This window comes from Pseudoalteromonas sp. TAP-3C, assembly GCF_059888565.1.
In genome coordinates this window covers 1845490-1903160 of sequence record NZ_CM187618.1, presented here as the reverse complement: position 1 = coordinate 1903160, position 57671 = coordinate 1845490, and the positions used below count along the sequence as shown (strand labels likewise).

Sequence of the window (57671 nt, the reverse complement as noted above, 5' to 3'; positions counted from 1 at the left end):
TAGTTAAAATACCAATGGCCAAAATAGCCCAAGGCCGGTAACTACCTAAAGGAAGGGGAAGCAAAAATAGGATCAGGCAAATGCAAAAAAATATAAAACGATTCAAAATAAACTCAAACACAATAAAAACGCAGCCAATGGGCTGCGTTTGCTTTTATAAACTAGTTGCTATTAGTTGCCAACTTCAGAAATACCAGTATCACCACCTGTACCGCCAGCACCTGGAGGGGTAGGTAAGGTTGGTAAATTAACTACCGGAGGCGCAACCGGTGTAGCACCAGGGCCTGCAGCAGTTGCTTCAGAAGCAACCGTTGCATCAACACCTGCGGTAATTGCAGCAAGTGTAATAGCATCAGTATCTAAGCCAGCAGCCGAAAGAGCAGCTAAAAAGTCAGCAATTAATGGGTTATCTGCGCCAAAGCGCGCAACAACAGCAGCAACCATTGCATCTATGTCTGCAGCGCCACAGGCACCATTAAGTAGTTTTTCGTCTAGCTTAACTTTTTCTTTGTTTTTACAAATACGTTTAATAGCTTCAACTAACTGTTCGCGTAATTGCTCTGGTGTTGTATCGGCTGTTACGTTATTAAGAATATCAATAATGCTATTTATGCTCACTTCTTGAACCACTGCATCGTTGTCCGTTTGTGCATAGGTTGGCAAAGTAATAAGAGCAGTTGCGCTAGCGACTAGGCCAGCTAAAATTAATTTTTTCATTTCTCGTCCCTTGGTTGAGTACTAATTGCAGAATTTTAGCGCATCGGCGCAAAAAGTAAACTCTTTATTTACGCCATTTTCATTAGATTTAATAATTTTTGACGGGGGCAGTATGAAATTGCCCTGTACACCATCGCAACCTAAATATTCAAGTATTTCTAAGGTCTCAGGTTTTTCAATTAAACAGGTTAGCACTTTAATACCAAAACCATGGCAAATATTATTAACGGTTTGAATATAAAATTGGCTTTGTGGGTTAGCCACTAAGTCTTGAATATAACTGCCGTCAATTTTAACGTATTCAATGTCAAGGCCTTGTAAATACCTAAACGAGGTTAAGCTAGTGCCAAAATGTTCAATACATACATTAATACCGAGTTCTTTAATGGCATCTATGTGTGTTGACGCAATATGTACATTATACAGTAAGCTAATTTCGTGAAGCTCAAATACGAGGTTGGTTTTAATAACTGGTTTAGTGTGCGAGTACAGTGTAAGCCATTTAATAAAGTCGGTAGAATATAACGATGCTTTACTAATGTTCAGAGCAAACACTTCCTGGGGGTATTGCTCTTTTACGTCAATAAAGCTGCGTATAATTTTTTTATCGAGTTCTTCGGTTAAGTTTAACTTTTCAGCCATGGCAAATAAATGGCCGTTATTTACTTTTTCGCCATTATGAATAAAGTGAGCAAATACCTCAAAATAACATTGAGTATCCACTTTATTTGTTTGCTTAACCGGTTGCACCGAAAAGCTCACTTCGCCAGCATTTATAATCGACTTTATAAGTTTGCGCCACTGGTTAACACTAAATAACGATTCTTTATCGTTATCATCAATTTGAGTGTTGTCGCCTAGGGTACACCCTGTATCAAGTAACGACAAAACCTCGCCTAAGCTTGCGCCTTGCTCTACTGCCACTAGGGCTAGGTTTGCGTAACCATTTATATGTATGCTGTTTTCTTTTTGGCTTAATTTATCGCTAAGTTCTAAACGGGCCTTTTTTAAAAATAAAACATCGTAGGGGGCAATTAAAACAAACGTTCCGCCGTTGAGCTTAAATACCGTTGAGTTTGGTAATTCGCTAGCGGCGTGCTTAAGTATTTTAGCCGCATCCAGTACATGTTGGTCGCCATCTTGGTAGCTTACTACTTGGTTTATATTATTTAATGAGGGCAGGGTAAGCATCATGGCGGTAATTGGCGCATCGTCTGAAATATTATTGATAACAGAGTTAAAATGGTTTTCAAACGACTTACGGTTACCCAATCCGGTGAGTGGGTCTATATATACTTCTTCGGTGAGCGCTTGAGTTTGCTTGGTCAAAGAATCAAACGTGCTCTGTAAGTTTATAACCATATTATTAATAGCGTGCGTTACGGTGCGCAGCTCACGGGCTATGGGTATTTCTTTATTTAAGGTAAAGCGCTTACGAGTTACCAATTCAGCTTGGCTTTCTACCGCTTTTAACGGCCTAAATACCGCGCGTAAAATTAAAAACGCAATAGCCAGTGACGCCGCTAATAGCAAAAACGAGCTATATAAGCTGCGTAATGTGTGTTGCCACAAGGTTAAGTACGACTGCCCAGTATGGCTGGTTACATTAAGCGTACCTGCCATCATCCAACCATTATTTATTTCAGAATGCATAGTAGGGGCGTTTAGCTCAACAACACCAATAAACCAATTAGGAACAGATTCAACCCGCTTTGGGTTTTGTAGCTCAAATATTACTTTGTTTTGCACATCGGTAAATTTAATTGCACTGTAATAACCGGAGTCAAAAATAGCGGTTGCCATGGTTTGAGCAATCATTAGGTTTTCATCGTCTAGGTATGGCGATATAGAAAGCCCTAAACTGGTGGCGGTGTCTTGTGCGTGGCTAGCCATTTGGGTTTGTAGGTAACTACGGGTGGTATCTACATCGGTAATTACACGCACGCAAAAAAAAATGACCGAAATTAAAATAATTAGCCCATAGACTTGGGTTTTTAAGCTTAATCCGTGTTTAAAAAGTTGAGACATAACTCGTAGTTCCTTTATTGTTACCGTGAGCGGGCGCAAGCTCACCTTGTTCAATTCGCTCAAGCATAGTGTTCCAAGCAGAAACACCGCGACTATTTTTAACCTTATTACCTAACCCTTTTGCTTTAGCAAGCCACAAACCTTGGCCATTAAAGCTGTAAATGGGTTTTAAATCTCCCCTATTACTAGCAGGCACTAGCTTGGTATTAAAGTTATCAAGCACAAGGGGTATTTGGTTAGGTTGTTCAAAATATATAAGTACCATGTGCGGCTGGTTAACCGTGCGCTGGCGCACATACATAAAACGTATTTTATCTTCGGGTATTCCCAAGGCTATTAAGGTAAAGTATTTGGCAATAACATAGTCTTCGCAATCGCCCATGCCTACACCTAGGCTTTCTAGTGGGGTGGCCCAGTAATCTTTTTGTTGCCAAAGTTCGTCGTCGGTTTTGTACTGTATGTGCTTATTAAAAAAGTCATTAACTAAATGAATTTTTTGCCACTCGCTTTTATCAGCCGAGTCATCAATAAAGCTAAGCCAGGTTTTTATTCGCTGATGGCCTTCGTCGCCATAAAGTTGTTTGGCACGGGTTATTATATCGCTATTACGCAAATGCAGTAGCATGTCTTGTGCACAAGCAAAAAAAGACACCAATATAATAATGCAAAACCCTACGCGCACTAAACCCATCCCTAAATAACTAACGCAGCTAATTATATTCCCATTAAAACTAAAATGATAGGTTATAAAAAAGGCATTTATTTTACTCTTAACAAAAAATTAACATAAAACAGTTAAAAAGGCTGTTTTTTATATTGAGCGATTGCATGTGTTGTGTATAATGCACGCCCATATGGACTGTCGCAATGCTTTAAAGCAATAAATTGCGGCCAAAAAGCCACAAAATGATTATAAAAGGAATTACAGTGAAAGTATTGAAAGCCGTTTTGCCTGTTGCAGGTTTAGGTACGCGCATGTTACCTGCCACTAAAGCAACCCCCAAAGAAATGCTGCCACTAGTCGACAAACCCCTCATTCAATATGTAGTTAACGAAGCAGTAAAAGCCGGTATAAAAGAAATTATACTGGTTACTCACGCATCTAAAAACTCAATAGAAAACCACTTCGACACCAGCTACGAGCTAGAAGCCACCCTAGAAGCCCGCGTAAAACGCAGCCTGCTAGACGAAGTGCGCTCAATTGTACCAAAAGACGTTACTATTATTTCGGTACGCCAATCGTCACCGCTAGGTTTAGGACACGCTATTTTAGAAGCCAAGCCAATTATAGGTAACAACCCGTTCGCCATATTGCTACCCGATGTAATTATTGACCAATATAAGTCAAACCTTAAGGTAGATAACCTAGCACAAATGATCGCCCAATTTGAGCGCACTGGGCATAACCAAATTATGGTTGAACCCGTGCCACACGAGCAAGTGCACAATTATGGGGTGGTTGACTTAGCGGGTAAAAAAATAATGCCTGGCGAAAATGCAACTATTACTAACATGGTTGAAAAACCAAGCAATGACGAAGCACCCAGTAACCTAGCCATAACAGGGCGTTATGTTGTATCACCCGCTATTTGGGATTTACTCGAATTTACCCCACCAGGGGCAGGCGGCGAAATACAATTAACCGATGCCTTACTGCAGTTACGTCATCTTGAAACAATTGAAGCTTACCATTTAAAAGGTAAGTCGCACGACTGCGGCTCAAAACTAGGCTACATGCTTGCAAATGTAGAATATGCAATGCAATCAAGCCTAATGGGTGAAGAATTTACCAAGCGCGTTAAGCAATTAATGGCGTAATGCATAAATTATTATGCTAAATCGGTTAGTAAAAAATTAAGGGAAATCATGGCTATTAAAGTATTAAGTATTTTTGGTACACGACCTGAAGCAATTAAAATGGCACCGCTCGTTAAAGCACTAAACGCAGCAGACGGCATTGATGCAAAAGTATGTGTTACTGCACAGCACCGTGAAATGCTTGACCAAGTATTAGAGCTGTTTGAAATTGTACCCGATTACGATTTAAATATTATGAAGCCGGGGCAAAGCCTTTACGACGTAACAACAAATATTTTGTTAGGCCTAAAACCTATTTTAGAAGAGTTTAAACCCGATTTAGTGCTAGTACATGGTGATACAAGCACCACGTTATCTGCAAGTTTAGCGGCGTTTTATCAGCAAATTCCGGTAGGGCATGTAGAGGCGGGCTTACGCACCGGTAACTTAAGTTCACCGTGGCCAGAAGAGGGTAATCGCAAACTTACTGGCGCTATTACAAAGTTACATTTTGCACCTACGCAAACATCGCAGCAAAACTTACTAAACGAAGCAGTAAATGCTGACGATATTGTAATTACCGGCAACACCGTTATTGATGCACTATTACAAGTGGCTGATAAAGTAAAAACCGATACCGATTTAATCGCAACACTAAAAGCTAAATTCCCGGAGCTTGATGAAACTAAAAAACTTATTTTAGTAACAGGGCACCGCCGTGAAAGCTTTGGTGGTGGGTTTGAACGCATTTGTGAAGCGCTAGTCGAAATTGCAACAATGCACCCAGATACACAAATTTTATACCCAATGCATTTAAATCCTAATGTACGCGAACCGGTAAACCGCATATTAAAAAATGTTGATAACGTGCATTTAATTGAGCCGCAAGACTACCTACCCTTTGTGTACTTAATGAATCAGGCCCACATAATAGTCACCGACTCAGGTGGCGTACAAGAAGAAGCGCCAAGCCTTGGCAAACCGGTACTTGTTATGCGCGACACAACAGAACGCCCAGAGGCCGTACAAGCAGGTACAGTAAAATTAGTAGGCACAGATAAAGCACGCATTGTTAGCGAGGTTAATAACTTACTTACCAACGCTCAAGAATATCAAACAATGAGCCGTGCACATAACCCCTATGGCGATGGTAAAGCGTGTGAACGCATTGTGGCTAAAATTAAACAACACTTTAAAGATTAAAATAAAGTTTAAAAATTTTTCAAGGATTAAGTAATGACAATTAAAACAGTTTCTGTTGTTGGTTTAGGCTACATAGGGTTACCCACTGCAGCGGTTATTGCATCGCGCGGCATGAAAGTAATTGGTTTAGACGTAAGCGAAAAAGCAGTAAATACCATTAACGCCGGTGAAATACACATAGTAGAGCCCGATCTCGACATAATAGTGCGCGGCGTGGTGTCTACGGGTAATTTGCGCGCAACAACAATACCCGAAAAAGCCGACGTGTTTATGGTTGCTGTGCCTACCCCGTTTTTACACAGCGAAACAGGCGATCACAAAGCAGATTTGAGCTACATAAAATCGGCAGCGCAATCTATTGCCCCAGTGCTTGAAAAAGGTAACTTAGTTATTTTAGAAAGTACCTCACCTGTAGGTGCAACAGAGCAACTAGCCGCATGGTTAAGTGAAGCGCGCCCTGACCTAACCTTCCCACAAGACAAAGGCGACACCGCCGACATTAACATTGCCCATTGCCCAGAGCGTGTATTACCGGGTTATGTTTTGCAAGAGCTGGTATCAAACGACCGCGTAATAGGCGGTATGAGCAAAGCATGTAGCGAAAAAGCCGTTAAGTTATACGAAACCTTCGTACGCGGCGAGTGTATTATTACCAATGCCCGTACCGCTGAAATGGCTAAATTAACCGAAAACTCATTTCGCGATGTAAACATTGCCTTTGCTAATGAGCTGAGTGTAATTTGTGATAAATTAAAAATTAATGTGTGGGAGCTTATTAAGCTTGCTAATCGTCACCCGCGTGTAAATATTTTAAACCCAGGCCCTGGTGTTGGCGGCCACTGTATTGCGGTTGACCCGTGGTTTATTGTGGCAAGTTGCCCAGAGGAAGCAAAAATAATTAAACAAGCACGCTTAACTAACGACGCAAAACCATTCTACGTAATAGAAAAAGTAGCAAAAGCCGCTGATGAATTCAAACGTCCAGTAATTGCATGCCTTGGTCTTTCATTTAAAGCCGATATTGACGACCTTCGTGAGAGTCCGGCATTAAATATTGTTGAAGAATTAGCAGCAAAAAACATTGGTGAAATACTCGCGGTAGAACCAAACATTACCGAGCTACCAGCCAACCTTGTAGATAAAAATGTCAGCTTAGTGTCGTTAGAAAGCGCACTAGAGCAAGCAAATGTAGTGGTAGTATTAGTTGATCATAAACAATTTAAAGCGGCAGATAAAACAGAGTTTGCATCAAAAGTTGTTATTGATACTCGCGGTATTCTTTAATTATGAAGGTTACATTTTTCGGTATTGGTTATGTTGGCCTTGTCCAAGCGGCATGCGGCGAAATACAATTAACTGATACCTTATTATAGTTACGTCATCTTGAAACAATTGAAGCGTACCATTTAAAAGGTGAACCGCAAGATTGCGGCTCAAAACTAGGCTACATGCCCGCAAATGTAGAGTATGCAATGCAATCAAGCCTAATGGGTAAAGAATTTATCAAACGCGTTAAGCAATTAATGCTTTGAACAATAATCATAAGTCGAATTCTAATTTTTATTTGAGATGATTTTAATTTTTATGAGAATATAAAACTGGTAACTTCCTATATGCAACCACAAAGATTATTGAGTTTAGATGGATTGAGAGGCTTAGCTGCTTTGCTGGTGGTTATGTATCATTACTTCTATCGTATAGATGAAATTTATGGAATTGACTCAAATGAGATGGATTTATCCCATTTAGGAAAATATGGTGTCCATTTATTTTTTATGATTAGTGGTTTCGTTATTTTTATGTCTATAAATAAAAATACTAGACCAATAAATTTTTTTGTTAGTCGTTTTACAAGGTTGTATCCAACATTTTTTTTCGCAGTGATTATAACGTTTACATTGGTATACATTTTTGGTTTAGAAGGAAGGGAAGTAAATTTAATTAATGCTCTTTTAAATTTACTTATGTTTCATGAATATCTCAGGATTCCACATGTGGATGGGGTGTATTGGACTCTAACCATAGAGATTACATTTTATTTTTGGTGTTTTATATTAATTTTATTAAACAAAATACATTATTTGAAGTTTGTTTTGTTTGTTTTTTTATCTATTTCAATAGCAAATGAAATAATACCAAACCCATATTATAAAATATTGAATAAACTTTTCTTTAGTAATTATGTAGGGTTTTTCTTGCTAGGGGTTTTGACATTTTCATTGAGTGAAAAGAAGAGTTTTAAAAAGAATTCAATGTCAATAACCTTGGTTTTCATATTTTTATTTTTAGACCACAGTTTTGAAGAATTTATTATTTTTTTGGCTTTATACGGACTATTTTTGATTGGGGTTTACGATTCAAGTAAAATTCTAAGGAGCAGGTTTTTAGTTTTTCTTGGTGAAATTTCCTACTCGTTATACCTAATTCACCAAAACATAGGTTATATAATTATAACTGAGACACATGAACTCGGATTTTCAAAAATATCCGGAATTTCATCTGCATTTATTGTGAGTATCATATTGGCTAGGTTGTTATATATTTTTATTGAACTTCGATTAAGTAAATTTATAAAAATTAATTTAAACAATAAACTAAAAGAAGTAAAAGCATGAGAGTAACATTTTACGGAATTGGATACGTTGGTTTAGTTCAAGCAGCAGTACTTGCAGATGCAGGTCATGACGTATGCTGTGTTGATATTGACGAAAATCGTATAGAAAACTTAAAAAAAGGTATTATTCCAATTTACGAGCCCGGGCTAACGCCTTTGGTAGAAAAAAACTTTGCGGAAGGTCGTTTAATATTTACCACAGATGCCCAGTTTGGGGTTGAATTTGGTGAACTTCAGTTTATTGCAGTAGGTACGCCACCAGATGAAGACGGTTCGGCAGATTTAAAGTACGTATTAAAAGTAGCCGAAACTATTGCTACGCATATGCAAAAGCCAAAAGTTATTATCGATAAATCAACGGTACCTGTCGGCACTGCAGATAAAGTTAAAGCAACAGTGCAGTCAATTCTTAATGAGCGAAAAAGTGATTTAACCTTCTCAGTGGTTTCAAACCCTGAGTTTTTAAAAGAAGGCGCGGCAGTAAGCGACTGTAAACGCCCAGACCGCATCGTAATAGGTACAGATTCGGCCGATGCAGAGGAGCAAATGCGCGAGCTTTATGCTCCTTTTAACCGTAATCACGAAAAAATTATCGTAATGGATATTAAAAGTGCTGAACTTACTAAATACGCAGCTAACTGCATGCTAGCAACTAAAATTAGCTTTATGAACGAAATGGCAAACATTGCCGAACGCGTAGGGGCTGATATAGAGCATGTTCGCCATGGTATAGGCTCAGATCCACGAATCGGTTATCAGTTTATTTACCCCGGTTGTGGTTATGGCGGTTCATGTTTTCCCAAAGATGTGCAGGCTCTTGTGCGCACAGCCGATGGCATAGGCTATGACTCGCAAATACTAAAAGCGGTAGAAGCGGTAAACTATGCACAAAAACATAAGTTGTTTGAATATATAAGCAAACATTTTGATTTAGCAAACAATCCAAATGCAATTAAAGGTAAGACTTTTGCATTGTGGGGTTTAAGCTTTAAACCTAACACAGATGACATGCGAGAAGCACCAAGTCGTATTTTAATGGAACAGTTATGGGAATCAGGGGCTAAAGTACAAGCATATGACCCTGAAGCAATGGAAGAGACCCAACGAATTTACGGTAGCCGAGACGATTTAAGCTTGATGGGTACCAAAGAGTCCGCTCTAAACAAAGCTGATGCATTAGTTATTTGTACCGAATGGCAGAATTTTAGAGCGCCAGATTTTGATTTGATAAAATCGAAACTAAGTAGCGCAGTCATATTTGATGGACGAAACTTATTTGAGCCAAATAGAATTAACAAAAAAGACATTAAGTATTATAGTATTGGCCGTGGACTATCGGTAACTGGGTTTAACCTATGAAATATCTTGTAACAGGAGCCGCAGGTTTTATTGGTAACTTTGTGGCTGAGCGTTTATGTCAATTAGGTCATGAAGTTATAGGGCTTGATAATTTAAATGATTATTACGATCCTGCATTAAAACTTGCGCGTTTAAAGCGTATAGAACACTTTAATAACTTTAGTTTTATAAAAATGGAACTTGCTGATAGAGAAGCTATTGCAGATTTATTTGCAAAAGAGAAGTTTGAAAGAGTGATCCATTTAGCAGCGCAAGCGGGTGTAAGATATTCAATAGAAAACCCGATGGCTTATATTGATTCAAACGTAGTAGGCATGGCAACAATATTAGAGGGCTGTCGCCATAACAACGTGAAGCATCTGGTTTATGCTTCTTCAAGCTCTGTATATGGTGCAAATACTAAGATACCTTTTGCAGAAGAAGATAGAGTTGATCACCCTGTATCTCTGTATGCAGCAACTAAAAAATCTAATGAGCTTATGGCGCATACTTATAGTCACTTATATTCATTGCCTACTACAGGACTTCGCTTTTTTACAGTCTACGGACCTTGGGGACGACCTGATATGGCCCCATTTTTATTCACCGATGCTATAGCCAACGATAGAGAAATTAAAGTATTTAATAATGGTGAGATGCAAAGAGACTTTACTTATATAGACGATATTGTTGAAGGTATTATTCGTATTCAAGATCATGTTCCATCTGTTGAGTCTGGTAATACAAAAGAAGGCTCACAATATTATCGTTTATTTAATATTGGCAACAATCAACCAGTACAGCTTGAGTCTTTTATTAACACGATTGAAAATGCACTTGATAAAAAAGCGAATAAAAAGTATTTACCAATGCAAGATGGTGATGTTGTTCGCACATACGCTGACATAGAGGAGCTTAATAAACAAACAGGTTTCAAACCAGAAACTAATCTTCAAGATGGTATTGATAAGTTTGTAAAATGGTACTCGGAATTTTATAGCAAATGATAAACTCTTTTTTTGAACTTAAAGACTATATAAAACATGATCATTATAGAATTTATAAAACTACATCTAAACTTAGCGTTTTTAAAAGTTTATTTTTGGGTGAGTCTTTTAAATATGTCTTTTGGTTAAGAGTTTGTGCTTATTTAAATGGAAAAAATAAGATTTTATACTTTATTTCTAAAATTATATTAAGGCATTACAAGTATAAGTTTACAATTTGTATTCCCGATAAAACAACTATTGGTAAAGGCTTTTACATTGGTCATTTTGGTAGTATATTTGTTTCACCCAAAGCTGAAATTGGTGAGAATTGTAATATATCTCAAGGTGTTACACTGGGTCAGGTTTCGCGTGGTGTAAACAAAGGTTCTCCCTCAATAGGAAATAATGTTTACATTGGCCCTGGGGCTAAAGTTTTTGGTGGGGTGAATGTAGGGGATAATGTTGCTATCGGAGCTAATGCAGTTGTAACCAAAGATATTCCTAGTGATTGTTCTGTTGGTGGCGTTCCTGCAAAAATAATTTCACGTAAAGGGTCGTTTAATTACATAAATAACACTCTTTCGAGTGAACAATAAAATGAGTGTCATCAAAGGTGTTGCATGGGTTTTTACTGCGACAATCTTAACTCAGTTAATAAATCTAATAACCTTACCGTATATTTCAAGGCAGTATGATGAATCTGCAATATCTTCTCTAGGTATTATAACGTCAGTATTGACCCTCTTTCTAATATTTAGTTCTTTTAGACTTGAATTTTTTATAGTAAAAAAAGATGAAGCATTAGTAACGCGTTTTACTCAAAGCCTTTTTCTTTTAACTGCTTTTGCTGCGATTATTTATTCATTTTTTTTGCTTGGTTACTTAGTTTATAAAGGGATCGAACTCTCTTGGTATAGTTATTTTTTATTATTACCTTATCTGATAGGTGCTTTTTGGCAAAATATAGTTACATTTTCACTAACTAAAACGGGACGTTTTCATCAATTGGCACTCTTAAAAGTTGCAAGGGCCTCTGTGTTACTTGTAATGATGTACCTGCTTAATACACTACAAGTATTTGGGATTATTTGGTCTTTAGTGATTTCGGTATTACTGCCTTTATTTTTCTATTTTTATATTTATTCGCAAGAGGTTAGAGGTGTTTTCACTGATGTTAAGGACAAATTAAAGCTATTAAGAGATGAGTTATTTAAAAATTATCACGCTGCAATACAAGCAATGTTTAATGTTGTTAACTTACAATTTTTCGTCTTCTATGTGATTGCTTTTGAATCTAAAAAAATTATAGCGTCATATTTTTTTATGGAAAAGATTTTGAATGCGCCTCTAAATTTATTGGCAAGCAGCTTACGCCAAGTCATTTATAAACATTTTGTAGATAATAAAAATAATAAAAGTAAGCTACTAAAGAGCTATATAACTGCGCAAAGCTTTTTGTGTTTTGTTGCAATTTCAACTGGTTTTTTTTTATACGTTTTTGGTAATGATTTGATCAACTTTATTCTAGGTGATGGTTGGAACGAAGTTACTTTATTACTGAACGCCTATATTTTTATTATGGTTATGCAAATAATTAATATCCCAAGCACCTCGCTTTACCTTGCAATAGATAAAATAAATATTATGGCTCATTTCGAAAAGGCTGATTTGACAATTAAGATTTTACTAGCATTTTATTCAATTACTGCAGAGTTAAGCATATATGAATTTATTAGCATAGCTTCTATATACGTTGTTATTTATTACTGCATAGTAAGTGCTTTTTTATATCGCTCACTATTAAAAGGAGAACAGTAAATGTTAATAAGATTCTCTTACTTATCATTATTTTTTTCTTTAGGCATATTGTTTTTTAGTCGAGCCCTCACTTTTTTGTTTGAGATGATGCCTGCAGGAACTGCAAGTAAACTATTTACACCAATAAGTTTAATCTTTTATGTAATCTCTTTGTTTATAATCATAGATAAAGTTAAGTATAAGAGTAACTTAAAGAGCCTTTTAAAATCTTCTCTATTTCCTTTGCTTATTTGCTTGGTTGCGTTTATTTCCAGTTTTTTCTCTATGTATGCTGGGCAGTCACTTATAGCATCAAGCGCTTTAGCCGGTACGTTTTTATTTGCAGCGGCTTTAGTTGTTTGTAACGATGAAGAGGCTTTAATCAAAGTAGTCGTTACTCCTTTACTATGGGCTTTATCACTAAGTATATTATTCTCAATTTTTATACCATCTATTGGTGTTGATGATGGTAGCAACGATCCTGCACATCTTGGTTTATGGCAAGGAATTTTTGGTTTTAAAAACAACCTCGGCAGGACAGCGGTATTTACTATGTTATTTATGTTATTTAGCCACTTTAAGGGTTATAAATATAAATGGTTTGTTTGGTTAATCCCTATTATTTGTTTACTTATGAGTAAATCAACAACACCATTAATATGCTTCTTTGTTGTTTTGTCATCGATTTATATCTTGAATTTTTATAAGAGAATTACAGTTGCCGCTAGATTAATTAGCATTCCAGTAATTATTTCTCTTGGGTTTATTGGATTCTCTATTATTACTTTTATTATTACTGATGTTTTTGATAAAGATTTAACTGGCTCTGGTCGCTCCGAAATGTGGAGTATCATCTTAAATAATATTGATTATAAGCTTTTTGGTTATGGTTTTGGTGGTGTGTTTTGGGGAGAAAACCAGCCAGCAGAATTCACAATTGGACGGCTTTATTACCATTTAGGCCATGCACATAATGGTATGATCGATGCACTTATTGATATGGGTTATGTAGGACTTTTTACATATCCAATCGTTATTTTAATTCCTTATTTTACATCTATTAAAAGATTATTTTCAGGAGATTTAACATATACATTGCCCTTAATCGTCCTAACGTTTTTAACGTTTTATTCAATAAGCGGTAGTTCGTTTTTAAAACAAAATAATTTATTGTTTTTATTTTATTGTGTGGCCATTATTTATCCAGCATGGAGAAGAATAAATGAACGTCGTATTAGTTATCGCTAGCTTGGGAGTTGGCGGTACAGAGCAAAAAGTTATTCGCTTAGCTAATTATTTTGCATCACAGGGAAAAGATGTAGAAGTATTATCGCTTTCTTTAAATAATTCACAAAAAGAGAAGCTTAATAGTGAGGTTAAACTTACTATTATCGATACTAACAGTAATATAAAAGCGCGTTTGGGTGCTAAGAAATGTGTTTTTAATTATTTAAAAAAACAGCAAGCATGTGCTGCAATTATCCCGGCTATTTTTTATTTTAATTATTACCCAGCCTTATTTGTATCTTCAAAGCTTATAAAACAAGTTGTATTTATTAATACAACCCATTTACTTGGCTTTATGAGTAAAGTTAAGCAAAAAATGGCTATAAAAAAAATGAAGTTTGCTAACGCTATTGTAATGGGGAATAGCGAATTAGCTGAGGAGTTTAAACGTTTTAATCAGCTTAAAAATACACGGATAGAGGTGTTACAAAATGGGATAGATACTAATTACCCTGTCAAGGAATGCTATCAAGTAAACGATATATTTAGGTTGGTGGTTGTTGCAAGGCTCCGCCCAGAAAAAAGACATGCAGATATTTTTAAAGCAGTAAAAATATTATTAGATAAAAGCTTTAACATCGAACTTGATTGTATTGGTAGCCAAGTTTTAGATGGCCAAGAAGAGGAGTTAAAACACGTAGTGGAAGATTTAAGTTTACAAATGCATGTTAATTTTTTAGGTGAAAAAAATAATGTAAGGCAGTTATTGCCAAATTACGATGCCTTTGTTTTACCTTCTAACGATACGTTTTCAAATGCGTTGCTCGAAGCTATGGCTGCAGGCCTGCCTGTGCTGGGCGCTAATGTAGGAGGGTCGCCAGAAATTATTAGTGATTCACATGATGGTTTGTTATATGACTTTATGAACCAGACCGATTTAGCAGATAAAATAGAAGGTTTAATATTGGATGAACAACGTCGCAAAAATTTTGGTTTAAGTGCAATTAATAAAATAAATAAAAATTTTTCTAGCGATTGTATGTATAAAAAATATGAGGCGTACATCAATGAATAACATATTAATAAAATTATATTTTTTTATTTATAAAAAACTCTTTGGAAGTGTAAGCCTTGCTAGAAAACTAGGCGTAAAAATTGGTGAAGACTGTCGTCTAATAGGTAAAGTTGATTTTGGCTCGGAGCCTTACCTTATAGAAATAGGTGAGCATGTAAGTATTACGACATCTAGTTTTGTTACACATGATGGTGGAGTTTGGGTTATGCGCAAAGAAAACCCAAAGCTTGATGTAATTGCGCCTATTAAAATTGGTAATAATGTGTTTATAGGTACAAGCTGTATTATTTTACCAGGAACTATAATTGGAAATAATGTGGTAATCGGTGCAGGTAGTGTAGTTAAAGGTATAATTGATTCAGAAAGTATCTATGCTGGTATACCCGCTAGAAAGGTAAAGGGGTTAAGTGATTACAAAGATCAATGCTTATCTCAAGGTCTTCACCTAAAAGGTGAAGCTAATAAGAAAAATCTTTTATGTGAAATGTTTAATCAATAATATTTTAGAATCAAGGAGATTAATCATGATGCTATACCGAATTGGAAATTGGTTTTATAGAAGTAAGATTCCCTTATTTCCCAAGTTAATTAATTTACTTATTAGGCTAGTTCATAACAGTGCCGTATTTTCTGAAACAAAGATAGGGAAAGGTACTATATTTGGATATGGAGGAATTGCGATTGTAATTCATAAAAATGCAACGATTGGTAATGATTGTGTTATTGGTTCTTGTGTAACAATAGGTGGTAGAGAAGGAAGTGGCGTTCCAGTAATAGGTAATAATGTATACATAGCATCTGGTGCTAAAATATTAGGGGGTATAAACATTGGTGATAATGTTAAAATAGGTGCTAATGCTGTTGTTCTTATAAATATACCTGATAACACAACTGCGGTAGGAATACCTGCACGTATTGTTCATTAAAAAGCAACTTAATATTATGTTTCAAAAAATAATCTATAAAAACTCGCCAATACTAATTCAAAACTTATTGATTTCTACTCGCGCGATCATCAGGTTGAAATTACGAGATAATACTGAAAGCAAATGCTTGTTGAAAAGAATTGAAAATAACGAATACAACAAGAATACATTAGATAGTTATATTAAAAGTGAATTAAACAGCGCATTAATTAATGCTGTTGAAAATACCATGTTCTATGAAAAATATGATGCAAGTGATTTAGAGTCTTTTCCTAAATTAACTAAAGAAAGTATAAAAGCAGATCTGTCTGGGCTATGTTCTAAAAATAAACCCAAAGTGATAGTGAAAGGCTCAACAAGTGGGACTACAGGTTCGCCCTTGATGATCCCACAATCTATGGAGTCGGTGGTTAAAGAATTTGCTTTTGTTAAACGTTTGCTCGAATGGGCGGGTTATAAAAAAGGAGATAAAAGGGCCTGGTTACGTGGTGACTTAATTGTGCCATTAGAGCAAAAAACGGGTGTTTTATGGCGGTATTCTTTTTTTGAAAAAATGTTGATGTTATCTACTTTTCATTTATCAACAGAAACAATGCAGCAGTACATTGATAAAATGGTGAGTTATAAAGTTGATATAATTCAAGCCTATCCCTCATCAATAGTGTTATTAGCAAAATTTTTAAAAGAAAATAATGATTATTACCCTTCAAGGCTAAAATCAATTATCACCTCTTCTGAGCAGTTAACGAAAGATGATAGGGCGTTAATAGAAGAGCGTTTTCAATGTAAAGTATTTGACTGGTATGGTTTATTTGAACGTGTAGCTGCAATTTCTAATTGTGAACATGGACGTTACCATTTACTTACAGATTATTCGTACGTAGAGCTTGAGCATGTATCGGATGAGGTATACGAAATAGTTGGGACTAATTTTAACAATAAATATTACCCGCTTATTCGCTATAAAACAGGCGATCAAGTAGTTTTAAGTGATGAAAAAGAGTGCCCTTGCGGGCGGGTTTATCCTATTGTAAAAGAGATTAAAGGTCGGCAGGTGCAGCATGTTTATAATACAAATAAAGATAAAGTATTTGCTTTAGATCAATGTGTAAAAGAAGCAAAAGGAATAATTGGCAGTCAATTTGAGCAATTTAAGTATGGTGAAATAACCATTCACCTTATTATTAATGACGAATTTAATGAGAAACAAAAAACAATAATAGAAAAAGCAGTTAAATCGCGTCTTGGTCTAGAAATGCTCGTTGTTTTTAACTTTGTTAAAGAATTAAAAAAGACAAAAAGTGGAAAGTCAATTCAAGCAATTTGCCATATAAAGGGAACTTAATGAACTTAATGATAGGGACTAGCATAGAGGGGCAAGGTGGTATTGCTTCTGTACTCCAACAGTATCGACAATACGGTTTATTGGACAAATGGAATATTAAACTGATTGTAAGCCATAAAGAAAAAGTTAATATTGCTACATCTATGTTTCTATTTTTAAAGTGTTTAATTGTAGTATGCTTTTATTTATTAAGCCGTGATATTGGCTTTGTGCATATTCATATGGCATCAAATGGTAGTTATAAGCGTAAATCTTTACTTGTTAGGCTTATTAAACTTTTAGGTGGCAAGGTTATTATTCACTTACATGGTGGGGGGTTTAAGCTATTTTATGATGCATCGACCGCAGGGAACAAACGTCATATTTTAAATACCTTTATTAAAGCAGATAAAATTATTGTTTTGTCTAAGAGTTGGTATGCATGGTTAAACGATACCCTAGGTAATTCAACGAAAGTTTCGATTGTCTATAATGCAACAGAGCAGGTTTGTGAAAATCCTGAACCTACCGCTGGTCATATTTTATTTCTAGGTCGTTTAGAAGAAGCTAAAGGCGTAAGTGATCTAATTTATGCATTTGCAAAAGTGAACCATACTTATCCTGCTATAACTCTAACTTTAGGCGGTACAGGCAATCTCGATTTTTATAAGTCACTAACCACTGAGTTAGGTGTTGAAAATAAGATTACTTTTGCTGGTTGGGTAAGTGGCGAGGCTAAAAAAGCATTATTTCGATCTTCTGATATTTATTGTCTACCTAGCTACAAAGAAGGCTTTCCTATGGGTGTAATAGAGGCTATGTCAAGCCATTTAGCTGTTATAGCCTCTGACGTTGGAGGAATATCAGATGCCATCGAACATAATGTTACAGGCCTATTGTTTAAAGCAGGTGAACGAGAGCAGTTAGTACAAAACCTAGACAACTACCTCTCTAGTCAAAAGCTTAAAGACGCAATTAAAATAAATGCATTTGAAAAATTTAATACTGAATTTTCATTTGATGTTGTCATTCCTTCATTAGAAAAAGTTTATAATGAAATTACAAAAATTAAATAAGTTATTACTTCAGCAAGCCATAACCAACAATTACAGTGGAGCTGATCCATTTGACGGCCTAAATAGTAAGTTATTTGAGATTTTCCCTCGTTTGAAAAAAGGTGTTATTGGCCTTGCGTGGATTCAATTACATAAACGTTTAGCCGTGAGTTTAAGGCCTTTATTTGGAGTACCTAAAAAGCGCAACCCAAAAGGCATTGGCTTATTTATTTTAGGTTTATTAGAAGACTATAAAGCAACCAATGAGCAAACTTATTTAAATGAAGCAATAGAGCTAGCAGATTGGTTGCTAACTCAGCAAAGTGATAAAACTATTTGGCAGCATAGTTGCTGGGGCTACCATTTTGATTGGAATGCCCGTGCGTTTTTTGTACCTAAAGGTAAGCCAAACATAATTACTACTATTTATGTTGCTCAGGCTTTATATGCGTTAAGTGAAATCACCAAAGACAAAAAATATCTAGAGCCTGCAATTGATAGTGCGCATTTTATTGTAAAAACATTATACAAAGAATGTGATGGTAGGCAGTTTTTTGGTTACATACCGGGTGAAACTGCATTTGTACATAATGCTAGCCTTTGGGGCGCAGCGTGGGTTGCAAAAGTTGCGGTACTCACTAATAACCAAGAGTATAAACAGCTTGCTTTAAATGCTGCAAGGCAGTCGGTAAGCGAGCAGGGGGCTGATGGCTCATGGGTATATGGTGCACGCCATCATCACCAGTTTATAGACGGCTTTCATACTGGTTATAACCTAGAGGCATTGCGTTTACTGAGTGATGAATTGCAAACTGATGAGTTTGAACCAGCAATTGCAAAAGGTCTTGGTTATTATAAAACGCATTTATTTGAGCAAGATGGTACCGCAAAATATTATAACAACAATCGTTACCCACTCGATATGCACAGTGTATCGCAAGCTGTTTTTACATTATTAAAAGTAGGTAAAACGCCAGATGACTTTACGATGGCCGAAAAAGTAATAAACTGCGCTATTAAAGCCCTATATATGCCTAAAAAGCAGCGTTTTATTTATCAAAAAAATAAGTACTTTACCAATAAGGTTGACTATGTGCGTTGGACACAAGCATGGGTATATTATTCGTTTGCTTATTTTAACCGACAAAAAATGAACAGCGCTAAAAGTGCAGTTATTGAACAACTTTAAAAAACGGACTCAACAATGAAACGTATTGAATTTTTAAAAGCACCCATGGATATTGCCACCATGCAAGAGACGGTATCTTTTATTGAAAGTAGAATTGAGCAAAAGCAGTTTTTACAGCATGTTGTGGTTAATGTAGCCAAAATAGTAAATATGCAAAAAGATCCTGTTTTAGCGCAGTCGGTTAAAGCATGTGATGTAATTAATATTGATGGTATGGGTGTCGTGTTTGGTGCGCGTTTTTTAGGGCACAATGTGCCAGAACGTGTGGCGGGAGTTGACCTTTTTCATGAATTGTTAGCAATGAGCGCCAAGCGAGACTTCCCTGTATTTTTACTTGGCGCCACCGAAGAAGTAGTGAGCAAAACAGTGGAAGTAGTTAAAGCACAAAACCCAAATTTAAATATTGCTGGCTATCATGATGGTTATTTCTTTGGCAATAAAGAGGGGGATGATGAAGAGGCTATTGTTAATAAAATACGCGAATCAGGCGCTAAGTTGTTATTTGTAGCGATTACCTCGCCTAAAAAAGAAAACTTTATTAATAAATGGCAAGACAAGCTTGGTGTTGACTTTGTAATGGGGGTGGGCGGTACGTTCGATGTTGTAGCAGGTAAAGTAAAGCGAGCACCACAGTGGATGCAAAAGGCCGGTTTAGAGTGGCTTTACAGAGTATTACAAGAGCCAGGCAGAATGTGGAAACGCTACTTAATTACAAATTCTAAATTTGCATATCTTTTAATAAAAAATAAGTTTAACAGTTGATGTTGAAAAACTTAGTTAAAGGCACTCAACCCTCATATAATCCTACTATAACCCCTCAGAGGTTAACGAAAAAAGATAAGATTAACGGTAAACTGGTGGTTTTACCTTTTAAGAATTAAATTAACTAAAAGTTAACATTTAATAGTTCTTTAAGGTGTTTTTTTGTTTTTTTAAAATTATTCTTTTATTAAAACGAACTGTAAGTCATTGATATGAAGTTTTTACTCTTTTTTAGGTACTAAAAATTAGTACTTTCGTAGTGTTTTTTATTCCTTTTGATTTTTTTTGTGTATATAATGTTCACCAAGCGCTTGATGAATTAACTTTCATTAAACAAATGACACAAACTTGGTGCCTATAATGCACTTTTCATTTTCGAGGGAAAAAATGACTAACTCATTACTTAAATTTAAAAAGATAAGTGCAGTGATCGCACTTTCTTTAGCCAGCTCTACAACACTAGCTGCAGACTTAGGCGTAGCCAATAATTTTTCAGCATTTGTTTTTAACGATTTTAAATCGAATGTTGGTCGTGCTGATGGTGCAATAGCCGCTGGTGAAATTGACATAAAAGGTTACAGTGTTGGTTACGGGCGCCCGTCAAACCCAGATGAATATTACCTAATTAGTGAGTCGAGCATTGATTACAAAATTGGCCGTCAGTTTGTAGGTAGCATTATTGCGGGTGGTGGCACCGATGTAAGCTGGAGTGTGCGCTGGGGTATGGAGCGAGGCTCTCAAATTTTATCTAATCAAGAACAATCGGCACTCCCTTTCAATTTTGATGAGCAAGAACAATATTACAAAGATTTAAGCGCGGATTTAAGTGAGCTTAACACCACTGGAACAGTATCAAGTAAATGGGGTGGCCTTTACTTACAAGGTGATGGTACATCAACAACACAAGTATTTAATTTAGATGCTCGCGAATTTGCTAAAGCGCATACCTTTAAAGTATGGGGTATACCAAGCGATGCAACTGTAATTTTTAATATTACAGGTAGTGCTGATTTGCATGTACGCGGTAAAGGTTTTTGGCATTTACGTAACCACGCGAGTAAAGCTATATTTAACTTCCCTGATACCCAAAAGCTTAATATTAAAGGTAACCTTTGGGAGGGTGTAATACTTGCTCCTAATGCCGATATACACGGTGCTCACGGTGTTGCAAAAATGCCTATTATTGGCAATAGCTTTAAGGGCTCAATGGCCTTGTTAGGTGGCGAGTTTACAGGTAACTTACCTAGTACAATATCACCTGTTTGTAACGAAATTAATATCGTTGACAAGTGGAATTGGACTGCCAGTGAATATGAACCAACTTATGTTGATATAATTTCTACGCCATTAGCAGCTCAATTAAATGATGACAATGGTGATGGTATAATTGATGAACAAGATGTTGTAGACGTTTTGGTTGTTACTTTTGATTCAAGCCAGTTTAGAAAGCCAGGCATAATAAGGGCATTGAGTGGAACTGATGGATCTGAATTATGGTTAACTAACAACCAAGATGGTTCAATTAGTTATAATCATATTAATTCACATGCTTTCTATTCTGTAGCTATGGCTGATTTAGATAATGATGGTTTAATTGATATTTTTGCCTATGACTCTGTAAATAAAACATTAAACATTTATAATAATGAAGGTCTACTCAAAAAATCAATACCTCAACAAGTTGGGGGTGTGTTAAAGGGTAATCCAACTATTACAGACTTAAATGCTGATGGATATCCTGAAATTGTTTTTGGTAACATAATTCTAGACATTCAAAATGAATCTGTTAGAGAATTACAGAAGCCAAGCAATTACTCTTCTCTTCGTATTATTGAGTCTACTGTAGTTGATGTTGACTTAGATGGTGTACAAGAAATTCTAGCTAATGGTAATTTGTATAACCAATATGGAGAAGTTATTTGGTCAAAAGGCACAGATAATGGTGAGATATTTGCATTACCAGTTAATTTTGACAATGATGCTTATCCTGAAATAGTCCAGACAGACCTAGACGGTACCATAAGCTTGTACGATCATGAAGGTAATCAATTATGGAGCGTAAAAGCAGCATCAGCTGGAGCTGGTGTAAGTTCACTGGCTGACATTAATGGTGATGGCATTCCTGAAATAATTAACGCTGGTTCAACTGAACTTAGAGTTATTAACTCTAATGGTGCTATTTTATCAACAACACCTATTAATGATATTTCTAGTATGCGAGTAGGTACAGTGGCTTATGATTTTAATAATGACGGAAAATCTGAAGTTATTTACCAAGACGAAGAAAAGTTAGAGGTTTTTGATTTTAATTTAAACCAAGTTATTTACTCTACTATTCAGTCTTCAGGTACTTTATGGGAATACCCAATTGTAGTTGATTTAGATGGCGATGGTTCTGGTGAAATTATTTCTGTATCTAATAGACTTCTATTAGGAGATAAACAGCCGACTAATGGCGTGCGTGTTAAAACTTCTGGTAGTTGTAAATGGGCTTCTGCAACACGTATATGGAATCAGCATTCTTTCTCTGGTACAAATATAAACCAAAACGGGTCACTTCCATTACAGCAAGAGAATAGCTGGGAAAAGTCTAATACATTCCGTTCAGCCAACCTTAAATAAACAATAACATTTAATTAAAAAGCCAATTAACTGTTAATTGGCTTTTTTAATTTTTACCGTAACAATACCCGCTTTAATGGCCATAAAAGGTTAATGTTTGACTAATTTAAAAACCGACCCCGCAATTGTAAGCTTACTTGAGCGAATGCCTAAAAATATACAAGCTACCTTTACCGATGAGCAGCTAGCGCATTTAAAAATAGCCATTGGTGCTAGGCAGTGGGGTAACCATGCAGTTGACCGCCGAGGCGTAGTTAAGCTTTTTAAGTATCGGTATTATTATGTGGTTTTAGCAGGGCGCAATAGGCGAGAGCTAAGCGCTAAAGAGCAAAAAGTAGCACGGTTTGCCCAAGCGGTAATTTTAAGTACCGCAGTTACCTTTGTTATTTTACTGTCTTTGCTGGTTTTATATTTGATTAAGTCGGCATTGGGAATTGATATTTTTGATGGATATTCGTTTGGGGTTTGGAGTTGGTTTAAGGAGTTATTTAATTAAACTTAAATAAAATGTGAGTATTCTTTTTGATACTTAATAAACAAAGCAAGAGTAAGCTAAAAGATTTAAACATGAATTTTAGTACTTTTGTCGGAATCAGTAATTGAACAAAATTGGCTAATACTATATTATCACCATGGGTTTTGTGGGGCGTTACTCACACTGAATTAGCTATAAGGAATTAAGCAAAATGACATCTCCAAGGACTTTTAAACCTTCAGGTTCCTCTGATGCCAATTTTTACCGATTATTTGATATATTTGCCCTGTTTTTAGCCTTTCAGTGCGCAGCCCTACTTTATAACTTTAAACTCACTCCTATTTATGCTGCTTCTGCACTGACTGTTGCTTTAAGTTACTTGTATTGTGCTGAGCTGTTTTCTACTTATCGCTCTTGGCGAGCTGGTAAATTTAGAACGATGGTAATGTGTGCATGGGGTAGTGTGCTCATTGCTTTTGCATTTTTGTTGGTAGGGTCGTTTATTTTTAAGTTTACTGAGTCGCTCTCTCGCGTGGAAATAGCTATTTGGTTTTTGCTAAGTGTAGCGTACTTGTATATTTGGCGCTTAGGTATGTATTGGTACAAGCGTAGTCGCCGTAAGTTAGGACTATCGCAACGCAATGTATCCATTATTGGTGCTACAGAGTCTGCTGCTTATTTACATGCTGAAATAGTTAAACACGCTGAGTTAGGATTTAATTTTAAAGGCTTTTATGATGACAGAAGCCCTGAACGCTTATTTGAACAACTCGAGCAGCAAGGCGTTGAAGGCAGTATACAAAACGCAGTAAATGCCGCCCGCAATGGCGAAATAGACATATTGTATATAGCGCTGCCCATGAAAGCACAAAAACGCATAGCTGATATTTTATTACAGTTAGGTGATACAACAGTAGATGTGCACATAGTGCCCGACTTTTTACTGTCAAACTTAATTCATGCCCGCATTGAACACGTGGGCGCTGTAGATACACTAAGCGTGTTTGAAGCGCCCTATATTGGCACGCATGAGTTTATAAAACGCACCGAAGATATAGTGGTTTCAACTATTATATTGTTGTTAATTACCCCGCTTTTACTGGTAATTGCCGCTGCCATAAAGCTGACATCTAAAGGGCCTGTTATTTTTAAACAAGACCGCTACGGCTTAGACGGCAAAAAAATTAAAGTATGGAAGTTTCGCTCTATGAGCGTTACCGAAAACAGCAGCGTAGTAACCCAAGCAACTAAAAACGATGCCCGTATTACTCCATTAGGTGGTTTTTTACGCCGCACTAGCCTAGACGAGCTCCCTCAATTCATAAACGTTTTAAAAGGTGACATGTCTATTGTTGGCCCAAGGCCCCATGCGGTTGCCCACAACGAAGAATACCGAAAAAAAGTAGAATTTTACATGTTTAGGCACAAAACCAAACCGGGTATTACCGGTTGGGCACAAATTAACGGCTGGCGCGGCGAAACTGATACTTTGGATAAAATGGCCAAGCGAGTTGAATACGACTTACATTACATTAAACATTGGTCTTTATGGTTTGATGTTAAAATAATTTTTATGACAATTTTTAAGGGATTTAAAAGTGAAAATGCGTACTAATACAACTACCTCTTTACTTATTGCTTTAGGGTTATCGGCACCTGCTATTGCCGCAGAGTTACAACCTGGTAGTATTATGACCAAAGATGGCGCCGAGCTAACACCTACGCTACAGCTAGGTGTTAGCAGTAACGATAACTTTTTTATGACTGAGCAAAATACTCAGTCGCGTTTAATATGGAACATAGCACCTAGTTTAAACGCACTAATTGAGGATGGCCCCGACAGCTATAAATTTGATGTTGCCTCAAGCACGTCGTTTCATAATAAAGACACTACCGACAATTTTACTCAAGTAAATGTTGGCGCAGGTGTACATAAAGAATTTACTAGCCAACACCGTTTAGATATTAACGGTGACGCCGATTGGCTATACGAACCACGTGGTGGTGGCCTAACTGAAGGGCAAGGCAATGTTATTGATGAGCTTGTTCATTATCAGCAACAAAACTTAACCGCGCGTTATGAATATGGTGCGCAAAGCTCTAAGGCACAGGTTGCGTTAACAGCGGGCTATTACAACAAAAATTATCAAAACTTTACTGAAGTATCGCAATACCGTGATTACGACAAACCTATGCTAGGAATTGTTGGTTATTACAATACTCAAGCCGGTACGCGTGCCTTTTTAGAAGTTAAGCAAGAAGACTACCAATACGATGTTATTGACTCTAACGGTATTACCCGTGATTCAGACGATGTAAAAGTATTATTAGGTATGGAGTGGGAAGCCACAGCTGTAACTACTGGCTCGTTTAAAGTGGGTTACCAAAATAAAGATTTTGAGTCTAACCTGCGTGAAAACTTTAGTGGTTTAAGCTGGGAAGCTGCTGCTGTTTGGAAGCCGTTAACCTATTCAACCTTGCAACTAGTTACTAGCCGTGCCGCAAAAGATCCGTTATTGCAAGGCGATTATATTCGCGAGAGCGTGTATGGTGCAACATGGCAGCATGATTGGAGCGAATACTTAAGCTCGGTGGTAAGTGCAAATTATGTTGACCAAGAATACTCAGGTGGTTTTAACCGTAAAGATAAAGTTAAAAATGCGCGTTTTGGCGTAAATTACTTAGCTAGCAATTTTGGCATGGTAACCGGTTATGTTGACTTTATTGACCGTAATTCTACCCAAGCTAGTATTGAATTTGACCGCGTAATAGTGGGGCTTAACTTTACATTTGCTTTAAAGGGTAATAAATGAAGGTTAAAATTTTAATTGGCTTAATATTATTACTAAGCTTTGGTAGTTTTGCGAATGACTCGCAAAACTACATTTTAGGGGCCGGCGACAAAATAGAAATTAAAGTATTTGGCCAGCCCGATTTAGATGTAACCTCACTGCTTGGTAATAGCGGTGAAATTAACTACCCATTTTTAGGTAAGGTTAAACTAGTTGGTTTAAGTGTTTCACAAGTTGAGCAAACAATAAGCGAAGGCTTACAGCCAGATTATTTAGTTAACCCTAATGTGTATGCGCAAGTTATAGAATACCGACCTTTTTATATACATGGTGAAGTTAAAAAACCAGGTGGTTACCCCTACCAACCGGCTATGACGGTAAACCAAGCAATAGCACTGGCTGGTGGTTTAACCGAGCGCGCCTCGGTTGACAAAATATTTATTTTTAAAGAGCAAACCAAGCAGCAGCAACAAAAGGGTAGCTTAAACAGCCAAATTGCAGCGGGCGACACCATAAAAATAGAACAGCGCTTGTTTTAAGCAGTTTAAGGCAGTTATAAAAAATGAACACACTCTCTGAAAAACCTAGCAACAACGAGGAAGTTATTGATTTAGGTGCTTATCTTAATGTTATTAAGCAAAGCAAATGGAAAATATTAGGCTTTGCTATTGTAGTCACCTTACTCACTATAATGGTTGCGTTAACGTTAGTGCCTAAGTATGTAGCCACAGCTACTTTATTAATTGAGTCACAGCAAACCAAAGCAGTCAGCTTTGATGAAATATATGGCTTAGATTCTACTAAAAAAGAGTATTACTTAACCCAGTTTGAAGTGATTAAATCCAACAGTATTGCCCGTGAGGTTATTACTAAACTTAACTTAAAAGATCATACCGATTTTATTGGCAAACCATCGCTTACTGGCGAGTTAAAAGGCATGGTTAAGCAATTACTGCCTTTTTTAAATAAAAAAGAGGGCTTAGCGAGCAAGAGCAAGCAGAGCGTGAAATGTTGGGTTTACTTGCTGCGTTTAAATCGCGTTTAAGTGTATCGCCTATTCGTAAAACGCAATTGGTTAATGTGAGCTTTGAGTCGAGCGACCCTAAATTAGCGGCTTTAGTTGCTAATACAGTGGGTGAGGTTTACATAGAAAGCCAAATGCGCGCAAAAATGGGCATTACCCAGCAGGCGTCTAGCTGGTTAAATAGCCGTTTGTCGGAGCTACGTATACAACTTGATAGCTCTGAAGTGCGTTTACAGTCTTACCGAGAAGCGCAAAAACTGGTTGATATAGAAGGCATAGCAGGGCTAGTTACTCAAGAGCTTGAGCAAATGTCTAAACAGTTAGTTGATGCAAGGGCAACGCAAAATAACTTAGAAAGCATTAACCGTGTTATTAATGAATATGGTAACGATAACATAGCGTTACTTGGCAGCATGCCAGAAATTACTTCGCACCGTGTAATACAAGATGTTAAACGTGAAGTGGTACTCGTTGAGCGTAAAGTGAGTGAGCTTGGCGAAGTTTACGGTGTTAAGCACCCTAAAATGATTTCGGCTAAGTCGGAGCTTGCCACAGTTAAAACTAATTTAAATAAGCAAATTAAAGGCTTAATTACGGGTATTGAAAAAGAGCTAAACAGAACTACCCGCACTGTAAATGCGCTTGAACGCGATTTAGCTCAAATTCGCGCTAAATATCAAGATATTACCCGCAAAGAAACCCAATATAACCAGTTAAAGCGTGAAGTAGAAACCAACCGAAATATTTTTAATACCTTTTTATCGCGCTCTAAAGAAACCGAAGTAACCAGTGATTTTAGCTCGGCAGCAGCCCGTTTTACCGACCGTGCTTACGCACCAAAAGACCCAAGTAAGCCAAATAAAAAACTCATTGTAGTGTTAGCCTTTGTGGCGAGTTTTGGCTTTGCAGTGGTAATGACCTTTGTGTTTGACGCGTTAAACGACACCGTTAAAAACAAAAACGATGTAGAAAATAAACTCGCGCAGCGTATGCTTGGTTTGTTACCGCATGTGGCAATACCTAAAAAGGGCCTTTTTCCGATTCATGCCTATTTAGAAGATACCTATCGCCGCTTTGCTGAGTCGGTACGCACCTTACGTACTGGTTTGTTGTTAACTCACCTCGACCGTGCGCATCAGGTTATTGCGGTTACTTCAACATCTCCTGGTGAGGGTAAAACCACTACCTCGGCTAATTTAGCCATGTCGCTGGCGCAAATGGGCAAAGTACTACTTATTGATGCTGACTTACGTAAACCAACACTAGCTAAACGTTTTGATATACCGGTATTTCACCCTGGTTTAAGTAATTTAATGATGGGTACAGATCAGCTTGTTGACTGTGTGCATATTGATACGCAATCGGGTGTAACTATTATGCCTAGTGGGCAAATACCGGCTAACCCGCTTGAACTTTTATCAAACCCGCGCTTTGCAGAGTTACTTGGCGAGTTAAAAGCGCAGTACGACCACATTATTGTGGATACGCCGCCAACCCAGGCCGTGAGCGATGCATTGGTTATAGCGCAAAGTGTTGATTCGGTTGTGTATGTTGTTAAGTCTGACATAACGCGTATAAAACCAATTACAGCCGGCCTTGAGCGTTTATTTGAAGTAAAAGCGCATGTGGCTGGTGTGGTACTTAATCAGGTAGATATGAGTAAATCTAAAGATGAGCATAGCCATGGTTACTATGATTATTACGACTACTCGCAACAGCCTGAAAAGCCGCAAGCATAATTAAGTTAATTTATGATTGATATTCATACGCATATTTTGCCGGGTATTGATGATGGCGCTAAAGAGTTAACTGACTCTTTAGCGCTTTTAACATTAGCGCAAAACGATGGCATTACCCATATGGTGGCAACACCGCATATTCATTTAGGTCGGTTTAATAATAAAATTGAGCAAATTTACGCCGATTTAAATAATTTAAAGCAGCAAGCGCTAGCGCATGGCATTAAGATTAAATTAGCCGCAGCTGCCGAGGTACGGCTAGATGTAGAGCTTATGGCTTTGGTTATGGCAAATAAACTGCCTTTTATTGGTAAAATAGCCAATAAAAATGTGTTGCTATTAGAATTACCGCATTCGCACATGCCACAAGGCTACGATAAGTTTATACAGTGGCTTGATAAACAAAACATTCGGGTTATTATTGCGCACCCAGAGCGCAACCGAGATATTCAGTCAAACTTTTATTACGTTGAGCACTTAAAGCAGTTAGGCTGCGATTTTCAACTAACAGCGTCAAGTATTGAAGGCGAGTGGGGCGAAAGCGCGCATAGCATAGCGTTACACATGCTTAAAGATGGGTTAGTGAGCTATGTTGCTTCTGACGCTCATTCGGTTAAACGCCGCCCGCCTATTTTAAGCCAAGCAAAAAATACTGTAGCGCAATTAATAGGTGAAGAGCAGGCTAGGGCGCTTTTTGTAACTAACCCACTTAAATTAACCGAGTGCTTATTTAATGACTAAATTAAATAGGGGTAAAGTAGCTCTTGCTGTTTTTTTAGCCATAATAGCGCTAGTAATTGCTTATACCAGTATGCAAAGCATGCGTGCCAATGCGTGGTACTTTAATGCACTTAATATTGTCAATGAGTCGGATGGCGGTTTATCTGGTTCAAAACTTCAAGCGGCAGAAAATGCGATAACTTTAGCAACCAATATGGATCCTGATCATCCTCATTATTGGCATTTTTTAGCCCACATAAAAATGTTAGGGTTAGCGGGTACTGATACGACATCTGCTAAGCAAACAGAGTATGTACAGCAAACGTATCAACAAACGGAGCAGGCGCTGTTAAAGTCGCTTGCGCTTAGGCAAACGTGGGCTCAAACGTGGGTTGCATTAGCGCAGGTGGTGAGCTTTCAAGAAGGCCCAACGGAACGTGTATATGGCTATATTCAACGGGCTAAAAAAGTAGGGCCTTATAAGTTAGATGTACATTTAGGCATTATTCAAATTGCGTTAATGCATTGGAGTGATTTACCACCAAGCTATAAAGCGCTTTATGTGAATGAGCTTAAGCTAGCCTCTAAGTACGGTTATAATTTTTTTAAAGTATTTAGTATGGCTGAGCAGATGAATCGTTTGCCAATAGTGTGTTTATCGCTGCAATTTGGTGCTCATTATGAAGCGATTAGAGACACATATATGTTTAAAAAATATTGTGGGTAAAATACGAGCTTCGGGTGGCGGGCAACGGGCAACGAGCTTCGAGCGACGGGTTCCACTGAAAAAACCTCGGCGTTAACCTAATTCTTAGGCGGGAGTTTACCTCGCGCATGAAGCGCAGCTTCAAAATATTAAAATCAAATAAAAACGCGGGGTAAACCCGCTGCTACAAATTTATTTAACCCTGGCGTAGCAGCGACTTTACCTCGCGCATGAAGCGTAGCTTCAAAATATTAGAATCAAATAAAAACGCGGGGTAAACCCGCTTATATGGACTCCTCCAATTGCACAAGCCTTTTTTGCATTAAGATGATGTGATTGCGTGCTTATATACGGGCTCTAATGAGGCGCTACCTCGGCCACTTTGATGTTTTCGCGCCCTTGTGCCTTATCTGCTACACGGTATCTTTGTACACTAGCGGGTTTTCAGGCTCTCAAGGGTGGGTCTCACCACTAAATGCTCTATCTTGGCTTGTTCAATTCTTCTACTTACTTATTTTTTTATTGTTTTATTTTATGCTGTCAGTAATGTTGGTTCATAGCTCGTTCCATTTTTAAGTAAGGCATAGGCTGTTCGCATTGTTTTGTTTGCTAGTGCAATAGCGGTGCACTTGACACCTTTTCTTATCAAAAGGCTTTTTATCCATCGTTCTTTTTCAGTCGTGGCCTCTCTGCTTTTTAATTTACTCACTATCGAGCGAGCGCCTAAAAATAGATTTCGCCTTAATGCACCCCCTCGTCTTTTGGGTATGCGGCCTATCTTTGCTTTACCACCTGTCGAATGCTGTAATGGTGTCACTCCTGCACACGCTGCAGCACCTCTTGCGTCACAAAACTGTGATGTATTGCCTAAAAAAGACAGGAGCTCGATAGCTGTGATTGGGCCTACCCCTTCGAGTGCCATTAAGCGTTGACAGCCATCATTGTGTTTCGCAATACGCTCTATTTGTTTTTGCAACTCTACTTTATTGTCGCATTGCTGTTTATAAAGAGCGTAACTCAGCGCGAGCGCATGTTTTAGTTCTAGCGGCAGTGCATTTTCATCATCTTCCAAAATATCCGGTATGGCTGCTTTAAATGCGGCTTCGCTTTGGTTAATCACAATACCAAACTCAAGAAGTAAACCACGTATTTGGTTTGATAATTGAATTTTTTGTTTATCTGCTAGCGCTCGAACCTTGCTAAGTGACTGTAAAGCCTGCTCTTCAATGGTAAGAATTTTACATGAGCGAACATTGGGGGCTCGACTAGCAACGGCGATTGCGATTGCATCGTTTGCATCTGTTTTTTGGCCTTGTCTAAATGCTTTAACAAATAAAGGGTCAAGCAACATGACTTCATGACCAAAGGATTGCGCTGTGCGTGCAAAATACTGTGCGCTTGCGCATGCCTCCATTGCAACAACTGATGGTTTTGCTTTAACTAATAACTCAAGTAATGCTTGGCGGTTAACTGCTTTATTAGATTTGAGTTTATTGCCTTGAAACTGCGCTACTTGGAAAATGTTTTTTGCTAAATCAATAGCAATTAAATTAGACTGTGTCATGTATGGACTCCTTATTGGGTAAAAGATTTTTTGCAACTTCTTTATACCGTACTCTCCCGTTAATGGGGAGGAGTCCATACATCTGCTACAAGTTTATTTAACCCTGGCGTAGCAGCGACTTTATGTCGCGTCATTAGTAAATCCGTAGGCGGTAGTTTACCTCGCGCATGTTTTTGAATTAGGCTCGTAACCCGACTCCCGAAGCCCGTTAACTTTTGCCTAGATAAAAAAAGACCCAGAGCTATAAGAACTCTGGGTTATAGAGGGGCCCATGTGTGAGCCCTGCGCTAACTAAAGTACTTTCAAATCCTAGGGAGAAGAAGAAAGTTATATAAGTATAGCCAAAAGCTTAAAAAACACACAATTTTGTTTATTTTTTATACTGCAGTAATTACAGTGATTTACATTTGTTACTCACATTTTATACGCTTTTATTCTTTGCTTACTCCCAGTTTATTAACTGCGTATTTTGTACTAAATCGCGTGGTAGTGAGTTTTTAACTTTATTTTTTTGCCATTTACCTAAACCAATTGGGCAACCGCATAAAGTGAGTATTACTTCACCACTGGCTTTGGTTGGCTCTGCAAGGCGTATATCTTTACCGGTAAAATAATCGTTAGCTTGTTGATTGCTCAGTGCTAACACATTGCTTTTACATTGCTTACCAAATACGGTGGCAAATTCGTGAGCAAGGCGCACGCCATTTTTATGAATAACCCCAATTTGAATACCCAAGCGCGCATATTTTATTTTGCTTTGTATTGCCTCAAATTCATCAGGAAATAACCACAGTTCTTTGTCGCGGTGCATTAATTTGCCAGGCAAGTGCGTTAAACTAAATTGCTTTTTAAGCATGCTTATAAATTCATCACTTTGCTTTTTATCAAAGTGGTTAAACGGAAATGCGCCTTTTTTAATTTTTTGCGTTTGGTTTTCACAGCTACTGTGTTTTTTAAATTTAGCGATAAAAAAGCCTTCGCTGTCGAAAGTTTGTGGCCACACGTGTAAGTAGCCTTCTGCTGTGGTGGCTTTATCGGCACCAGGAAAAAGATCACTTAAAGACTCTGGTGAAATGTACTGACCAAACTCTTCAAGTAAAGCGTTACACACTTGCTGATTTTCGAGCGGGGTTAAGGTACAGGTTGAATACACCAACGTTCCACCAGGTTTAAGTGCATAAAATGCACTTTTAATAAGATTTATTTGTACTTTAGCAATATTAATGTTTGATTCTATAGACCAATTTTTAAGGGCATCAGGGTCTTTACGTACCGTGCCTTCACCTGAGCAAGGGGCATCAAGCAAAATACTATCGAAGCACTCAAACATGTAATTACCAAAAACCACGCCATCAAAATGCGAGAGCGCACAATTGCCCACGCCCATACGTTTTAAGGTGGCGCTGAGTACTTTTAGGCGTGACGACGACAGCTCATTGGCCACTAGTACACCTTGGTTGTTCATAAGTGCGGCAAGTTGTGAGGTTTTTGAACCCGGTGCCGAGGCCATATCAAGCACCGTTTGGCTGGTTTGCAAGCTTTGTTTAAGTGCCATTGGTGGCAGCATTGAGCTTGCCTCTTGCACGTACATAGCACCGCTTAGGTGTAAGTCGGTATTGCCAAGCGCTAGGTTTTGCTCCTCATCACTTGGGCGCACTAACCAAAAACCTTCATCACACCAAGGAATAGCGGTTAGTTGCCAGTTTTTTTGAGCCGCTTGGTGTTTAAATTCTTTAACACTCATTTTTAATGCTGACGAATCCCCACAAAATAAAAATTAATGGTAGACTCTCATGATTATTTGTGATCAAATTTTTTCACTATAAAAAAACTCACTCATAATCATGAAAGCCACCGAAATATTACACAAAGATATTGCCATTGCCTACCCTGAAATTCATAAAACACGTTTAAATACAGTCTTTACGTTTGTTAACTCAGGCTTGCGTGACCAGCGCGTTACTGTCACTTACCTAGGCCGCGGATTAAAATCATTTTCTAATACCGATAAAAAACATGATATTAAACGCGCAGACCGTTTGATTGGTAATGCTAACCTGCATCAAGAACGTCTTTGTTTCTATGAACATATGACCGAATGCTTAGTAGGCCAGCAACAACACCCACTTATTATCGTTGACTGGTCACCTATTAATGGCGGCGAAATATTTCAAGTGCTCAGGGCAAGCATACCAATGGGGGGAAGAGCGTTAACGCTCTATGAAAAAGTGTATCCTGAAAGCGAATTAAATACCGAAGCGGCTCATCAACACTTACTCGATAGCTTGGCACAGTGTTTACCTGCAGATTGTCAGCCTATTATTTTATCTGATGCTATTTTTAGAACGCCATGGTTTAAAGCCATAGAAGATAAAGGCTGGTATTGGCTTGGGCGCGTCAGAGGCAATGTGACCTTATCTAGCGACCTTGAGACATGGCGAAATTGTAAATCATGGTTTGAGCAAGCAACAGATAAACCACACCTTCTGACACAGATTTACTACGGAAAAACAGTTCGTTTCGCGTGCCAAGGTGTTTTGTTTAGAGGGAAAAACAAGGGACGTAAAAAAATCAAAAAACGGGGTGGGCAATCTCAATGTACAACGGTTAAATACCAACAACAAAAGGCCAAAGAGCCTTGGCTACTTGTGTTTAATTTACCTACACAATTTACAGATAAGCCTCAACGGATTGTGACTTTATATAAACAACGTATGCAAATAGAAGAAAGTTTCAGAGACACTAAGAATGCAAAACTTGGCATTAGTTTAGCCTTTGCAAATTCAAGAAGCGCAGAAAGGTTTGATAATTTATTGCTCATAGCGGCGTTAATGTTGTTTGTCTTATGGTGCATAGGGTACACCGTGTCGGCACAACAAGGGGATGCGGCATTACAAGCGAATACAGAGAAAAAACGACGAGTATTGTCCTATATTTATCTTGGCAAAGAAGTGGTTGATGATCCTAGGTATGAGCCTGATGGGCAGTTCATTATTTATGTGTATAGCCAGTTGTCACTTCTGACTATACAAATTGATAATTTAGGCTAAATTCGTGGGGATCTCTCAGTTTTTAATGTATTAACGCGAACTGATTTACGCAGTGGGCGACGACATGCATGTATAAAGTCACTTAAGCTTAGGTGCTCAGGCAGGTAGGTTTTTACGTCGTCAATAAATTGCTTGGGAATATAAGTGTTAGCGTCCACGGTTTGACTCATACAATAAAATTAAAGCAGCATAATAGCATTTTTAACGCGATTTTTCAGTTTAAAGAGTAAATTAGAATAATCACCAAGTGTCGACAGTTTGCTATTGATAAAGCCATTTTTAGCAAATTTATGCTACTAAAGTTTAATAATGTCGACATATTGTTGCTTTTTTATGCGTTTAAAGGCGTTTTAGGGTTGACAGTGCTGGTTAATAAGCACATAGTTGAACCATAAATTGTCGACAATATAAAATTATTTTATGACCCAACACTTTTCAAACAACACCGCAGTGACCACCGCTTCAGATAAAGTGTTTGTAGATATGCGCCGCGAAATTGTAGAGGGCAGCATTGCACAAGGCAGTAAAATATCTGAGCCTGAACTTGCAAAGCGTTATGGTGTAAGCCGTGCAACCCTCAGAGAAGCACTTAACCGTTTAGAAAGTTGCTACTTGGTAGAGCGTAAAGCCAACATTGGTTGTCGCGTTGTAGCGTTAACCGCAGAGCGTTTAATTGAAGTATACCAAGTTCGCAGTGCGCTTGAAGGACTTGCATGTCGGCTTGCTGCCGACAATATGGAACCAAATGAAGTACAAGGCTTGAAACAGTTACTGAATCAGCATTTACACACCCAACGTGTAAAAGAAGGTGAGTCGTACTATCAAGAGGCGGGCGATTTAGACTTTCACTATCGGATTATTAAAGGCAGTAAAAACGCCCATTTAATTCATTTGCTATGCGATGATCTATACCAGTTAATAAGAATGTACCGTGTGCAAATGGGCATGGTTGGGCCGCGCGTATCTAAAGCGTTTGACGAGCATTTAGCGATTATTAACGCCATAGAAAATCATGATGGTGAGCTGGCCGAAATGCTTATGAAGCGCCATATAAGCGCATCGCAAGCCAACATACAAACAAAATTTAATTTGCATGCCGGGCAAAATTAATGCGCCGATCAGTAAAAACGTCATATTAAACAATTAAAAATACTAAGTTGCCAAAGAGCAGCCCCGTTCAAGTTAGGAGAAGGTAATGTCAGCAGGACTAAAATTTAAACAGGCAATTGCTAATAACCGCCCACTGCAAGTGGTGGGAACCATTAATGCGTATACCGCGATGATGGCTGAAAAAATGGGTCATCAGGCTATTTATTTATCGGGTGCGGGTGTGGCTAATGCCTCATTTGGTATGCCTGATTTAGGCATGACCAGCCTCGATAACGTACTTGAAGACATTCGCCGTATTACTGGCGCCAGTGATTTACCGCTATTAGTAGATGCCGATACAGGCTGGGGTGGGGCGTTTAATATTGCCCGTACTGTTAAAGAAATGACTAAAGCCGGTGCGGCGGGTTTTCATATTGAAGACCAAGTGGCACAAAAGCGCTGCGGCCATCGTCCTAATAAAGAAATTGTTACTCAAGCGGAAATGGTTGACCGTATTAAAGCGGCGGTAGATGCAAAAACCGATAGCGATTTTTATATTATGGCGCGTACTGATGCGTTTCAAAAAGAAGGCTTAAATGCAGCAATAGACCGTGCTGCTGCCTGTGTTGAAGCGGGTGCAGATGCCATTTTTGCAGAAGCCGTTCACGACCTTGCTGATTACCAAGCATTTACCAAAGCGATAAATGTCCCGGTTTTAGCCAACATTACCGAATTTGGCCAAACGCCTATTTACACTAAAGAGCAGTTAAGCGATGTAGGTGTTGAAATGGTGCTTTACCCATTAAGTGCATTTAGAGCGATGAATAAAGCGGCGTTAAATGTGTATTCAGCTATTTTAAATGAAGGCTCACAACAAAGCCAAATCGAAAACATGCAAACACGTGCTGAGCTTTACGACTTTTTAGATTATCACTCATACGAAAATACACTCGATAACCTTTTCTCAGCAAAATCTGACAAATAATAAAAAATTCAACAGGAGATAAATCATGGTAGATAAAGCATTAGGCGGCGCAGGACTTCGCGGACAAGTAGCAGGGCAAACTGCATTATGTACGGTAGGACAAACCGGTTCTGGTTTAACGTATTGTGGTTACGACATTAGCGAGCTGGCAGAAAAAGCCCAGTTTGAAGAAGTGTCGTTTTTACTTTCGCGCGGTGAGTTACCTACAGCAAGCGAGTTGGCAGAGTATAAAGCTAAACTTAAAAGCCTGCGCGGTTTACCCGCTGCACTAAAAACAGTGCTTGAGAACATTCCAAAAGACGCGCACCCAATGGATGTTATGCGTACCGGTTGCTCTATGCTGGGTAACCTTGAAATGGAAAATGACTTTAGCGAAGCAAACGATGCGATTGACCGCATGGTGGCCATTTTCCCAAGTATTATTTGTTATTGGTATCGGTTTACTCATGATGGTGTGCGTATTGAAACGCAAACTGATGACGACTCAGTAGGTGCACACTTTTTAACGCTACTACACGATAAAGCGCCAAGCGAATTATTTGCCCAAGTAATGAATGTATCGCTTATTTTGTACGCCGAGCATGAATTTAATGCCTCAACCTTTACCGGTCGTGTGTGTGCATCCACCTTATCTGATATTCACTCATGTGTTACCGGTGCAATTGGCACGTTACGTGGCCCACTGCATGGGGGTGCTAACGAAGCCGCCATGGATTTAATTGAAGGCTTTACCAGTGTTGACCAAGCAGAAGATGCACTAATGGGTATGCTTGAGCGTAAAGATAAAATTATGGGCTTTGGCCATGCAATTTACCGCGAGTCAGATCCACGTAACGTGATCATTAAAAAGTGGTCTGAAAAGCTAGCAGCCGAAGTGGGCGACAATGTGCTTTACCCTGTATCTGTTCGTTGTGAAGAAGTGATGTGGCGTGAGAAAAAGTTATTTTGTAATGCCGATTTCTTCCATGCATCGGCGTACCACTTTATGGGTATTCCTACTAAGCTATTTACGCCTATCTTTGTAATGAGCCGTGTAACCGGCTGGACCGCACACGTAAAAGAGCAACGTGCCAATAACCGTATTATTCGCCCAAGCGCTGATTACACAGGGCCAGATGCGCGTAGCTACACGCCAATTGAATCAAGATAAATATATAGTCTATACAAAGGTGAGTCACCAACTCACCTTTTACGGCTTTAGCAAATTATGCAAACAATACACCTTCAAATCTAAAGCCTTTCTTGATTAACCCCGTCACCAAATTAGCGAATTTATTATGACCATTATTAATAACACCCAATACCGTAAGCCTCTACCAGGCTCAAATGTTGATTACTACGACACTCAAGCCGCTGTTGATACGATTAAACCAGGCGCTTACGCTACACTGCCTTATAGCTCGCGGGTATTTGCTGAAAACTTAGTTCGGCGCTGTGACCCGGCAATGCTTACTGATGCGCTGAGCCAAATAATTGAGCGAAAACAAGATTTAGATTTTCCGTGGTATCCGGCACGGGTTGTGTGCCATGACATTTTAGGGCAAACCGCACTGGTTGATTTAGCTGGCCTGCGTGACGCTATTGCTGCAAAAGGCGGCGATCCTGCTAAGGTAAATCCCGTTGTGCCAACGCAGTTAATTGTTGATCACTCGTTAGCGGTAGAGCACGCAGGGTTTGATCCCGATGCCTTTGAAAAAAACCGCGCAATAGAAGACAGACGCAACGATGACCGTTTTCATTTTATAAACTGGACTAAAACGGCGTTTAAAAATATTGATGTGATCCCGCCGGGCAATGGCATTATGCATCAAATTAACCTTGAAAAAATGTCACCAGTGATTCAAAACCGTGACGGCATTGCTTTTCCCGATACGCTAGTAGGAACCGACAGCCACACGCCACACGTTGATGCCTTGGGCGTTATTGCCGTAGGTGTGGGCGGCCTTGAAGCCGAAAGCGTGATGCTTGGGCGCGCCTCTTACATTCGCCTCCCTGATATTGTGGGTGTTGAACTTACCGGCATTCGTCAGCCCGGTATTACCGCAACCGATATAGTACTAGCTATTACTGAGTTTTTGCGTGAACAACGGGTGGTATCGACTTACCTTGAATTTTACGGTGAAGGGGCTGATGCATTAACGCTTGGCGACAGAGCCACTATTTCAAACATGACCCCAGAATTTGGTGCAACGGCGGCTATGTTTTACATAGACGATAAAACCATTGATTACTTGCGTTTAACCGGGCGTGATGAAGATCAAATTACTCTAGTAGAAAACTATGCTAAAACAGCGGGTTTATGGAGCGATAGCTTAAAAACCGCGCAATATGATCGCGTACTTAAATTTGATCTATCAAGCGTAGGACGCAACATTGCAGGCCCTTCAAATCCGCATCGCCGTGTATCTACTAGCGATTTAGCGGCGCAAGGTATTTCTGGTGTGGTTGAAAATGAAGAAGGCTTAATGCCAGATGGCGCCTGTATCATCGCCGCTATTACCAGCTGTACTAATACCAGTAATCCGCGAAATGTGATTGCAGCTGCTTTGTTAGCACGCAATGCAAATGCCAAAGGATTAACCCGTAAGCCGTGGGTTAAAACCTCACTGGCACCAGGTTCTAAAGCGGTGCAATCGTACCTTGAAGATGCAAATTTACTGTCTGAACTGGAACAGATCGGTTTTGGTATTGTGGGTTTTGCCTGTACTACCTGTAACGGCATGAGTGGCGCGCTGGATCCCAAAATTCAACAAGAAGTGATTGACCGTGATCTATATGCAACGGCTGTGCTCTCGGGTAACCGTAACTTTGATGGCCGTATTCATCCGTATGCTAAGCAAGCGTTTTTAGCGTCGCCACCGCTCGTGGTTGCGTATGCAATTGCCGGTACCATTCGGTTTGATATAGAAAAAGATATTTTAGGGCAAGATCAGCAAGGTAACGATGTAACGCTTAAAGATTTATGGCCATCTGATGAAGAAATAGATGCAGTTATTAAGCAAAGTGTTAAGCCAGAACAGTTTAGAAAAGTTTACGAGCCAATGTTTAACTTAACCGTTGATTACGGCGAAGATAACGACCCATTATATGATTGGCGCCCAGAGAGTACCTATATTCGCCGCCCACCATATTGGGAAGGCGCATTGGCAGGTGAGCGCAGTATGACAGGTATGCGCGCATTGGCCGTACTTGGCGATAACATTACAACCGATCACTTATCACCTTCTAATGCAATTATGGCCAGCAGTGCCGCTGGTGAATATTTAATTAAAATGAAGGTACCAGAAGAAGATTTTAATTCTTACGCAACGCACCGAGGCGATCATTTAACAGCGCAGCGTGCCACGTTTGCTAACCCTAAATTGCTAAACGAAATGGTGATTGACGAAAATGGGGAAGTGAAGCAGGGCTCGTACGCACGCATTGAGCCAGAGGGTGAAAACACCCGTATGTGGGAAGCCATTGAAACCTATATGCAGCGTAAACAACCGTTAATTATTGTAGCAGGCGCTGATTACGGCCAAGGCTCGTCGCGCGATTGGGCAGCAAAAGGGGTAAGGCTTGCTGGTGTGCAGGTTATTGCCGCAGAAGGGTTTGAACGTATTCACCGTACTAACTTAATTGGTATGGGTGTATTACCGCTTGAATTTAAACCAGGCACTACGCGTAAAACACTTAACCTTGATGGTAGCGAAAGCTACGATGTTAAGGGCGAACCAACACCCGGCGCAACCCTAGAGCTTGTTATTACCCGTAAAAATGGCGAGGTATTAACTGTACCAATGAAATGTCGGCTTGATACCCAAGAAGAGCTTTCTATTTATGCCGCGGGCGGTGTGTTACAACGTTTTGCACAAGACTTTTTAGAAGCTACGCAAGCATCATAAGGATATACATTCATGTTTAAACCACAAACTAAAGTGCCAGCCACCTATATGCGCGGCGGCACCAGTAAAGGAGTGTTTTTTAATTTAACTGATTTACCTGAGCCTGCCCAAGTGGCAGGTGAAGCGCGCGATAATTTATTATTGCGCGTTATTGGTAGCCCAGATGCATACGGTAAACAAACCGATGGCATGGGCGGGGCAACCTCAAGCACCAGTAAAACGGTGATTTTGAGTAAAAGTGAACAGCCCGATCATGATGTTGATTATTTATTTGGCCAAGTTGCTATTGATAAAGCGTTTGTAGATTACAGTGGCAACTGCGGAAACTTAACCTCTGCTGTGGGCGCATTTGCGATAAGCAATGGGCTAGTTGATAAAAGCAGAGTGCCTGATAATGGCATTGCTATTGTGCGTGTTTGGCAGGCAAATATTAAAAAAAGCATTTTAGTACATGTACCTATGAGCGATGGTGAAGTACAAGAAACCGGTGACTTTGAACTCGATGGTGTAACGTTTCCTGCCGCTGAGGTAAAGCTTGAGTTTGTAGATCCCGCAGACGGCGACGGTGCGTTATTTCCAACAGGCAATGTGGTTGATGATTTAGAAGTACCCGGAGTCGGTATTTTAAAAGCCACTATGATCAACGCAGGCATTCCCACTATTTTTGTAAACGCCGCTGATATTGGTTACAGCGGTACTGAGCTACAAGATGATATAAACGCTGATGAAGCGGCATTAACAAAGCTTGAAACTATTCGTGCTTATGGCGCAGTTAAAATGGGCTTAATTAATACTATTAATGAAGCGCAAGCACGCCAACACACACCTAAAGTGGCGTTTGTGGCCCCTGCAAAAAGCTATAAAGCTTCCAGCGGCAAACAAATCAATGCAAGCGATATTGACTTATTAGTGCGTGCTATGTCGATGGGTAAGTTACATCATGCGATGATGGGCACTGCGGCCGTTGCTATTGGCATAGCTGGCGCGATTGAAGGTACCTTAGTTAATGCAGCCGCTGGTGGCGGGGCTATTAATGAGGTAAATTTTGGTCACCCATCGGGTACATTAAAAGTAGGCGCACAGGCCGTTTTAAACAATGGCCAGTGGCTAATTAGCAAAGCGAGTATGAGCCGCAGCGCCCGTGTATTAATGGAGGGGTGGGTAAGAGTTCCCTTTGATTTCTAGACATTGTATGTAAAAGCTGATGCTTAGCGAGCATTAGCTTTAAATTTACCACTTATTTTAAAACGAGTCGTTAATTACCAAGGTTATAACACTGTTGTTTTTTGCTGTTTATAAAGCTTTCAAAGAGGTTTTTATTATGCATATTTGCAATTTCTGCGTTGATATCACTTAATATAGATTGCCATTGGGGGGTACTTTTACTGATTTCATAGTACAAGGCTTTATATTCTATACTGGGGGTTAATGCGACAAGGGCATTTAATATCATTTTTTTATTTCGATTTGATATAAGTGATTTATAAATACTGGCTTTGAGCACTTCTAAATCGGCAACAATAAGCTCAACGCGGCCGTTTAAAAGTAAGTGAATAAGCTGATATTCACTATTTGCAACAATGGTTTTTATTTCGCCTTGCTCAATTAATTCATCTAAATCTTTACTGTTTTTATATGAACGTACTACACCTATTACTCTGTTTTTTACAGAGGCAATACTGCCATCATAGTCAATTTTATTCCCTTTTAGTGCTACAAATGATAAATCGCCACCGGGGAGAGGTTCTGACAACGCCAATAATTGATTGCGTGTTTTTGTTAAAATATTTTGAGATATGACTTTATCGCTAATAAAGTATTCAGGGAATAGTATGTCGGCTTTACCTAATTCAGCTTCTCGTACTGCACGAGCCCAAGGGTAAAATTCAATATGCACGCCGTAGCCTTTTTTTACTAACATGCCAACGGTAAGCTGATATAGCCAGCCTTTATTGCATAACGTATCGTCTATGTAAGGCGGCCAATTGAGGGTAACTAAACGCAGTACAGTATCGGCTTTTAAGTTGTAACCATAACCACTTTTATATTTCACCCCAGGTATCGTTATGTTTTTATTCTCAACTGTGTAGGTGACTGGCACAGGCTCTGCGTAAGTAAAAAATGAAACGAGTATGGCAACGGCTAAAAATATTCTCATAGGGGTAATGCATTTTTATCTTTAATGTTAAGTCTAGTGATTTATTTGAAATAAACAACTTAATAAATGTTTGCGTTCAAAATTTTTGACTTCCAATAATTAAACATAGCCTTAAAAAGCAATAACTATTACCATGTAAATGCAGGTAATTTAATCGTTTATTTACCTACTTAACAATTACTAGAGGGAACTTTTATGGCTAATAAGCCAATAAGTGAAGAGAATCCGTTTGCTAATTTATCTGATGTGCAGTGCCTGCAAATTCAGAATTGGTATCAAAAGCATATTTCTTTAACTTTAAACACATTGCTTAAAGGCAGTAAGTCTGCTCATGTAATAGAAGGCACACTAGAAAGCGCTTTGAGCAAGGCATTAACGCAAAGTAAACAGCTCACTACGTATACGTGCGATGGTGGTTCGAATATAAAATTAAAACATGCCAGTGTACTGACTGAACTTAAAGACACACGTGATTTATTTTGTGGTGCGCAAGTCAAAATAAACAAGCTGGAACAAAAAATAACAACCAGTGCAGAAGAATTACAACTCCTAGAGATTGAAAAAAGTGCATTAAAATTAGAAGTACGTAGCCTAAAGCAGCGCTTAAACCATGTGTTATCGCGGTTAGAATCACAAGGTGTCTCATTTCAAAAAAGTCATTATGTAGGGCGTATATTGGTACAGGCTTTGCGGGCAAGTTTTGAAAATTGGCAACAAACTCCTTCAGGTAAATCTTATAAACACCATGATTTTTATAAACTTTTTCCACGAGTTTTGTATGCAAGCTTATTAAAAGAAATAGAAAAACTGCTAGGGGAGCGCGATTATAATCAAATTGAGCGTTCGTTAAGTGATTTTGTGTTTCTGCAAAAAGGCTCGCCAGTAGAGACTTGGCCAGATGAAGATCCAATATATGAAACACGATTAATTAACCAAAAGCAGTCTGAGCTTTTAATGAAATTAAGCGCTCATCATCAGCAGCGAAAAAACTTTACTACGTATCTAGAAAAGCGCCTTTCTAACACCGGGTTTACTCATAAACACAGTGATTTGCTGATGACGCTAGTTGAATTTGCTACAAATGATGAAAACAGTAAATTTTCTAGCCACTGCCATTAGCCATATACTTAAACCATCTTGAGGTGGCTTGGGTACAAATAATCAAGGCGCTTTATTTTATTATTTGAATTCAAATGTTTAATATGAAAACTGTGATTTAAAGGGTTTGCTGTTCAAGCCCTAGTTGTTTTAGTTTATTTGATAAATTGTTTTGTGCGAGTGCGTTTTTTGCCCATTTGTAAAGTGTATTTATATTTAAATGGTGTGTTGGACGAAGCAGTAATTGATGTTTATATGTTTGCGCAACCCGCTCAGATACAATCAATAAATGTTTACTGCTTGAGTTTTTACCGAAATATTGATTTAGGTAAGAGCGAGTAACAATAGCGCTATCGCTACGTTTATTTAATACTAATTCAATGCTTTTTTTATGATTGTTCAATAAGGTAATTTTATATTTGCTTTCAAGTATTTCAGGGTTACTTTCAAAATTAGCTAGCGGGTAATGGTAACCCCAAATTCCTACTATTGTTTTATCTTCCAAATTATTAAACCAGGCTTGTGACTTTGCAAACTGTTTTAAAGCAATAAAGACTTCGCTGTCTGTTGCTATGATAGGGGAGTTACTGATTGCATAGTTACCTTGAAGCCACCCCCAGTTTAAATTTTCAAAAAATACCGCATCGAATAAGCCTTGTTGATAATCTTTAAAGCGTCTAATGGGCGTAGTCAGTACCAATTCAAAATGATAGTCAGATTGTATACTATTAAGTTCAGTTATTAATTCGACGGTAAGACCTGAAGCACGACCGTCAATAATTTCTATATAGGGCGGAAACTCATAGCCACCTACTTTTACGATGGTTTTAGCTTGAACTTGGGCAATCAAGCTAAACAGCAATACGAACGAAATGGCTGCAAAAAATTTCATTGGGAAATCCTTTTTTGGAATATTTTTATATAACAAGTATAAGATAACCTATTAGCTGATAAAGTCTTAATGATAAAAAAATAAAAATTTCGAATTAATACTTTATCTGATGAGATTGGTACAACCGAGTGGATTTGAATCACCGACCTTTGGAGTGAGTGTTCAAGGGTAAAGTGTTGATGTTACTTAATGTGGGTGTTGATGTTACTTAATGTCGGGTGGCGCGGCTTCGCCACTTAACCGACCTACGCTCCCAACAATTAACGTAGGTTGGATAAGCCGGAGGCGTCATCCGACGATGTTGGATTATTCAATGCGTTATCTGATGAGATTGGTACAACCGAGTGGATTCGAACCACCGACTGCTGGACCGGGTGATCAAAAGTAGGGAGTGCTTTTTCTTGAGATATTTTTTTAGATTGGTACAACCGAGTGGATTCGAACCACCGACCCTTGGAGCGGGTGATCAAGAGTAGGGAGTGCTTTTTCTTGAGATATTTTTTAGATTGGTACAACCGAGTGGATTCGAACCACCGACCCTTGGAGCGGGTGATCAAGAGTAGGGAGTGCTTTTTCTTGAGATATTTTTTTAGATTGGTACAACCGAGTGGATTCGAACCACCGACCCTTGGAGCGGGTGATCAAGAGTAGGGAGTGCTTTTTCTTGAGATATTTTTTTAGATTGGTACAACCGAGTGGATTCGAACCACCGACCCCTACCATGTCAAGGTAGTGCTCTAACCAACTGAGCTACGGTTGTATAATTTGAAATTCTTAGTTTTTTTGGTACAACTGAGTGGATTCGAACCACCGACTGCTGGACCGGGTGATCAAGAGTGGGTAGTGCTTTTTATCTCAATGTACTTTCAATACATTATTTACTAAATTTTGGTACGACTGAGTGGATTCGAACCACCGACTGCTGGACCGGGTGATCAAGAGTAGGTAGTGCTTTTTCTCTCAATGTACTTTTATACTTTAAATACAGTAATTACTAAATTTTGGTACGACTGAGTGGATTCGAACCACCGACCCCTACCATGTCAAGGTAGTGCTCTAACCAACTGAGCTACAGTCGTACTATGCGTTATCATACAATCAAATCTCGCCCAACTAACCTACAGTTTAGTTTCGGCATTTAAAACTGTTAATTGCTTAACAACGGTCGCTAATATATAGCGTGATGAGGAGTGAATCAAGCATGTTTATGGTTTTTAAGTTTATTTGCCGTTTTTTTATTCATATTGGGCTGATTTCACACGTTTTATAAAATTTTTGCCACCAGATAACGTGCTCTTTTGCTGAGGTTTTTAGTTGAGCAAGTAAGTTGGTATTAGAACTCGGATCTAAAAGCGCATTTATTGCCTCACTGCTAATGGCTTGATTAAACCAAATCTCAGTATAGAGCGGTTGGAGCGTTTCTAAATAGCCGCTTAACTGCGCTTGGTAAGGTTGTATTTGTTTTAAATAAAATTTATTAAAAATGTTACTGACAATTTTAGCTTGTTGTTTATTTTTACCTTTTGGGCAAATTTGTTCAAAAGATAAGCTATTTACAAAGTGTGTTGCAGTTTGGTTCAAGCTAATTTGCTCACGCGTGGCTTGAATGAGTAGTTGATCAAACTTGTATCTATTTAGCGGTTCTAGTGCTGAAAAAATGTCATCACTATTAATTAGCGTACTGTTGCCAACATTTATCTGCTGTTTTATGGTATTTAATTTTTTAAGCGCTTCAATGGTGTCGCTAAACCCTGCTTGCTCGGTGCTGAGCTCTTGGCCTGTGAGTTGCCAAATACGATTAAGTTCAGGTTCGTTATATAAAGTGTGATTAAAGTACTGAGTAAGTTGAGTTTGTTTTTGAATTTTTGCCGCTGCAATTTTATTGTATACGTTACTTTGGTTGTCTAGGGTATTTAAACAATCTTGTGCGCTTTGAATAAAATCTATTTGGTACTTTAATTGACTCGCAGCTGTCGCTGTTTTGCCAAGTTGATTGTTGTGCTCACTTATTAATACGTTAAGCTTACATTGGCTTATGCCAGCAAGCTCAGTGATGCCAATCTTGATTGCAGTTTGTGAGGCTGTTTCAGGGGCAACTAGAGTGAGCTGTTGCAATGGTTTTGTACTTGGCTTAGGTGTTTGCAAAGTATTACTCAAACGAGACAAATACGTTTTATTGGCGTCACTGGGCTGCTCAGAGCAGCCAAAAAGTAATAGACAACACATCGCTAGTAACCAATTAGGTGGCATAGTAATGTAGGTTAATTTTTTAAGAGAGAATAAATGGTTCACGTTTAAATCGCCTATGAACGGTCAGCATCAGCAATACAGCTGCCACTGACAAGCCAACGATAATGCCTATCCAGAAACCATGCGGGCCCATAGCTGGCACTATTATGTCTGTTCTTGCCAATACGTACCCTAAACTAAAGCCGATTAACCAGTATGAAATAAAAGTAATATAAGAAATAGGGGCAGTGTATTTTAAGCCGCGTAATATGCCATTTGCAGCGACTTGTAATGCATCTGGCAGTTGATAAATACAGGCCAAAATCATTATTGATGAAGCAAGTGCGAGCACGGCAGGGCTATCGCTATAAAGTTGACTAATAATATCGCGGCCTATAAAAGTGATAAAAGCAATAAATAAGGCAATAATTGCAGCTAAAATATAACTCGTAGACACCGCTACTTTTAATTGTTTTAAATGGTTTTGGCCAAATAAGTTACCAATTCGTATACTAATAGCAATTGATAAGCTCAAAGGCATCATAAATAACAAGGCGGTAACGCTTGCTGCAATTTGATGACCTGACACAGCTACAGCGCCTAAGTGTGCAATAAACAATGGAATACAAGCAAACAGAGTCACTTCAAAAAAAGTAGCCAGTGAAATAGGAATGCCCAGTTTTGTAATGATACCAATGGTTTTAAAGTTAGGTTTTTCGAAGTTGGTTAATAAACCTTTGGCATCAACTTTTTTACTAAGTTGGCAGTAAGTAACTTGTGCAATGGCCATCACGGTGAATACCAGAGCAGTGGCTATTCCGCAACCTGCTCCGCCAAATGCTGGCAAGCCAAATAGGCCGTTGATGAAAATATAATTTAATGGAATGTTTACCACAAGCCCGAGTAGGCTGATATAAAATGCAGGCTTAGTCATACCCATGCCTTCGGTCATATTTCTATAAACGGTAAAAATTAAAAAGCCAAATACGGCCCATTTAACAAAATGAATATAGTCATAGGCAAGTCCAGCAATCGCAGGGCTGGTATCAAGTTGTAAAATAACGGTATTGGCAAGCTGTGCGGCACTAAAACCGGCAATACTTAAAAAAAGCGTTAAATAGAGCGCTTGTTGAAAATAATGACTGATCCCTTGACGATCTTTGCCGCCGGCAAATTGAGCAATAACACCGGTTAGTGCTAATAAAATACCTTGTATTGCCAATAAAATGGGGTTCCATATGCCTGTGGCAATTGATAGTGCAGCGAGATCAGTCGGACTCACTTGGCCAGCCATGATGGTGTCGACTACCGACATGAGAACTAAGGTTACTTGTGCTAAAAAAACAGGAAAGGCGAGGGACAGTAGGCGTTTAGCTTCCCAACTACAAAAAGTCATAAAAACAGCTATCTTAAAAAACATAATACATTGTAATCTATTGTGATCAGTCAATCTATGCTGAGAGTGAGTGTTTATATTGAATTAATTTTATGGTTGAAATAACAAATAATAAAAACTGGCATTAACTGAATTATTTTGGCTTTTGATACGTTAAACTAGCACTTTGTTAGAAATAGAAGCGATTTTTATGTTTACTGGTATTATTCAAACTCAAGCAACGGTAGTGTCTAAAACACATGCGCAGGGTGTATTGCGGTTAGTGATTTCTGTTAATGAACAATACGTAAAGCATTTAGACTTAGGTGCCAGTATTGCTATAAATGGCTGTTGTTTAACGGTGGTAAAAGTAGAGCTTGGAAATCAAGATGTGGTGGCTCAAGTGCATTTTGATGTGATTGATGAAACATTGCAGCTGACTAACCTTGGTCAACTGGAGCTAGGTAGTTTAGTTAACTATGAACGTTCAGTGTCGTTTGGCACCGAATTAGGTGGGCATATTGTATCAGGGCATATCCATTGCACCGCAAAAATTGCGCAAATAATTAAATTAGAAAACAACTACAAAATACAGCTTAGCTTGCCACAAAAATGGCAAAAATATGTTTTATACAAAGGGTTTGTATCTGTTAATGGGGCTAGCTTAACCGTTGGTAATATTGATGAACACGGTTTTTGGTTGCATTTAATCCCTGAAACTCTCGATATTACCAATTTAGGTAAAGCGGTTGCTGGCGATGAGTTTAATATAGAAGTCGATCAGCAAACTTACACCATTATAAACACAGTCGAAAACTACATGCGTCAACACAGCTAAAATATTTGTTCGTCATCGCTGTCCACATGTAACTCTAGCTTGTTACACGAGTAGTCTATGTGCATGTTTAAATGGATGAGGTTACAGCAAGCACTGCATTCATCATAGTAGTCTTGGTCGCCCATACTGGTATCGAGGTCTAAATGAATGTGGTGCCCACAATGTGGGCATGTAATACGTTGCGATATAAAGTCTTTCATAATAACGCCTCATAAAAATTAAGCTATTTTGCTTAAGTAGCAAAACATGCAGTAAGTATAGTGCTTATATTTGTGTATAGCATATATTTAAGTTTAGAGGTGCTCTATGGCTTGAGTTAAGTAATGATCAACATAAATATTAGGCTATTTAAACCTGTGGATAAACTATGGCAAAAAGAGGTTAAGTTAACCAACTAATCGGTGTAAAATTAGCTTTGTAAATGACAATAATAAAATACCGAATTGGAATAAAAATGAATAAAAGTTTTATCACTAACGTATTTGCAGCATGCTTTGTTGTTGCAGGTTTTGTATTTGAGCAAACTATTGTGTTATCAGTGGGCTTATTTGCACTCTCTGGTGCGGTTACAAACTTACTCGCTATTCATATGCTATTTGAAAAAGTGCCGTTTTTATATGGCTCAGGTGTTATTGCACTTAAGTTTGAAAGCTTTAAAGTGGCTATAAGAAACTTAATTCTGACTGAGTTTTTTTCTGAGCATAAAATTGATACATTATTAGCTAAGGCGCAACCAAACATTGATTTTGAGTCGGTTATTTATAAGGTAGATTTAAACCCTGCATTTGATAATTTACTTGTGGTTATTGAGCAGTCACAGTTTGGTAGCATGCTAGCTATGTTTGGCGGCACACAAGCGGTTGAGCCAATGCGAGAAAAGTTTATTGAAAAAATGCAATTATCGTTAGTGCAAATTAGTGACACTGATAATTTTAAAGCACTACTGAGCGATATGCTTACCCAAGGCAATAATGCACAAACGTTACATAATACCGTGCTTAAGCTGGTGGATGAGCGTTTAGATGAGTTAACCCCCAAAATGGTAAAAGAAATCATCCAAACTATGATCCGTGAACATTTAGGTTGGCTGGTTGTATGGGGTGGAGTGTTTGGTGGTTTATTTGGTTTACTTGCGGCATTAATTTAGCTGAAATATTTTTTCAGACTGTTATTATCGCGCCCTGAATGTGTGGCATTTTATATTTTGGAGCGCAATTGTGAATAAAACGTTAGCCAGTTACTACCAGCAAGCCTATGCCTGTGAGCAACAGCATTTTAATCAATGTTTTTATTGTGGTTGTGAGGCAACAGAGCGTGACTATTGCCCGCCTTTGCATATGCTGCAAAGCATTATTGATTTAGGCGAAGAGGCTGACTTTGTTGCTATTGCTGCATGCTACGAATGCCATGCGTTACTGCATAATGAGCGCCTAATGACCATTGATGAGCGTTTTAGTAAGCTCAAAAAGAAATTATCTAATAAGTATGCAAAGCCTTTACGCGTTTATAACATGTGGGAAGAAAGCGAACTTAACTATATGAGCGATGAATTTGCTCATAGCATTCAAGCGGGCATGAAACTCGGTAAAGAAGCGTCAGAGCGCCTTGCATTCACAGGGTTTAGCTACGCCACTGAAGAAGCACGTGTCACGGTGCGTGAAAAAACCAAAGAGTTTGATGTAGAAGGCATGGTATTTACCGATTTTAAAGAAGCGCTTAACTACTGCATTACTGTATTAAAGGTGCAAAAAAGTGATTTTTATAAAATTTTAGTGGAAGATTATCAAGGTGATTTTAACAAGGCATTGAGTCAATACCGGCATCGTCATGATAAAGTCACTGCTGCAAAAGATGGTAATACATTGATAAAAGATTTTTCAAAGCAGTATAAGCAAAACTCAGATTTTGTAACCCGAACGGTTAAGCATTTTATTAGTAACGATCCTTCGCTCACCACACAAGGGGCACTGGATAAGTTGTATAACAATTATATAAAAAAATAATTACAGAAATTCACCTTAAATAACCGCCTTTTCACCTGTTTTTTTAGCTTTATGCGTTTGCTTTCGCTAAAGTAGTAAAAAAACAGGAGAACCAAAAAACATGCAAAAATTTGCTCCCTCATTGTTAGCCGTTGGTTTAGCAGCGGCACTTGTTGGTTGCCAAGAAAGCGGCCCGCAAGATGCAAAAGTAACCATTAATAAAAACCCATACCCAAGTACCTATCAGCCTGTTGCTACATCAAGCACATTAATTATTAATGCTACTGTGTTAACAGGCACGGGTGAACGTTTAGACGAAGCCGATATATTACTTGTTGATGGCAAAGTACAGCAAGTGGGTAAAGATTTAACCGCCAATGCTGATACCACCATAGACGCACAAGGTAAATGGGTGACGCCAGGTATTATTGATGTTCACTCACATTTAGGTGCTTATCCAAACCCATCGGTTGAATCTCATCAAGATGGCAATGAAATGACGAGCCCTAACACGGCAGAAGTATGGGTTGAGCATTCAATTTGGCCACAAGACCCTGGCTTTAACCGCGCACGTGAAGGTGGCATTACGTCATTACAAATTTTACCAGGCTCTGCTAATTTATTTGGTGGGCGTGGTGTTACCCTCAAAAATGTACCAGCTCACACCATGCAAGGAATGAAGTTTCCTGATGCACCGTATGGTTTAAAAATGGCATGTGGTGAAAACCCCAAACGCGTTTATGGTCGTAAAGGTGAATTACCGATGACTCGCATGGGTAATATGGCCGGTTATCGTAGTGCATGGGTTGGTGCTCAAGAGTATAAACGTGCTTGGGATAAATACGATGCCGATTACGCTGCAGGTAAAAACCCAGAAGCTCCTCAGCGCGATATTAAATACGATACGTTACGCGGTGTTTTAGAAGGTGAAGTGCGTATTCATAACCACTGTTACAAAGCTGAAGAAATGGCGATGATGATTGATCTTTCTAAAGAATTTAATTATCACGCGGGTACATTCCATCACGGTATAGAAGCGTACAAAATTGCTGATTTACTTGCTGAGAATGGCTCATGTGCCGCACTTTGGCCAGATTGGTGGGGCTTTAAAATGGAAGCCTACGATATGGTACAAGAAAACGTAGCCATTGTTGATGCCGTTAAAAACTCATGTGCCGTTGTGCATTCAGACTCAGACACCACGATTCAGCGCTTAAATCAAGAAGCGGCAAAAGTAATGTACAGTGCTAACCAAAATGGGTTTGATATTTCTGAGCAACATGCCATTAAGTGGATCACTGCTAATGCGGCTAAATCATTGGGTATTGAAGATAAAACAGGTTCACTTGAAGCGGGTAAACAAGGTGATGTGGTTATTTGGAATCAAAGCCCATTTAGCGTTTACGCAAAAGCAGAGCAAGTGTTTGTTGATGGTGCAAAAGTTTACGATAGAAACGATAGCGCATTTCAAGCACAAAGTGATTTTATGTTAGGTCAACAATAAGGAGCGCCCAGAATGAAAAAATTATCACGTTCGTTTTCGCTTTCTCTGGTTGCTGCAGGGTTACTAGCATCGGGTGCGGTAAGCGCCCAATCACTTGCTATTATTAACGCAACACTGCATACATCATCAGATCAAGGCGTACTAGAGAGCGCAAGCATAGTAATGAATGATGGCAAAATTACGGCTATTAATCCCAGCGATGTTAAAGCAGATAAAGTTATTGATGCCAAAGGTCAAATTGTGACCCCTGGTTTTATTGCCAGTGTAAATCAACTTGGCTTAGTTGAAGTGGGGGCGGTTGCAGGCTCTCGTGACGCAGGGGATGAAAAAGCAGGTATTGATTTTGATGCAAGTTTGGCATTTAATCCACGTTCAAGTCTCATTCCTTATGCACGTAAAGGCGGTATTACCCGCGACTTGATCACCCCATACGGTGGTGACAGTATTTTTGCGGGCCTTGCAAGTGTGGTCGATTTAAGTGGCAGCTTTGAAAGTGTACTTAAAAAACAAGTAGCATTGGTGGTTAACTTAGGTGAGCGTAGTAAAGGCTCTCGTGCATTTACATTGCAAACTTTAATTAATAAGCTAGATGAGCACCAAACTAAAGCAAGTAAAGACGCTAAAAAAGACGACGCTAAGCCAAGTGCTGAAGATAAAATAATGGCCAAAGTACTTAAAGGTGATATGCCATTATTGATCAGTGTGTCGCGAGCGGCTGATATTGTTGAGCTAATAAAAGTGAAACAGCAGTTTGGTGTCAATATTGTACTCAATGGTGCGCAAGACGCGGTGGTTGTTAAAGAGCGTATTGCCAAAGCAGGTATCCCTGTGATCATCAGTGCGATGGATAACTTACCAGGCAGCTTTGATTCACTTAATGCCAGTTTAAATAATGCAGGCATATTAGAAAAAGCCGGTGTTAAAGTACTTTTAACTGTGGGTGGCGATGCCAGTCATAATGTTTACCAGCTTCGCTATGATGTGGGTAACGCAGTGTCTTACGGCATGAGTCAGCAAGGCGCATTAAAAGCGGTTACTGCCAATGTTGCCGATGTATTTGGTATTAATGCGGGTAGCTTAGAGGTGGGTAAAGCCGCTGATGTGGTGATCTGGAGTAACGACCCATTTGAGCTAAGCAGTCACGTAAGCAAAATGTTTATTAACGGGGTTGAGGTAAGTACTGAATCTCGTCAAGATAAACTACGTGAGCGCTACACAACAGACTCAAACATGCCTCGTGCATACACTAAATAACCCTTATTTAGTTATACCAATTCTCAATAATACTTAATCAAACGAATTAGTATTAAATATCAAAGGCCGCATTAGCGGCCTTTATCTGTCATTCCGCACCCTAAATCTGAATTAAATTAGTTCATTAAATGAGCGGTTGATCGAATTTTGTTAAAAAATACTTGACGGCGATCCCCATATTTGATCTATTACTCTCTTTTGAGAGCGCGTATTTATGTCTATCCCTTATGCCCAAAAACTCGAACACCACGGCTTAGTTGCTGGATTTTGTCACGATCTAGGTTTTGTCGATATTATTGATAACGCACTCGGTGGCGTGGCGCCTGAGCGCAACATCAGTTGTGGTCAATTAGTGTTGGCTATGGTGCTAAACGGCCTAGGTTTCACTGGCCGCACACTGCATATGTACAGCGAGTATTTTCAAGGCAAGCCGCTTGATAGATTAATTGGTGAAGGCGTATTACCTGAGCACATCAACGACGATGCGCTCGGTCGCTGTTTAGACACCTTATATGAATACGGCGTATCGAAGCTGTATCAGCAATTGGGTGAGGCGGTGGTAGAGAAATTAGGGTTACAAACCGAAGCTTTACACCTTGATTCAACAAGCTTTCATTACGATGGCAAAGCGACAAGCGAGCCTGATGATGACGAACCAAAACCTATCCGTATCGCGAAAGGTTATTCGCGCGACCATCGCCCTGAGCTCAACCAAGTGATACTCAATCTTATCTGTGAGAACCAGTCAGGCATTCCGGTTTATATGAAGCCTGCCAGTGGCAACAGCAATGATATGGAAGGCTTTAAACAGATTGTAAAGGCACATATTGGCAGTTTAAAAGCCGCGCAAGCCAGCCGCTACTTTGTGGCCGATGCCGCCTTGTATGTGCAAGAAACCATTAAAGATTTACATACTCAAGGCCAACTGTTCATTACGCGGGTACCGCAAACCCTCAAAGAAGCTAAAACCCTTGTTAAGCAAGCGCCTAACTTGAATTTCACCCCTATCTCACCTGGCTATGAAGGCGTGAGTTATGACAGTGAATACGGGGGGGTGAAACAAAAATGGCTACTCATTCGCAGTGAGCAGGCGTATAAGCGAGAGCAGCATAACCTGAACAAGCGTATGCTAAAAGCCGGAGAAGTTGCCCGCAAAAGCTTTAAAAAACTGTGTCAACAACGCTTCGCTTGCGAAAAAGATGCTCAAGCAGCCCTTGTCAAATGGCGTGGCAAACAAACGGTCTGTGATGTGGATGCACATGTTGTTGAAGTAGCCATTTTTAAGGGAGCAGGACGCCCTAAACTCGGACAATCTCCTGAGCGTATCGAATACCAGATTACGGGTGCATTATGCACACCACTGGCATCCAGAAAAGCCGCTTTACAACAACTGGGTTTGTTCATTATTGCCACCAATGATGTTAGCGACCATCTTGACATGGCAAACTTGCTGAGCAGCTACAAAGCGCAGCAGAATGTAGAAAAAGGCTTTCGATTCTTGAAAAGTCCCGACTTCCTTACGAGCGCTATTTACCTGAAAAAGCCTGAGCGCATTGAAGCGTTACTCATGGTAATGACTTGCTGCCTAATGGTGTACGCGGGGTTAGAGCATCAAATTCGCAAAACCTTGGTCGAGAAAAACTGCTACTTCCCCACAATGAAATACAAGCCGGGCCAACGCCCCACGGCACGCTGGGTGTTCCAGTGCTTCGAGCATATCATCATAATGTATTGGCCTGATAAGCCACCCATGGTGGCGAATATGCAGCCGCGCAATCAAACCATTGTTGATTGCTTGGGTGAAAAATATCAGCGGATTTATTCTTAAAATGGGTGCGGAAGATCGGCTTTATTATAACTGACTCTATTTCAGGCAAAAAAAAAGGCGCTCTTTAAAGCGCCTTTTCATTCATTTAATTAATTTATACCAGTTTAGATAAGATCTCGTTAAATGTTGTGCTTGGGCGCATCGCTTTAAACGCTGCATCGTCATTTGGTTGGAAGTAACCGCCAATATCCATTGCAGGGCCTTGTGCATCGTTTAGCTCGTTAACAATTTGCTCTTTGTTTGTTTCAAGATCGCTCGCAATTTGCGTAAACTGCGCTTTAAGCTCGCTGTCATCATTTTGCTTAGCAAGTTCTTGAGCCCAAAATAAAGATAAGAAGAAATGAGAACCACGGTTATCAATTTCTTTTACCTTACGTGAAGGCGACTTGTTTTGTGCCAAGAATGTGCCAGTTGCCTTATCAAGCGTATCTGCAAGTACTTGTGCTTTTTTGTTACCTGTAGTGGTGCTTAGGTGCTCAAGTGACGCAGCAAGTGCTAAAAATTCACCTAAAGAATCCCAACGTAAGTGGTTTTCTTTTTCGAATTGTTGAACGTGCTTAGGTGCTGAACCACCTGCGCCTGTTTCAAATAAACCACCGCCATTCATTAATGGCACAATTGACAGCATTTTAGCACTGGTACCCAATTCTAAAATTGGAAATAAATCAGTTAAGTAATCACGAAGTACGTTACCCGTTACAGAAATTGTGTCTTTACCGTCTTTGATGCGTGCAAGTGAAAACAAGGTTGCATCCATTGGCGATAAAATTTGGATATCTAGACCCGCTGTATCGTGATCTGGCAGGTATTTATTTACTTTTTTGATTAGCTCAGCATCGTGTGCACGCTGTGCATCTAACCAGAAAATAGCAGGGTTACCGGTTGCGCGGGCGCGATTTACTGCAAGTTTAACCCAATCTTGAATGGGTGCGTCTTTAACCTGACACATGCGCCAGATATCGCCTTGCTCAACACTGTGCTCAAGTAGGGTGTTGCCGTTTGTGTCTACAACACGAATAGTACCGTCAGCTTTTGCTTCAAATGTTTTGTCGTGAGAGCCGTATTCTTCCGCTTTTTGAGCCATAAGGCCAACATTTGGTACGCTACCCATAGTGGTTGGATCAAAAGCGCCGTGCTCTTTGCAAAAATCAATGGTTGCTTGATAAATACCTGAGTAACAACGATCTGGAATAACAAAACTAGTGTCTTGTAATTTATCGTCTTTATTCCACATTTGACCGCTTGAACGAATTGCAGCAGGCATAGAGGCATCGATGATCACATCACTTGGTACGTGTAAATTTGTGATACCGCGGTGAGAATCAACCATCGCAATCGCAGGGCGGTTAGCGTATACGGTTTCAATGTCTGCTTCGATTTCAGCGCGTTTTGCAGCATCTAATGATTGAATTTTAGCGTATACATCACCAAAGCCGTTGTTTACGTCAACCCCAAGCTCTTCAAAAAGTTCACCATGTTTTGTAAATACATCTTTAAAGAATACTTTTACCGCATGACCAAAGATGATTGGATCAGAGACTTTCATCATGGTTGCTTTCATGTGAAGCGAGAATAACACGCCTTTTTCTTTAGCTGCGTTGATTTCAGCTTCTAAAAATGCTTGTAATTTTGCAGCGCTAATACGTGATGCATCGATAACTTCACCAGCAAGTAGCGGTGTGCTTTGCTTAAGTACCGTGATATCGCTATTTGCGGCTACATGTTCAATGCGAACATCCGTTGCTTCATTAATAGTCAGTGATTGCTCTGAGCCAAAGAAGTCGCCTTCTTCCATGCTGGCAACGTAAGACTGCGAATC

At 39.0% G+C, this 57671-nt stretch carries 48 protein-coding genes, 2 tRNA genes and 3 pseudogenes (2 of these 53 only partly in view); 38 read left to right on the top strand and 15 right to left on the bottom strand.

The annotated features are described in order from the left end of the window. From AC6H44_RS08930 to AC6H44_RS08915, 4 genes are all read right to left on the bottom strand, one after another. Nucleotides 1-106: the beginning of an O-antigen ligase family protein gene (locus AC6H44_RS08930; protein ID WP_500735133.1), read on the bottom strand. 1211 nt of this gene lie to the left of the window's left edge; 106 of the gene's 1317 nt are visible here — the first part of the coding sequence; the start codon lies at nt 104-106; its stop codon lies beyond the left edge, outside the window. 65 nt (nt 107-171) lie between these two features. Next, on the bottom strand, nt 172-717 hold the full coding sequence (locus AC6H44_RS08925) for a hypothetical protein (RefSeq protein WP_500735132.1): 546 nt from the start codon (nt 715-717) through the stop codon (nt 172-174). Nucleotides 718-738: 21 nt separating this feature from the next. Next, entirely contained in the window at nt 739-2745 is a 2007-nt protein-coding gene (locus tag AC6H44_RS08920) for a bifunctional diguanylate cyclase/phosphodiesterase (protein ID WP_500735131.1), read from the bottom strand. Beyond that, nucleotides 2729-3427 carry a transglutaminase-like cysteine peptidase gene (locus AC6H44_RS08915; protein ID WP_500738410.1) on the bottom strand — a complete coding sequence of 233 codons (699 nt, stop codon included), beginning with the start codon at nt 3425-3427 and terminating at the stop codon, nt 2729-2731. Before AC6H44_RS08915 ends, AC6H44_RS08920 begins: the two co-directional genes overlap by 17 nt. 245 nt (nt 3428-3672) lie before the next feature. Between AC6H44_RS08915 and galU the strand changes: the two genes are divergently transcribed. The 25 genes and pseudogenes from galU (at nt 3673) to AC6H44_RS08790 (ending at nt 30140) form a co-directional block, all read left to right on the top strand. Beyond that, the gene (galU, locus tag AC6H44_RS08910; protein WP_500735130.1) at nt 3673-4563 is read left to right on the top strand and encodes a UTP--glucose-1-phosphate uridylyltransferase GalU; all 891 of its coding nucleotides are present in this window, start codon (nt 3673-3675) and stop codon (nt 4561-4563) included. Between the two features lie 48 nt (nt 4564-4611). Continuing rightward, nucleotides 4612-5745: a non-hydrolyzing UDP-N-acetylglucosamine 2-epimerase gene (gene wecB, locus AC6H44_RS08905; protein WP_500735129.1), complete on the top strand. Its 1134-nt coding sequence runs from the start codon at nt 4612-4614 to the stop codon at nt 5743-5745. Between the two features lie 33 nt (nt 5746-5778). Beyond that, nucleotides 5779-7029, top strand: coding sequence for a UDP-N-acetyl-D-mannosamine dehydrogenase (gene wecC, locus AC6H44_RS08900; protein ID WP_500735128.1), 1251 nt, complete (start codon nt 5779-5781; stop codon nt 7027-7029). A 50-nt stretch (nt 7030-7079) separates the two neighbouring features. Continuing rightward, nucleotides 7080-7277 (top strand): annotated as a pseudogene (locus tag AC6H44_RS08895) (UTP--glucose-1-phosphate uridylyltransferase); the annotation flags it as partial. An 81-nt stretch (nt 7278-7358) separates the two neighbouring features. Next, nucleotides 7359-8360, top strand: a complete 1002-nt coding sequence (locus AC6H44_RS08890; protein WP_500735127.1) for an acyltransferase family protein — start codon at nt 7359-7361, stop codon at nt 8358-8360. Next, nucleotides 8357-9718 (top strand): UDP-glucose dehydrogenase family protein, encoded by a 1362-nt coding sequence (locus tag AC6H44_RS08885; protein ID WP_500735126.1) that lies wholly within the window; start codon nt 8357-8359, stop codon nt 9716-9718. The genes AC6H44_RS08890 and AC6H44_RS08885 overlap by 4 nt, the downstream gene beginning before the upstream one ends. Beyond that, a complete protein-coding gene (locus tag AC6H44_RS08880; protein WP_500735125.1) occupies nt 9715-10704 on the top strand; it encodes an NAD-dependent epimerase in 990 nt (329 codons plus the stop codon). Before AC6H44_RS08885 ends, AC6H44_RS08880 begins: the two co-directional genes overlap by 4 nt. Then, nucleotides 10701-11282, top strand: a complete 582-nt coding sequence (locus AC6H44_RS08875; RefSeq protein WP_500735124.1) for a serine O-acetyltransferase — start codon at nt 10701-10703, stop codon at nt 11280-11282. Before AC6H44_RS08880 ends, AC6H44_RS08875 begins: the two co-directional genes overlap by 4 nt. Nucleotide 11283: 1 nt before the next feature. After that, the gene (locus AC6H44_RS08870; RefSeq protein ID WP_500735123.1) at nt 11284-12504 is read left to right on the top strand and encodes an oligosaccharide flippase family protein; all 1221 of its coding nucleotides are present in this window, start codon (nt 11284-11286) and stop codon (nt 12502-12504) included. Then, nucleotides 12505-13731, top strand: a complete 1227-nt coding sequence (locus tag AC6H44_RS08865) for an O-antigen ligase family protein (protein ID WP_500735122.1) — start codon at nt 12505-12507, stop codon at nt 13729-13731. Then, complete coding sequence (locus AC6H44_RS08860) at nt 13706-14785, top strand: glycosyltransferase family 4 protein (protein ID WP_500735121.1); 1080 nt, start codon at nt 13706-13708, stop codon at nt 14783-14785. The genes AC6H44_RS08865 and AC6H44_RS08860 overlap by 26 nt, the downstream gene beginning before the upstream one ends. Next, nucleotides 14778-15284 (top strand): acyltransferase, encoded by a 507-nt coding sequence (locus AC6H44_RS08855; protein ID WP_500735120.1) that lies wholly within the window; start codon nt 14778-14780, stop codon nt 15282-15284. The genes AC6H44_RS08860 and AC6H44_RS08855 overlap by 8 nt, the downstream gene beginning before the upstream one ends. Before the next feature lie 25 nt (nt 15285-15309). Next, nucleotides 15310-15711 (top strand): serine O-acetyltransferase, encoded by a 402-nt coding sequence (locus AC6H44_RS08850; RefSeq protein WP_500735119.1) that lies wholly within the window; start codon nt 15310-15312, stop codon nt 15709-15711. Between the two features lie 130 nt (nt 15712-15841). Next, the gene (locus tag AC6H44_RS08845) at nt 15842-17056 is read left to right on the top strand and encodes a phenylacetate--CoA ligase family protein (protein ID WP_500735118.1); all 1215 of its coding nucleotides are present in this window, start codon (nt 15842-15844) and stop codon (nt 17054-17056) included. Continuing rightward, on the top strand, nt 17056-18111 hold the full coding sequence (locus tag AC6H44_RS08840) for a glycosyltransferase family 4 protein (protein WP_500735117.1): 1056 nt from the start codon (nt 17056-17058) through the stop codon (nt 18109-18111). The genes AC6H44_RS08845 and AC6H44_RS08840 overlap by 1 nt, the downstream gene beginning before the upstream one ends. Further along, nucleotides 18089-19279, top strand: coding sequence for a glycoside hydrolase family protein (locus AC6H44_RS08835; RefSeq protein ID WP_500735116.1), 1191 nt, complete (start codon nt 18089-18091; stop codon nt 19277-19279). Before AC6H44_RS08840 ends, AC6H44_RS08835 begins: the two co-directional genes overlap by 23 nt. Nucleotides 19280-19294: 15 nt before the next feature. Next, on the top strand, nt 19295-20041 hold the full coding sequence (locus AC6H44_RS08830) for a WecB/TagA/CpsF family glycosyltransferase (RefSeq protein ID WP_500735115.1): 747 nt from the start codon (nt 19295-19297) through the stop codon (nt 20039-20041). Between the two features lie 387 nt (nt 20042-20428). Continuing rightward, on the top strand, nt 20429-22663 hold the full coding sequence (locus tag AC6H44_RS08825) for a choice-of-anchor A family protein (protein ID WP_500735114.1): 2235 nt from the start codon (nt 20429-20431) through the stop codon (nt 22661-22663). Between the two features lie 97 nt (nt 22664-22760). Beyond that, nucleotides 22761-23159, top strand: a complete 399-nt coding sequence (locus AC6H44_RS08820; RefSeq protein WP_500735113.1) for a 3-phosphoshikimate 1-carboxyvinyltransferase — start codon at nt 22761-22763, stop codon at nt 23157-23159. 190 nt (nt 23160-23349) lie between these two features. Next, complete coding sequence (locus tag AC6H44_RS08815) at nt 23350-24753, top strand: undecaprenyl-phosphate glucose phosphotransferase (RefSeq protein WP_500735112.1); 1404 nt, start codon at nt 23350-23352, stop codon at nt 24751-24753. Then, nucleotides 24737-25951: an outer membrane beta-barrel protein gene (locus AC6H44_RS08810; protein WP_500735111.1), complete on the top strand. Its 1215-nt coding sequence runs from the start codon at nt 24737-24739 to the stop codon at nt 25949-25951. The genes AC6H44_RS08815 and AC6H44_RS08810 overlap by 17 nt, the downstream gene beginning before the upstream one ends. Beyond that, entirely contained in the window at nt 25948-26469 is a 522-nt protein-coding gene (locus tag AC6H44_RS08805; protein WP_500735110.1) for a polysaccharide biosynthesis/export family protein, read from the top strand. Before AC6H44_RS08810 ends, AC6H44_RS08805 begins: the two co-directional genes overlap by 4 nt. Nucleotides 26470-26492: 23 nt before the next feature. After that, nucleotides 26493-28693: pseudogene (locus tag AC6H44_RS08800) on the top strand (GumC family protein). A gap of 12 nt (nt 28694-28705) precedes the next feature. Further along, nucleotides 28706-29434, top strand: coding sequence for a tyrosine-protein phosphatase (locus AC6H44_RS08795; RefSeq protein WP_500735109.1), 729 nt, complete (start codon nt 28706-28708; stop codon nt 29432-29434). Continuing rightward, nucleotides 29427-30140, top strand: a complete 714-nt coding sequence (locus AC6H44_RS08790) for a VpsP family polysaccharide biosynthesis protein (RefSeq protein ID WP_500735108.1) — start codon at nt 29427-29429, stop codon at nt 30138-30140. The genes AC6H44_RS08795 and AC6H44_RS08790 overlap by 8 nt, the downstream gene beginning before the upstream one ends. Nucleotides 30141-30651: 511 nt before the next feature. On the opposite strand, the gene AC6H44_RS08785 is transcribed toward AC6H44_RS08790, so the two are convergent. Both AC6H44_RS08785 and rsmF read right to left on the bottom strand, forming a co-directional pair. Further along, nucleotides 30652-31683 carry an IS110 family RNA-guided transposase gene (locus AC6H44_RS08785; protein WP_500735107.1) on the bottom strand — a complete coding sequence of 344 codons (1032 nt, stop codon included), beginning with the start codon at nt 31681-31683 and terminating at the stop codon, nt 30652-30654. A gap of 442 nt (nt 31684-32125) precedes the next feature. Next, nucleotides 32126-33439, bottom strand: a pseudogene (rsmF, locus tag AC6H44_RS08780) (16S rRNA (cytosine(1407)-C(5))-methyltransferase RsmF); the annotation flags it as partial. 88 nt (nt 33440-33527) lie between these two features. Between rsmF and AC6H44_RS08775 the strand changes: the two are divergent. Then, nucleotides 33528-34733: an IS4 family transposase gene (locus AC6H44_RS08775; protein ID WP_500735106.1), complete on the top strand. Its 1206-nt coding sequence runs from the start codon at nt 33528-33530 to the stop codon at nt 34731-34733. Here AC6H44_RS08775 and AC6H44_RS08770 read toward each other — a convergent pair. Further along, entirely contained in the window at nt 34730-34903 is a 174-nt protein-coding gene (locus AC6H44_RS08770) for a hypothetical protein (RefSeq protein ID WP_500738451.1), read from the bottom strand. The genes AC6H44_RS08775 and AC6H44_RS08770 overlap by 4 nt on opposite strands. Before the next feature lie 250 nt (nt 34904-35153). On the opposite strand from AC6H44_RS08770, the gene AC6H44_RS08765 reads away from it, so the two are divergent. The 5 genes from AC6H44_RS08765 (at nt 35154) to prpF (ending at nt 41879) form a co-directional block, all read left to right on the top strand. Further along, the gene (locus AC6H44_RS08765; protein WP_500735105.1) at nt 35154-35843 is read left to right on the top strand and encodes a GntR family transcriptional regulator; all 690 of its coding nucleotides are present in this window, start codon (nt 35154-35156) and stop codon (nt 35841-35843) included. A gap of 85 nt (nt 35844-35928) precedes the next feature. Then, complete coding sequence (gene prpB, locus AC6H44_RS08760; RefSeq protein ID WP_500735104.1) at nt 35929-36807, top strand: methylisocitrate lyase; 879 nt, start codon at nt 35929-35931, stop codon at nt 36805-36807. A 25-nt stretch (nt 36808-36832) separates the two neighbouring features. After that, nucleotides 36833-37957, top strand: coding sequence for a bifunctional 2-methylcitrate synthase/citrate synthase (gene prpC, locus AC6H44_RS08755; protein WP_500735103.1), 1125 nt, complete (start codon nt 36833-36835; stop codon nt 37955-37957). A gap of 127 nt (nt 37958-38084) precedes the next feature. Further along, nucleotides 38085-40694 carry a Fe/S-dependent 2-methylisocitrate dehydratase AcnD gene (acnD, locus tag AC6H44_RS08750; RefSeq protein ID WP_500735102.1) on the top strand — a complete coding sequence of 870 codons (2610 nt, stop codon included), beginning with the start codon at nt 38085-38087 and terminating at the stop codon, nt 40692-40694. Nucleotides 40695-40706: 12 nt separating this feature from the next. Continuing rightward, entirely contained in the window at nt 40707-41879 is a 1173-nt protein-coding gene (gene prpF, locus AC6H44_RS08745) for a 2-methylaconitate cis-trans isomerase PrpF (protein ID WP_500735101.1), read from the top strand. 70 nt (nt 41880-41949) lie between these two features. Here prpF and AC6H44_RS08740 read toward each other — a convergent pair whose 3' ends face one another. Next, entirely contained in the window at nt 41950-42852 is a 903-nt protein-coding gene (locus AC6H44_RS08740; protein WP_500735100.1) for a substrate-binding periplasmic protein, read from the bottom strand. 195 nt (nt 42853-43047) lie between these two features. Between AC6H44_RS08740 and AC6H44_RS08735 the strand changes: the two genes are divergently transcribed. Then, a complete protein-coding gene (locus AC6H44_RS08735; protein ID WP_500735099.1) occupies nt 43048-43971 on the top strand; it encodes a hypothetical protein in 924 nt (307 codons plus the stop codon). A 97-nt stretch (nt 43972-44068) separates the two neighbouring features. Here the strand turns inward: AC6H44_RS08735 and AC6H44_RS08730 are convergent, their stop codons facing one another. The 5 genes from AC6H44_RS08730 to AC6H44_RS08710 form a co-directional block, all read right to left on the bottom strand. Beyond that, nucleotides 44069-44842 (bottom strand): transporter substrate-binding domain-containing protein, encoded by a 774-nt coding sequence (locus AC6H44_RS08730; protein ID WP_500735098.1) that lies wholly within the window; start codon nt 44840-44842, stop codon nt 44069-44071. A gap of 683 nt (nt 44843-45525) precedes the next feature. Beyond that, nucleotides 45526-45602 (bottom strand) — tRNA-Val (locus AC6H44_RS08725). A 242-nt stretch (nt 45603-45844) separates the two neighbouring features. Then, nucleotides 45845-45921: transfer RNA gene (locus tag AC6H44_RS08720), tRNA-Val, on the bottom strand. Between the two features lie 160 nt (nt 45922-46081). After that, complete coding sequence (locus AC6H44_RS08715; protein ID WP_500735097.1) at nt 46082-47134, bottom strand: DUF3080 family protein; 1053 nt, start codon at nt 47132-47134, stop codon at nt 46082-46084. After that, nucleotides 47112-48467 carry an MATE family efflux transporter gene (locus AC6H44_RS08710; protein WP_500735096.1) on the bottom strand — a complete coding sequence of 452 codons (1356 nt, stop codon included), beginning with the start codon at nt 48465-48467 and terminating at the stop codon, nt 47112-47114. The genes AC6H44_RS08715 and AC6H44_RS08710 overlap by 23 nt, the downstream gene beginning before the upstream one ends. A gap of 190 nt (nt 48468-48657) precedes the next feature. On the opposite strand from AC6H44_RS08710, the gene AC6H44_RS08705 reads away from it, so the two are divergent. Further along, nucleotides 48658-49284: a riboflavin synthase subunit alpha gene (locus AC6H44_RS08705; RefSeq protein WP_500735095.1), complete on the top strand. Its 627-nt coding sequence runs from the start codon at nt 48658-48660 to the stop codon at nt 49282-49284. Here the strand turns inward: AC6H44_RS08705 and AC6H44_RS08700 are convergent. Further along, a complete protein-coding gene (locus AC6H44_RS08700) occupies nt 49281-49484 on the bottom strand; it encodes a CPXCG motif-containing cysteine-rich protein (RefSeq protein WP_500735094.1) in 204 nt (67 codons plus the stop codon). The genes AC6H44_RS08705 and AC6H44_RS08700 overlap by 4 nt on opposite strands. Nucleotides 49485-49738: 254 nt before the next feature. Here AC6H44_RS08700 and AC6H44_RS08695 point away from each other — a divergent pair, with 254 nt between their 5' ends. The 5 genes from AC6H44_RS08695 to AC6H44_RS08675 all read left to right on the top strand — a co-directional run bounded on the left by AC6H44_RS08695 (nt 49739) and on the right by AC6H44_RS08675 (nt 55852). After that, complete coding sequence (locus AC6H44_RS08695; protein ID WP_500735093.1) at nt 49739-50431, top strand: DUF445 domain-containing protein; 693 nt, start codon at nt 49739-49741, stop codon at nt 50429-50431. Nucleotides 50432-50501: 70 nt separating this feature from the next. Further along, on the top strand, nt 50502-51287 hold the full coding sequence (locus tag AC6H44_RS08690; RefSeq protein ID WP_500735092.1) for a hypothetical protein: 786 nt from the start codon (nt 50502-50504) through the stop codon (nt 51285-51287). Nucleotides 51288-51387: 100 nt separating this feature from the next. Beyond that, nucleotides 51388-52770 carry an amidohydrolase gene (locus tag AC6H44_RS08685; RefSeq protein ID WP_500735091.1) on the top strand — a complete coding sequence of 461 codons (1383 nt, stop codon included), beginning with the start codon at nt 51388-51390 and terminating at the stop codon, nt 52768-52770. 12 nt (nt 52771-52782) lie between these two features. Then, nucleotides 52783-54024 (top strand): amidohydrolase family protein, encoded by a 1242-nt coding sequence (locus tag AC6H44_RS08680; protein ID WP_500735090.1) that lies wholly within the window; start codon nt 52783-52785, stop codon nt 54022-54024. A gap of 214 nt (nt 54025-54238) precedes the next feature. Further along, a complete protein-coding gene (locus AC6H44_RS08675) occupies nt 54239-55852 on the top strand; it encodes an IS1634 family transposase (RefSeq protein WP_500735089.1) in 1614 nt (537 codons plus the stop codon). A gap of 94 nt (nt 55853-55946) precedes the next feature. On the opposite strand, the gene AC6H44_RS08670 is transcribed toward AC6H44_RS08675, so the two are convergent. Further along, nucleotides 55947-57671 carry the 3' portion of an NADP-dependent isocitrate dehydrogenase gene (locus AC6H44_RS08670; protein ID WP_500735088.1) on the bottom strand. It continues 498 nt past the right edge of the window, so only the last 1725 of its 2223 coding nucleotides appear in the window; its start codon lies beyond the right edge, outside the window — the gene reads right to left on this strand; its stop codon occupies nt 55947-55949.

What these genes read in the sequence shown, in the direction of transcription:
- AC6H44_RS08925 (WP_500735132.1), bottom strand. Translation starts at nt 717, where the DNA reads ATGAAAAAATTAATTTTAGCTGGCCTAGTCGCTAGCGCAACTGCTCTT.
- AC6H44_RS08920 (WP_500735131.1), bottom strand. Translation starts at nt 2,745, where the DNA reads ATGTCTCAACTTTTTAAACACGGATTAAGCTTAAAAACCCAAGTCTAT.
- wecB (WP_500735129.1), top strand. Translation starts at nt 4,612, where the DNA reads ATGGCTATTAAAGTATTAAGTATTTTTGGTACACGACCTGAAGCAATT.
- wecC (WP_500735128.1), top strand. Translation starts at nt 5,779, where the DNA reads ATGACAATTAAAACAGTTTCTGTTGTTGGTTTAGGCTACATAGGGTTA.
- AC6H44_RS08890 (WP_500735127.1), top strand. Translation starts at nt 7,359, where the DNA reads ATGCAACCACAAAGATTATTGAGTTTAGATGGATTGAGAGGCTTAGCT.
- AC6H44_RS08885 (WP_500735126.1), top strand. Translation starts at nt 8,357, where the DNA reads ATGAGAGTAACATTTTACGGAATTGGATACGTTGGTTTAGTTCAAGCA.
- AC6H44_RS08880 (WP_500735125.1), top strand. Translation starts at nt 9,715, where the DNA reads ATGAAATATCTTGTAACAGGAGCCGCAGGTTTTATTGGTAACTTTGTG.
- AC6H44_RS08875 (WP_500735124.1), top strand. Translation starts at nt 10,701, where the DNA reads ATGATAAACTCTTTTTTTGAACTTAAAGACTATATAAAACATGATCAT.
- AC6H44_RS08870 (WP_500735123.1), top strand. Translation starts at nt 11,284, where the DNA reads ATGAGTGTCATCAAAGGTGTTGCATGGGTTTTTACTGCGACAATCTTA.
- AC6H44_RS08865 (WP_500735122.1), top strand. Translation starts at nt 12,505, where the DNA reads ATGTTAATAAGATTCTCTTACTTATCATTATTTTTTTCTTTAGGCATA.
- AC6H44_RS08860 (WP_500735121.1), top strand. Translation starts at nt 13,706, where the DNA reads ATGAACGTCGTATTAGTTATCGCTAGCTTGGGAGTTGGCGGTACAGAG.
- AC6H44_RS08855 (WP_500735120.1), top strand. Translation starts at nt 14,778, where the DNA reads ATGAATAACATATTAATAAAATTATATTTTTTTATTTATAAAAAACTC.
- AC6H44_RS08850 (WP_500735119.1), top strand. Translation starts at nt 15,310, where the DNA reads ATGATGCTATACCGAATTGGAAATTGGTTTTATAGAAGTAAGATTCCC.
- AC6H44_RS08840 (WP_500735117.1), top strand. Translation starts at nt 17,056, where the DNA reads ATGAACTTAATGATAGGGACTAGCATAGAGGGGCAAGGTGGTATTGCT.
- AC6H44_RS08835 (WP_500735116.1), top strand. Translation starts at nt 18,089, where the DNA reads ATGAAATTACAAAAATTAAATAAGTTATTACTTCAGCAAGCCATAACC.
- AC6H44_RS08830 (WP_500735115.1), top strand. Translation starts at nt 19,295, where the DNA reads ATGAAACGTATTGAATTTTTAAAAGCACCCATGGATATTGCCACCATG.
- AC6H44_RS08825 (WP_500735114.1), top strand. Translation starts at nt 20,429, where the DNA reads ATGACTAACTCATTACTTAAATTTAAAAAGATAAGTGCAGTGATCGCA.
- AC6H44_RS08815 (WP_500735112.1), top strand. Translation starts at nt 23,350, where the DNA reads ATGACATCTCCAAGGACTTTTAAACCTTCAGGTTCCTCTGATGCCAAT.
- AC6H44_RS08805 (WP_500735110.1), top strand. Translation starts at nt 25,948, where the DNA reads ATGAAGGTTAAAATTTTAATTGGCTTAATATTATTACTAAGCTTTGGT.
- AC6H44_RS08795 (WP_500735109.1), top strand. Translation starts at nt 28,706, where the DNA reads ATGATTGATATTCATACGCATATTTTGCCGGGTATTGATGATGGCGCT.
- AC6H44_RS08790 (WP_500735108.1), top strand. Translation starts at nt 29,427, where the DNA reads ATGACTAAATTAAATAGGGGTAAAGTAGCTCTTGCTGTTTTTTTAGCC.
- AC6H44_RS08785 (WP_500735107.1), bottom strand. Translation starts at nt 31,683, where the DNA reads ATGACACAGTCTAATTTAATTGCTATTGATTTAGCAAAAAACATTTTC.
- AC6H44_RS08775 (WP_500735106.1), top strand. Translation starts at nt 33,528, where the DNA reads ATGAAAGCCACCGAAATATTACACAAAGATATTGCCATTGCCTACCCT.
- AC6H44_RS08770 (WP_500738451.1), bottom strand. Translation starts at nt 34,903, where the DNA reads ATGAGTCAAACCGTGGACGCTAACACTTATATTCCCAAGCAATTTATT.
- AC6H44_RS08765 (WP_500735105.1), top strand. Translation starts at nt 35,154, where the DNA reads ATGACCCAACACTTTTCAAACAACACCGCAGTGACCACCGCTTCAGAT.
- prpB (WP_500735104.1), top strand. Translation starts at nt 35,929, where the DNA reads ATGTCAGCAGGACTAAAATTTAAACAGGCAATTGCTAATAACCGCCCA.
- prpC (WP_500735103.1), top strand. Translation starts at nt 36,833, where the DNA reads ATGGTAGATAAAGCATTAGGCGGCGCAGGACTTCGCGGACAAGTAGCA.
- acnD (WP_500735102.1), top strand. Translation starts at nt 38,085, where the DNA reads ATGACCATTATTAATAACACCCAATACCGTAAGCCTCTACCAGGCTCA.
- prpF (WP_500735101.1), top strand. Translation starts at nt 40,707, where the DNA reads ATGTTTAAACCACAAACTAAAGTGCCAGCCACCTATATGCGCGGCGGC.
- AC6H44_RS08740 (WP_500735100.1), bottom strand. Translation starts at nt 42,852, where the DNA reads ATGAGAATATTTTTAGCCGTTGCCATACTCGTTTCATTTTTTACTTAC.
- AC6H44_RS08735 (WP_500735099.1), top strand. Translation starts at nt 43,048, where the DNA reads ATGGCTAATAAGCCAATAAGTGAAGAGAATCCGTTTGCTAATTTATCT.
- AC6H44_RS08730 (WP_500735098.1), bottom strand. Translation starts at nt 44,842, where the DNA reads ATGAAATTTTTTGCAGCCATTTCGTTCGTATTGCTGTTTAGCTTGATT.
- AC6H44_RS08710 (WP_500735096.1), bottom strand. Translation starts at nt 48,467, where the DNA reads ATGACTTTTTGTAGTTGGGAAGCTAAACGCCTACTGTCCCTCGCCTTT.
- AC6H44_RS08705 (WP_500735095.1), top strand. Translation starts at nt 48,658, where the DNA reads ATGTTTACTGGTATTATTCAAACTCAAGCAACGGTAGTGTCTAAAACA.
- AC6H44_RS08700 (WP_500735094.1), bottom strand. Translation starts at nt 49,484, where the DNA reads ATGAAAGACTTTATATCGCAACGTATTACATGCCCACATTGTGGGCAC.
- AC6H44_RS08695 (WP_500735093.1), top strand. Translation starts at nt 49,739, where the DNA reads ATGAATAAAAGTTTTATCACTAACGTATTTGCAGCATGCTTTGTTGTT.
- AC6H44_RS08685 (WP_500735091.1), top strand. Translation starts at nt 51,388, where the DNA reads ATGCAAAAATTTGCTCCCTCATTGTTAGCCGTTGGTTTAGCAGCGGCA.
- AC6H44_RS08680 (WP_500735090.1), top strand. Translation starts at nt 52,783, where the DNA reads ATGAAAAAATTATCACGTTCGTTTTCGCTTTCTCTGGTTGCTGCAGGG.
- AC6H44_RS08675 (WP_500735089.1), top strand. Translation starts at nt 54,239, where the DNA reads ATGTCTATCCCTTATGCCCAAAAACTCGAACACCACGGCTTAGTTGCT.